Genomic DNA, 57671 nt, shown 5'->3' on the forward strand with positions numbered 1-57671 from the left:
CCCATTTCGCCGACACCGTCGCCGACTACGCGGCGTGGGCCGCGCGGCGCATGGAGGCGCCGCTCGAATTCCTGCATGTCATCGACCGCCACCCCGAGCAGGGCTCGGGCGAAGACCACAGCGGCGCGATCGGCTTCAACGCCCAGGAACACCTGCTGAACGATCTCAGCGACAAGGACGCCGCGCTCGCACGCCGCCAGCGCGAGCAGGGCCGCGTCTTCCTCAACCGTCTGCGCGAACGCGCGCTCGCCGCCGGCGCCCCGTCGGCCGACATGCGCCAGCGCCACGGTGCGCTCGACGACACCCTGGCCGAGCAGGAAGACGGCGTGCGCCTGTTCGTGTTCGGCCGCCGCGGCGCATCGGCCGAAGCCACCCAGCGCGACCTCGGCCGCAACGTGGAGCGGGTGGTGCGTGCGGTGCACAAGCCCATCCTCACCGTGACCGAGGGCTTCAAGGAACCCGAGCGCGTGATGCTCGCCTACGACGGCACCGCGGTCACGCGCAAGGGTGTCGACATGATCGCCAGCAGCCCGTTGTTCAAGGGTCTTCCGGTTCACATCCTGATGTCGGGCAAGGAAAGCGCGGACGGACCGAAGCAGCTTGCCTTGGCAAGGGACACGCTTACCGCCGCGGGCTTCGAAGTGGTGGCCGACATCCTCCCCGGCGACCCCGAGGCGGTGATCGCGCGCGAGGTCAAGGCGCGCAGCATCGACATGCTGCTGATGGGCGCCTATGCCCATTCGCCGCTGCGCGCGCTGGTCTTCGGCAGCAGGACCACCGACCTGCTGCGTGCCGCGACCATCCCGACCCTGCTCATGCGCTGAGGACACGTGCCCGGGCGGCTCGATGCGGCAAATGCGGCGCGCCCGGGATCTGTCCGTAACCGCCCGTTCATGGTCGCCGTGCGGCGCGGGCATCGGCTCTTTCGCGATAAACTCGCGGCTTTGTCCGGCCGGAGCAATCCATGACTGTCCAGCGCGTCCTCACCGGGATCACCACCTCGGGCACGCCCCACCTCGGCAACTACGCCGGCGCGATCCGCCCGGCGGTCGCCGCCAGCCGCCACCCCGGGGTCGAGAGCTTCTACTTCCTCGCCGACTACCACGCGCTGATCAAGACCGCCGATCCGGCGCGGGTGCAGCGCTCGACGCTGGAGATCGCCGCCACCTGGCTCGCCGCCGGGCTCGATACCGAGCGGGTGTGGTTCTACCGCCAGTCCGACATCCCCGAGATTCCCGAGCTGACCTGGCTGCTCACCTGCGTCGCCGGCAAGGGCCTGCTCAACCGCGCCCACGCCTACAAGGCGGCGGTGGACAAGAACGCCGCCGACGGCCTCGACCCCGATGCCGGGGTCAGCATGGGGCTGTTCATGTACCCGGTGCTGATGGCCGCCGACATCCTGATGTTCAAGGCCAACTCGGTGCCGGTCGGGCGCGACCAGATCCAGCACCTCGAGATGGCGCGCGACATCGCCGGCAGCTTCAACCACCTCTACGGCGAGCACTTCGCCCTGCCGGAAGCGGCGATCGACGCCTCGGTGGCGACCCTGCCCGGGCTCGACGGCCGCAAGATGAGCAAGAGCTACGACAACACCATCCCGCTGTTCGCGCCGCCGGCCGAGCTGAAGAAGCTGATCTTCTCCATCGTCACCGACTCGAAGGCACCGGGCGAGCCCAAGGACGCCGACGGCTCGGCGCTGTTCCAGCTCTACCAGGCCTTCTCCAGCGCCGAAGAAGCGCGCGCGATGCGCACCGCCTTCGATGACGGCATCGCCTGGGGCGAAGCCAAGCAGGCGCTGTTCGAGCGTATCGAGGGCGCGGTGGCGCCGATGCGCGACCAATACCAGGCGCTGATCGCCGAGCCCGCGCGGATCGAGCGCCAGCTGCGCGAAGGCGCGGAGAAGGCGCGCGTGCTCGCCGCCCCCTTCCTCGCCGAGCTGCGCCACGCCGTCGGCCTGCGCAGCCTCGCCACCGCGCCCGCCGCGGCGGGCGCGGCGAAGCCGAAACCCGCCGCCCTGCCGCAGTTCAAGCAGTACCGCGAAGCCGACGGCCGCTTCCATTTCAAGCTCGTCGATGGCGACGGCCGCCTGCTGCTGCAGGGCGCCGGCTTCGCCTCGCCGCGCGAGGCCGGGCAGTGCGTGGCGGCGCTCAGGCAGGGTGGGCGCTTTGAGGTGCACGAGGGGATGCTGCGCGTCGACGGCGCGGCGGTGGCAGCGCTGGCCGGGGGCGTCAGTGAGGCCGAACTGCGTGCGGCGCTGGCCGCTTTCGACGCCTAAGCCAAGCCTCCGCAGGCGTTGCGAATCCGTCACAGCGCCGTTTTTCGCCCGGGGACGCGGGATAATCGTTGAAACGAAGCGCCCCCGCGCTCACTGCGTTCGCGGAAGGGCGGCTTTGCACCCTGCCCCATGCCGACTTCATCTCCTCCGCGTCCGAATTCACCACCGCCGCCGGCAGCCGCCGCCCCGCCCGCTGCGCGCAGGCGGCTGCCGAGCCTGCTTGGCGCCGTGGTGTTGGTGCTCGTGCTGGTGATCCTGGTCGCATGGGGCGTGCTGCTCGCCCACGAACTGTCGACTTCGCGCCTGCAGGCGCGCGAGATCGCGCGCTATGCCGCGCGTCTCGACTATGCGCGGATGGCGGGGCCGAGCACCGCGATCCGCTTCCCCGCCCACGGCCCGTTCGACCAGCGCCTCGGCTACACCGAGCTGCCGCGCTTTGCCGAACGCCTGCAGGCGCGTGGCTTCGCCCTCACCGAGCAGGTGCGCTTCAGCCCGGCGCTGATGGATTACACCGACCGCGGGCTGTTCCCGCCCTATCGCGAAAAGACCCGCGCCGGGCTCGACGTGCTCGACTGCCGGGGCGAGCGCCAGTACGGCTTTCGCTATCCTTACCGCGGCTATGCCGACTTCGAGGCGGTGCCGGCGGTGGTCGTCGATGCCTTGCTGTTCATCGAAAACCGCGACCTCCTCGATCCCTCCCGGCCGACCCTGAACCCGGCGGTCGATTGGGCGCGCTTCGCCCGCGCCGCGCTCGGCCAGCTCGGGCGGATGGTCGATGCCGATCTCGACGCCCCCGGCGGCAGCACCCTCGCCACCCAGATCGAGAAGTACCGCCATTCACCCGGCGGCATCACCGCCGATGCGCGCGAGAAGCTGCGCCAGATGGCCTCGGCCAGCGTGCGCGCCTACCGCGAAGGCGAGCACACCCTGGCGGCGCGCCGCCGCCTGGTGCTCGACTACCTGAACACCGTGCCGCTGTCGGCCGCCCCCGGCCACGGCGAGGTCAACGGCCTCGGCGACGGCCTGTGGGTGTGGTTCGGCGCCGACTTCGCGCACGTCAATGCGCTGCTCGCCGCGCCCGCGGACGAAGGCGAGCAGCGGCTGGCCCAGGGCCAGGCGCTGCGCCAGGTGGTGGCGCTGATGATCGCCCACCGCCGGCCGTCGTGGTACCTCGCCGACGGCCGCGAAGAACTGGCCCGCAGTACCGATGCCCACCTGCGCCTGCTTGCCGGGGCCGGCCTGATCGGCCCCGCCCTGCGCGACGCTGCACTCGGCCAGCCGCTGCGCTTCCGCGATCTCGCCGCCGACCCGGCGCTGGTGCCGGCCCAGCCGGGCAAGGGCACGACCGCGGTGCGAACCCGCCTGGCGGGCCTGCTCGACACTTCGCTGTACGCCCTCGACCGCCTCGACGCCGAACTGGCGAGCACGCTGCACGGCGGCCTGCAGCAGGCGGTCAGTGCCTACCTCGGCCGCCTGTCCGAGGCCGAGTTCGCGCGCAGCCAGGGCCTGATCGGCGAGCGCCTGCTGCACCCGGCCACGCTCGATGCGGTGCGCTACAGCTTCACCCTGGTCGAGCGCACCGCGGGCGGCAACCGGGTGCGGGTGCAGACCGACACCACCGACCAGCCGCTCGACATCAACGAGGGCAGCAAGCTCGAACTGGGCTCCACCGCCAAGCTGCGCGTGCTCGCCACCTACCTCGAACTGGTCGCCGAACTCCACGCCCGGCTCGCGCCGCTCGATGCGGCGGCCCTGCGCCGGGTGAATATCGACACCCACGACCGCCTGACGCGCTGGGCCGTGGAGCATCTCGCCGCGGCCACCGACCGCAGCCTGCCGGCGATGCTCGAAGCCGCGCTCGAACGGCGTTTTTCCGCCAATCCGGGCGAGCGCTTTTTCACCGGCGGCGGCGTGCATGTGTTCGGCAACTTCAACGACACCGACAACGGCCGCGTGCCGACCGTGCGCGAAGCGCTGCAGGCTTCGATCAACCTGCCTTTCGTGCGCCTGATGCGCGAGATCGTGCGCCACACCATGTACCAGGTGCCGGGCAGCACCGCACGCCTGCTCGAAGACCGCCAGGACCCGCGGCGCGAGGAATACCTCGCCCGCTTCGCCGACCGCGAGGGGCGGACTTTCCTCAGCCGCTTCTGGCGCAAGTACCAGGACAAGGGTGCGGAGGAGGCGCGTTCGATGTTGCTCGACGGCCTGCGTCCGGGCGACGACCGCCTCGCCGCGGTCTTCCGCTACCTCGAACCGGAAGCCCCACCCGCCGCGCTCGCCGCATTCCTCGCCGCGCGCGTGGACGGGCCGCCGCCGACCGCGGCGCGCCTCGCCCAGCTCTATGCCCGCCATGCGCCCGAGGCCTTCGACCTGCCCGACCGCGGCTACGTCGCGCGCGTCCATCCGCTCGAACTGTGGCTGGTGGGCTATCTGCTGCAGCATCCGGAGGCGACGTTCGCCGATGCCGTGGCGGCGAGCGCGGACGAGCGTCAGGCGGTGTACCGCTGGCTGTTCCGCACCCGGATCAAGGGGGCGCAGGACTCGCGCATCTTCACCATGCTCGAGGTCGAGGCCTTTCTCGAGATCCACCGGCGCTGGGCCCGGCTCGGCTACCCCTTCGGCCACCTCGTGCCTTCGCTCGCCACCGCGCTGGGCAGCTCGGGCGACCGTCCGGGGGCGCTCGCCGAACTGATGGGGATCATCGCCAACGACGGCCTGCGCCTGCCGACGCGACGCATCGACACGGTGCGCTTTGCGGCCGACACGCCCTACGAGACCGCGTTCGCGGTGCGCCCGGCCGAGGGCGAGCGGGTGATGGCGGTGGAGGTGGCGCAGGCGCTGCGCCACGCCTTGTCGGACGTCGTCGAGAGCGGCACCGCACGCCGCCTCGCCGGGTCCTTCCGCCTTGCCGACGGCAGCGCGCTGGCGCTCGGCGGCAAGACCGGCACCGGCGACAACCGCATCGTCGTCCGCGGCCGCCCCGGGCTGGCGCTCAATCGCACCGCCACCTTCGTGTTCTACCTCGGGCCGCGCCATTTCGGCACCCTTACCGCCTACGTCATCGGCCCCGACGCGGCCGGCTACCGCTTCACCTCGGGGCTGCCGGTGCAGATCCTGAAGTCGATGGGGCCGCTGCTGCTGCCTCATCTCGAGCCCACGGCAGGGCCCGCCTGCCTGCCGCCGCCACTGCAGGTGCCCGCCGGGGATGCGGCGGTGGTGAGGGCAGCCGCTGCGCAGGCAGCCGGCGGCAGCGTTGCGGCGGGCGCTGTCCCGGCGGTCGAGGGGGCGCGGATCGCCCACGGGCGTATCGTGCGCTGAGCGCCGCGGCGAACGCCCCCGCCGCCGCGACGGGGGGGGGCGCAGAAGGGGCCGGGCTCAGTGGCGCGCGGCGGCGAGGCGGGTCTGCGCCGCCCGGTTCAGTTCCGGTGCGCGCTCCTGCAGGAAGCGCAGGAAGGCGTCGGCGAGCGGTGTCAGGCGCTTGCCGCTGGGGTGGACCATCTGCCAGTGGGTGAGCACCGGGGTGTCCTCGACCCGCAGCACGGCGATGCCTTCGTCCACCGCATGGGCGAGGGCGTGCGCCGACAGCAGCGACAGCCCCAGTCCGCCCGCCACCGCCTGCTTGACCGCTTCGTTGCTGCCCAGCTCGAGGCGCGGGCGCAGCGCCAGGCCGCGCCCGGCGAAGAAGTGCTCGGCGGCCTGGCGGGTGCCCGAGCCGGGCTCGCGGAGGACGAACTCCTCGCCGGCGAGTTCGGCGATCGGCACCGCCGCGCGGGCGGCCAGCGGATGGTCGGCGGCGGCGATCACCACCAGCGGGTTGGCGAGGAAGGGGGTGGCGACCACCGGCGGCGCTTCGGGCGGGCGGCTCATGATGTAGAGGTCGTCGCGGTTGTCGGCGAGGCGGCGGATCACCGCGCCGCGGTTGAGCACCACCAGCGACACCTCGACCGCAGGGCGTTCGCGGCGGAAATCGCCGAGCAGGCGGGGAATGAAGGTCTCCGCGGTGCTCACCACCGCCAGGCGCAGCCGGCCGACGACGTCGCCGCGCAGCTGGGCGAGGGTTTCGTCGAGGTTTTCCAGCTCCTGTTCGATCCGCAGCGCGGTGTCGACCACCGCGTCCCCGGCGGCGGTCAGGTGCAGGCGGCGGCCGACGCGCTCGAACAGCGGCAGCCCGACCTGGTCGGCGAGCTGGCGCAACTGCGCCGACAGCGTCGGCTGGGCCAGGTGCAGGCGCTGGGCGGCGCGTGACACGCCGCCTTCGCGGGAGACGGCAAGCAGCAGGCGGAGCTGATGGAAGGTCAGGCGCATGGCGGTGAGCTCCGGGTGATCGGGCGGGCGGCGAGGGGGCGGCGTGCATGGGGCTTGAGGAAGGCCGTGGAATAAGATTCCATATAGAGATATTTCTATATAAAACTAAAAAATAAATCATTTTTTTATATGTGTGTGCTGCGGCAGAATGCGTCCGCCTGAAGCCACCCGGCTTCGTCTCCTGTGAATGACTCCGCATGTGCGCCCCGGTGCGCATGCCTGGCCCGGAAAATACACCATGGTCGATGCCGTTCCCTTCTTCTTCGCCCTCGGCGCGGTCGCCTCGTTCGCACGCAGCGGCCTGCGCCTGCCGGGCGCGGTGTTCGAAACCTTGTCCATCTACCTGCTGCTGGCGATCGGCCTCAAAGGCGGGGTCGAGATCGCACGTTCGGAAAGCGCCACCCTGTGGCTCGATGCGCTGCTCGCGATCGGCCTTGGCGCGGTGATCCCGCTGCTGGTGTTCCCGCTCTTCCGGCTGCGCTTCGGCCGCGCCGACGCGGCCTCGCTGGCAGCACACTACGGCTCGGTGAGCATCGTCACCTTCGCCGTCGGCGCGGCGGTGCTGGGTGGGCGCGGGATCGAGGTCGAAGGCCACCTCGCGCTGCTGGCGGCGCTGATGGAAGCGCCGGCGCTGATCGTCGCCACCCTGATCGCCCGCTGGGGGGTGAAGTCGGCCGATGGCCGCTCCGCCGCCGGCGCGCTGGTGCACGAGGTGTTCGCCAACAAGAGCGTGCTGCTGCTCGGCGGCGGCATCCTGATCGGCTGGCTCGCCGGCCCGGGAGGGGTCGAGCCGCTGTCGCCGCTGTTCGTCGATCTGTTCAAGGGCGCGCTGTGCCTGTTCCTGCTCGAGATGGGGCTGATCGCCGCCGACCGCCTGCCCGACCTGCGCCGCGCCGGCTTCTTCCTGGTCGCCTGCGGGCTGGCCTTGCCGCCGCTGCTGGCGCTCGCCGGCTGGGGCGTGGCACAGGTGATGGGGCTGGGGGTGGGCGGCACGGTGCTGATGATGACGCTCGCCGGCAGCGCGTCCTACATCGCCGCCCCGACCGCGATGCGCATCGCCGTGCCCGAGGCCAACCCGGCGCTCGGGGTGGCGGCGGCGCTGGCGCTGACCTTCCCCTTCAACCTGCTGCTTGGGATTCCGCTGTACCTGTGGTGGGCGCAGACGATGGCGGCGGGCTGAGGGGGGCGCCGGTGCGCGCCGGCCCGGGGCCGGCTGCAGCCGCGTCGTCCCCGGAGTGGGCTCCTGCCGCGGTGGTCGTGGTGTCGTCGGCCGAAACCATTTCGAGCACGGTGGCCGAAGTGCGCATCATCGGGGTGAAGTGCGCGGGTGCATCGACGATTTCGTCGCGGGTATTGCGGTACAGGCTGAGCGTGAACAGGGCCAGCGGGACGAAGGCGAGGCCCAGGTGCAGCGGCAACGCGACCGCACCGAGGCCGTCCATCAGCGTGCCGGCGACGAGGGGGCCGAGGGCAGCGCCGACTCCGTGCAGGAACAGGACGCCGGTGTTGCCGGCAAGGATTTCATCCTGGTGGAGGTGGTCGACGAGGTGGGCGACGACGATCGGGTAAACCGCGAAAGCCATGCCGCCGAACAGGAACAGCCCGGCCAGTGGAACGTGCTCGATGTGCCCGAAGGCGGCGACCGCGAGCCCCGCCAGCACGGCGCCGACGGCGGCGATGCCGAGCGCCAGGCGGCGGTCGCCGGCATCGGACAGGCGCCCCATCGGCCATTGCAGCAGGGCGCCGCCGACGATTGCGCTGGTCATCAGCGCGGCGATCCCGGCGGCGTCGAGGCCGATGCGCTCGCCATAGACCGGGGTCAGGCTCCAGAACGCGCCCATCGACAGCCCGGAAGACAGCGCACCGACCAGGGCGGCCGGTGCGGCACGCCGGATCAGGCGCAGGTCCAGGCGTGGGCGGGCGCCGATCTGCGGCTGCGGAAAGCGTGTCATCGTCACCGGCAGCAGCGATGCGCAGACGAAGATCGCCGCCACCGCGAACAACGTGAATGCAGCCGCACTGCCCAGGCGCAGCAACTGCTGGGCACCGGCGAGCGCGGCGAGATTGACCACCATGTAGATGGCGAACACCTGGCCGCGGCGCTCGGGTGCGGTCTGGTCGTTGAGCCAGCTTTCGATCACCGCGTAGAAACCGACCAGGCCGACCCCGGTGATGACCCGCAACACCATCCAGAATACGGCTTCGACGATCAGCGCATGGAGCAGGATGCAGCTCGCGACCGCCGCGCCGAAGAAGGCGAAGGCGCGGATGTGGCCCATGCGCCGGATCAGCTGCGGCGCGATGAAGGTGCCGAGAAAGAAGCCGAGGAAGTAGGTGGAGCCGATCAGGCCCAGCGTGGTGTCGGAAAACCCTTCCAGGCTTCCGCGCAGGGCGATGGTGGTGCTGAGCAGGCCGGAGCCGAGCAGCAACAGGGCGATGCCGGCGAGCAGGGCGCCGATGGGGAGGATCATGGGCAGCATGGGCGGGGGGCTTCCTGTCCGCCCCGGGTGAGGGGGGTCGGAAGCGTGTCGAAATCGTTTTGTGCAAACAGTCTATCACTCGTCCCCGCCGGCAGTGGCGCTGCCGCCCGGCGCCCGCGGTGGGGGCGGCAAGCGCGGCAGCGAGGGGGCAAATGTCACGGCGGGCGAGGGCGCTTCTTCCTTGGCGGACGCCTGTGTCCAGCACTATAAAAAAACATTCACGCTTTCAGTTCGAGGCGTTGCGCCATCAGCCCAGGCACCGTGTGCGGCCGCCGATGCTGCCGGCGCCGGCCGCTTCCTGGTGCACCAGGCGGGGCCGCTTGCGCAGGAGGAAAAATCATGTCCGCAGTGAGATCTCTTGCCGTCTTCCTGGTCGGTGCCTGCCTGATCGCGGGCGCTGCTCCGCTCGCCGCCCAGGCGCCGGTCGGCGGGGGTGAGGCCGCCTCGCGTCCGCTGCCGCCACCGTTCGCACCGGATCAGGTGCTGGTTGCGTTCCGTCCCGGCCTGGCCGGGGCGGAGGTCGCACAGGCGCACGCCGCCGCCGGCGCCAGGGTGCTGAAGCGCTTCGCTGCCATCGGCGTCGAGCTGGTCGCGGTGCCGGCGGGGTCGGTGCAGGCGACGGTGGCCTTCTACCAGCGCAACCCGAACGTGCGCTACGCCGAGCCCAACTATTACCGTCCGCTGGTCCTGCCCACCGAGGGCCGTGACCCGCCGGAGGCGCTCAATATCGATTACTTCACCCAGCAGTGGGGGCTGCACAATACCGGACAGGCGCTGTTCGATCCGGAGACGGGCGGCACAATGGCCGCCACCGCGGATGCCGACATCGACGCGCCCGAAGCGTGGGACCTGACGCGGGGCAGCGACACGGTGCGGATCGCGATCCTCGACAGCGGGGTCGAATGCACCCACGTCGATCTGGCGACCAAGTGCCTCGAGCAGAAGAACTTCACCGGCAGCAGCACCGCGGCCGACCTGATCGGCCACGGCACCCACGTCGCGGCGATCGCCGCGGCGGAGACCAACAACGGGATCGGCACCGCCGGCGTGGGCTGGAACGCGAAGTTCGGTTCGATCAAGGTGTGCTACGAATATCCCTACGAGTGGTATCCGATCCTCGGCATGTGCGAGGTCGCCGCTTCGGTCGACGGGCTGCTCTACGCCGCGGACAATGGCTATCACGTCGTCAACATGAGCTACGGCAGCGACCCCGACCCCTACTCGCCGTCGAACGCCGAGCGCGACGCGATCGCCTATGCCTGGAGCAAGGGGCTGGTGCTGGTGGCGGCGGCAGGCAACGATTACGCGTCGAACCGCCACTACCCGGCGGCCTTTGCCGAAGTGATTTCGGTGGCCGCCACCGACCGCCACGACAACCTGGCCTATTTTTCCACCTTCGACAAAAACTGGGTTTCGGTCGCCGCGCCCGGCCACCAGATCCTGTCGGCCTATCCGAACGCGGGCTGCGGAATCGCCGCCGATGATCCGGAAGGCTGCTACAACTGGCTGTCGGGGACGTCGATGGCGGCTCCCCACGTGGCCGGGGTGGCGGCGCTGGTGCGCGCCTCCAACCCCGGCCTGAGCAATGCCGAGGTGCGCAGCCGGATCGAGAACGGGGCGGACGCAAGCGGCGCGCTCGGGCAGAACTTCCGCGCCTGGGTGAAATACGGCCGGGTCAATGCCCACCGCGCGCTCGGGGCCGGCACCGAACCCCCGCCGCCGCCGTCCCAGATCAGCCTGTCGGCCACCGGCAGCAAGGTCAAGGGCGTGCAGCAGGTCGATCTGCAATGGAGCGGAGCGGGCACCGCGGTCGATATCTGGCGTAATGGGGGGACGATCGCCACGAATGAAGCCAACGACGGCGCGTACCGCGACGCGATCGGCCAGAAAGGGGCGGGCACTTATACCTACCGGGTCTGCGAAACCGGCACCACGGTGTGCTCGAACGAGGCCACGGTGAGCTTCTGAGTATCCCGGCCGCGCCCGGCAGCGGAGGGCGCCCGGGAAGGGAACAAGAGGGCGGGAGCGCTGTTCCGGAAGGGCTTCGGCGAGCGGGCGGGCGGGTGTGCTTGCCTTCGGCGGCGCGCCGGCCTATGTTCACACGCCTTCGATGTCCAACCCGCCCGGCAGGAGGCGTTCGCTTGTGTCCCCACCGTCCCCGAAGCTGCGCTCCTGGCGCGACCGCCTGCGCCAGATTGCCCTGTTCGAGCTCGGCGGCCTGGTGCTGGTGACGCCGCCCTTCGCCTGGCTGAGCGGCACGCCGCCGCTCGAGTCGGCCGCGCTGCTGGCGCTGCTGGCGCTGGTCGCGGCGCTGTGGAACGGCGCTTTCAATACCGGCTTCGACTGGATGGAAGGCCGTCTCACCGGGCGCAGCGCCGACCGGCGGCCGCTGCGTCTGCGCTGCGTGCACGCCGCGCTGTTCGAGGGCGGGCTGCTGCTGATCACGCTGCCGGTGATCGTGTTGTGGACCGGCATGGGCTGGGTCGAGGCCCTGGTCGCCGACGTCGCTCTGGCGATCGCGTACACGATCTATGCGCTGCTGTTCAACATCGGCTATGACCGCCTGTTCCCGATCGCGCAGACCGCGGCCCGGGCGTGCGCCGGACGATGAGCACGCCCGGGCCGGACACCCTGTTCGACGCCGATCTCGGCGCGCTCAACAGCTTTCGCCTGCCGGCGCGGGCGGCGCGCCTGCTGCGCCTGCGCTCGCTCGATCGGCTCGATGCGCTGATCGCCACGCCGGGCTGGGCCGCTATCCCGCGTCTGGTGCTGGGTGGGGGCAGCAACCTGGTGTTCACCGGCGATTTCGCCGGGACGGTGCTGAAGGTCGAGATCGACGGCCGCCGCCTGGTGGACGCGACGGCCGAGGCCTGGATCGTCGAGGCCGGTGCGGGCGAATCCTGGCACGATTTCGTGTGCTGGACGCTGGAGCGGGGCTGGCCCGGACTGGAAAACCTGGCGCTGATTCCGGGCACGGTGGGGGCGGCGCCGATCCAGAATATCGGCGCCTACGGGCTGGAACTCGCCGAGCGTTTCGACTCGCTCGACGCGGTGGACCTGGAGTCCGGCGCGCGCCGCGTATTCACGCTGCGGGACTGTGCTTTCGGCTATCGCGACAGCGTGTTCAAGCGCGCGCCGGGACGCTGGCTGGTGAGCGCGGTGCGCTTTCGCCTGCCGCGGCGCTGGCAGCCGGTGACCCGCTACGCCGAGCTTGCCCGCGAACTGGAGGCGCGCGGGCTTGCCGACCCTTCCGCGCGCGAGATCTCCGAGGCGGTGAGCGCGATCCGTTGCCGCAAGCTGCCCGACCCCGCCGTTCTCGGCAACGCCGGCAGCTTCTTCAAGAACCCGCTGGTGGAAGCGGCGCAGTGCGCCCGCCTGCTCGCCGCCCACCCGACGATGCCGCACTACGTTCAGGCCGACGGCCGGGAAAAGCTCGCCGCCGGCTGGCTGATCGAGCAGTCCGGCTGGAAGGGACGCGACCTCGGCCCGGTCGGCTGCTTCGAGCGCCAGGCGCTGGTGCTGGTCAATCGCGGCGGCGCCACCGGCGCCGACGTGGTGCGCATCGCGCGGGCGATCGTCGCCGATGTCGAGGCGCGCTTCGGTGTGCGCCTGGAGCCCGAGCCGGCCCTGCTCTGAAGCGGGGCGGGGGATGCAGCCAGATCACAATCGGCCCGGAACCGCAATACGGACTCCTCCCCCGTGGGCAGGCCTCCCCCGGCTACGTACAATTCCCCCATGAGCCTGCCTGCTTCCGGGCCAGCCCCCGTCTGCCCGGTCTGTCTCGACGCCGCACCGCGCCTCTTCATCGAGGTGGGCGCGCGCGACTACCGGCGCTGCGTCCGTTGCGAAGCGACTTTCCTGCTGCCCGCGCAGCGCCCGCCAGTCGACGCCGAATGCGCCGAATACCTCCTCCACCGCAACGACCCGGCCGACCCCGGCTATCGCCGCTTTCTTGCCCGCCTCGCCGAGCCCCTGTGCGCCCGGCTCGCGCCGGCGAGCGCGGGGCTGGACTACGGCTGCGGACCCGGCCCGGCGCTGGCGGACATGCTGCGTGGCGTCGGCCACACCGTGCGCGTGTATGACCCGCTGTTCGCCCCCGATGCTGGCGTGCTGGCGCAGCGCTACGACTTCGTCACCTGTACCGAAGTGGTGGAGCACTTCCACCACCCGGCCGCCGAGTTCGCCCGCCTCGACGCGCTGCTGCGTCCCGGTGGCTGGCTCGGGATCACGACCTGCTTCCAGACCGACGACGCCCGCTTCGCCGGCTGGCACTACCGGCGTGACCCGACCCATGTCGTGTTCTATCGTGAAAGCACGTTCCGCCACCTTGCCCGGCGCTTCGGCTGGCGGTGCCACATTCCGCGCAAGGATGTGGTGCTGATGCACAAGCCGGTGGCGCCCGGCCTTTTCTGCGGCCGGGTTCCGGCGCCGGAGTGAGTCGCGGTCGTGCGCGGCCCGCGCCGATCCAGTCCCGTCCCGTCGCCCCGCCGCCTCCCTTCATCCTCTTTTTCTTCCCGCCCCCACCGAGAGCCTCCATGACCTACGAAACCCTTCTCTACGAACTTCGCGACGGCGTCGCCGAGATCCGTTTCAACCGCCCGCAGCGCCTCAACGCCGTGACCCGGCAGCTGTATGACGAGCTCGATGCCGCCCTGAGCCGTGCCGAAGCCGAGCGCGACGCCCGTGTCGTCCTCCTCAGCGGCGAGGGGCGCGCCTTTTGCGTCGGCGCTGACCTCAAGGAGCACAAGGTCGGGCGCACCGCCTTCGACCGCCGCCAGTACCTGAAAGGCGAGCAGGACGTGTGCAAGCGGCTGCTGGAACTGCAGAAACCGGTGATTGCCGCGGTCAACGGCTACGCCCTGGGGGCCGGGGCGGAAATGGCGATCGCCGCCGACTTCGTGCTGATGGCCGAAAGCGCGCAGATCGGCCTGCCCGAGATCTCGATCGGCAATTTCCTCGGCGGCGGCGTGACCTGGCTGCTGCCGCGCCTGGTCGGGCTGGCGAAGGCGCGCGAGCTGGTCTTTCTCGGTGAGCGCATCAAGGGTGAAGAGGCGGTACGCATCGGCCTGGCGAGCCGGGTGTTTGCCGACGAGGGCTTTCTCGACGCGGCGCGCGGCTTCGCGCGCAAGGTCGCGGGCAAGGCGCCGTTCTCGATGCAGCTTGCCAAGGCGCAGCTCAACCGCTCGGCCGAACGCACCCTCGACGCCTGCCTCACCGCCGAGCTCGAAGGCATGATGTTCGTCGGCACCACCCGCGACTGGCAGGAAGGGGTCGATGCCTTCGCCGAGAAACGCGCACCGGTGTTCCGGGGGCAATGACATGAGCACGCACGACACCGCCCCCGCCCACCGCAGCCCGCTGCACGACTTCCTCGCCCCCGATTCGATCGCCATCGTCGGCGCTTCAGCCGATCCGACCAAGCGCGGCTACAAGGCGATGGTCGGCCTGATCAAGGGCGATTACGCCGGCCGGATCTACCCGATCAACCCCAAGGTGCCCGAGATCCTCGGCGTGCCGACCTGCCCGACCCTCGATGACGTCCCCGGCGCGGTCGATCTGGCGCTGATCTGCACCCCGGCGGCGACCTTGCCCGGGCTGATTGCCGAGTGCGGGCGCAAGGGCGTCAAGGGCGCGGTGATTCTCGCCGCGGGCTTTCGCGAGACCGGTGCGGAAGGGGCGAAGCTCGAGCAGCAGGTGCTCGACGCCGCGCGCGCGGGCGGGGTGCGCATCATCGGCCCCAACACCTCGGGCATGTTCAACCTGCACAAGAAAGTGAACCTGCTCGACCTGCGCAACATCAAGGCCGGCGACATCGGCTTCATCTCGCAGTCGGGCAACATGCTGCTGGCGCTGGTGCTGGAGGCCGAGCACAACGGCCACGTCGGCTTTTCCACCTACGTCGGCCCCGGCAACCAGACCGACATCGGCTTCAACGACTACCTGCGCTACCTCGGCGAGGATGAGCGCACCCGGGTCGCGACCCTGTACGTCGAAGGCTTCCGCGACGGCCAGCGCTTCCTCCAGGCGGCGCGCGAGATCACCCCGCTGAAGCCGGTGGTGGTGTACAAGTCGGGCGCCACCGAGCTGGGCAAGAAGGCCGCCAGCTCGCACACCGGGGCGCTCGCCGGCAGTTATGCGATGACCGTCGATCTGCTGCGCCAGGTCGGGGTCACCGTCGTCCACCATTCCGACCGCATCCTGCCGGTGGCCGAAGGCCTGGGCCTGCTGCAGCAGGCGCGCGGCAAGCGCGTGGCGGTGATCGCCGACGGCGGCGGCCAGGCCACGATCACCTCCGACCGCCTGTCCGAAGCCGGGCTGGAGCTGGCGCCGCTGTCCGAAGCGACGCGCAAGCGCCTGGCGGCGATCCTGCTGCCGCAGGCCTCGCTCGCCAACCCGGTCGACGTCGCCGGCAGCTCCGATGCCGATCCCGAAGTGCTGGCGCGCTGCATGGAAATCGCCGCCGAGGACGACAGCGTCGATGCGGTGTTCCTCGTCGGCATGTTCGGCGGCTACCACACCCGCTTCGCCGAGTCGCTGCTCGGCGGCGAGATGCGCGCCGCGGAGTCGATGATCGAGCTCGCCCGCCGCATCGACAAGCCGCTGGTGATCTACAGCCTCTATGCGCCGGTCAAGCCGCCGGCGCTGCGCCGCCTGCACGAGGCCGGGCTGCCGGTGTACGCCTCGATCGAACATGCGGTGCGGGTGCTGCAGGCGCTCGGCGAGCGCGGCGCCTACCTTGCCCACCAGCACGGCCAGCCGCTGCAGCCCGGGGTGACGCCGATCGAGGACATGCAGGCGATGTTCGCGCGCGCCCAGAACGAAGGCCGCGACCTCTACGAGTTCGAAGCCAAGGCGCTGCTGCGCGCCCATGGGGTGGCGGTGGCCGAGGAGCGGGTGGCGCACGGCGCCGATGAGCTGGCCGCGGTGGCGGCGCATTTCGGCAACCAGGCACTGGCGATGAAAGTGGTGTCGAAGGACATCCTGCACAAGTCGGACGCCGGCGGCGTGATGCTGAACCTGGTCGGCGAGGCGGCGCTGTGCGCGGCCTACGACCGGATCATGACCCGCTGCCGGGCCTACGACCCGAACGCCGACATCCGTGGCGTGCTGGTCACGCCGATGGCGCGAAAGGGCACCGAAGCCATCGTCGGCGTGGTGCGCGACCCGATCTTCGGCCCGGTGCTGATGTTCGGGCTGGGCGGCATCTTCGTCGAGATCCTCGAGGATGTCGCCTTCCGTGCCATTCCGCTGTCGCGCTTCGACGCCGAATCGATGGTCGACCAGCTCAAGGGGCGCCGGATCCTGGATGGCGCGCGGGGTGAGGCGGCGGTGGACAAGACGGCGCTGGTCGATCTGTTGCTGAAGGTGTCGAGCATCGTCAGCGCCTATCCTCAACTCTCCGAACTCGACCTCAATCCGGTCATTGCCTACGCCGACGGCTACGCCGTGGTCGATGCGCGCGTGATCACCAATCGCGCCGTGGTGAGCGGCTGAGCGGCTGAGCGGCTGAGCGGGTGCGCCGCCGCGCCGCTTTCCCGCTTCGGCGGCGGTGTGCATATCGACACAAAAATGAGGATTCGATGACGGATTTGTTGCGGTAGCATTGCGCACCTTCTGCGTGCGTCCCATCCGAGGTACGCGCAGGGGCTTGCGTGCGCGGGGCCAAGATGCGTGTCGGAAAACTGCTCAGATTTCTGGCCATCCTGGCCGGCTGCCTGCTGTACGCGGTGCCGCGCTGGCTGACCGACGAGTTCGGCTCCGTCAGCATCGACCAGGTGCTCTACCACCTGCGCTTCGGCTCCGAGGGCGTGCTGACCAGCGACCCCGAGCTCACCCGCCGCTTCCTGTGGCGCGGGCTGGCCCTGCCGCTGCTGCTGGCGCTGCTGCTGTGGGCGGTGGACGGGTGGGTCGGCCGCGTGCACGCCCGCGGCACGGGCTGGCCGCTGCCGCTGCTGCGTGCGGCCCGCGACCGCCTGCGCGCGGGCGGGCACTGGCTGGGCGAATGGATCCACCGCGGCGCGCGCCACACGTTGCCGCGCATCGTGCCGTTGGTGGTGCTGGGGGCGGGGGGGGCGTTCTTCGTCGATAGCTTTTCGGTGGCGCGCTACGTGCGGGCCTATTTCGGCGAGGACTACTTTTCCGATACCTACGTCGATCCCGCCCGGGTTGCTCTCGTCCGCGGCCGGCAGCCGCCGAAGAGCCTGGTGCTGATCTACGTCGAAAGTCTGGAGAGCACCTATTCCGATCCAGCCCTGTTCGGCCGCGACCTGCTGCACCGCCTCAATGCGCTGAAGTCACGTCCGGGGGTGGTGTCCTTCGACGACTACCACGAGATGATGGGTGCGCATTTCACCATCGCCGGGCTGGTGGCGACCCAGTGCGGCCTGCCGCTGAAATCGGTGGCGATGTTCGGCGGCAACGTGCAGGGCGAAAAAATCGAGCGCTACCTGCCGAATGCGCGCTGCCTGGGCGACATCCTCGCCGCGGAAGGTTACCGCAACGTCTTCCTCAACGGCTCCAGCCTGGCTTTTGCCGGAGTCGGCAAGTTCTTCCGCGACCATCGTTACGAGAAGGTGATGGGGCGCGAGGAGTGGATTTCCGCCGGCGAGCCGCCCGAGCGCATGAGCGGCTGGGGCTTGCGCGACGACGACCTGTTCCGCCATGCGCGCGCCGAGTTCGACCGCCTGATGAAGTCGCGTCGGCCGTTCAACCTCAACGTCCTCACCATCGACACCCACCACCCCTACGGCCACCTCTCCCCGCAGTGTGCGCAGCAGGGCTATGGCGATTTCGACGGCATCGTCGAGTGCACCGCCGGGTTGGTGGCGGACTTCATCGAATACATCATCGCCCGCGGCGGGCTCGAGCGGGTGGCGATCGTCGTCCAGGGCGACCACCTGGCGATGGGCAACACCTCCTATCCGAAACTGATCCAGAATCCCCAGCGGCGGGTGTTCAACCTGCTGATCGGCAAGGACCGGCGGCTGGCCAAGAACACCGACGAAGTCACCCACTTCGACATGCTGCCGACGATCCTCGATCTGATCGGGCTGCAGGTGAAGGGCGGGCGCGCCGGTCTGGGCTATTCGGCGATCGGTCCGGTGCGGGCGCCGCGACCACCCGACCGCCTGGCGCGCATGTCCGCGCAGCTGATGAACTACAGCGCGACCTACCGCGCCCTGTGGGAGCCGGCGGAGGAAGAGGCGGGCGATGATGCGGTTGCAGCCCGCCCCGCGCGAAGCGGGCCGGCAGCGGCCGCGGCCGGCCGCGTCGCGCTGGTTCCCTGAGCGGCGGACAGGCCGCGCCCGGAGCGCGCCCGCAGCCGGGGGCGCTCAGATTGCGACCACCCGGTCCCGCCCGCTCTCCTTGGCCTGCAGCAGCGCGGCATCGGCCCGCGCCAGGGTGTGGGTGGGCGCTTCCCCGGGGCGATACTCGGTCAGGCCGGTGCTGATCGAAACCTGGATGCCGTAGCCGGGTCCGGCATCGATCGACAGGTGGCGGATCTGCGCGTGCACGCGCTCGATCAGCTCGCGCCCGTCGGCCAGCCGTGTTCCGGGCAGGATCAGGAGGAACTCCTCGCCGCCCCAGCGCCCGCAGATGTCGTATTCGCGAATTGCACCGTGCAGGGCGCCGGCGATGCGGTGGAGCACGACGTCGCCGGTTTCGTGGCCGAAGCGGTCGTTGATCGCCTTGAACCGATCGACGTCGACCATCGCCAGCGCATAGACCTGGGCGCTGCGCTTGCCGAGGCCGCTTTCCTCGCGCAGGCGCTCCATCAGGTAGCGGCGGTTGCGCAGGCCGGTGAGGGCGTCGGTGATCGACGCTTCGCGCAGGCTCTCGCTGACTTCGCGCAGTGAGTTCTGGTAGCGGTCGGAAATGCGGGCGAGCTTTTCCAGGCGGCGGACGTGGCGGTCGAACTGGGCGTTGAGGTCTTCGGCCCGGCTCTGCGACCAGCCGTGATAGCCGTCGGAGATGCGGATCAGCCGCGCCATGCGTTCGTGCTGGTCGCAGGCGAGGGCGTAGAGCCGCGTGAGCGGGGCATGGAGCGGGTCGTCGCGCAGCGTCGGGTCGTCGAGCAGCGCGCGGATCTCGTCGAGCAGGGGCGGGGTGCTCGACAGCGGGGTGTCGGCGGCGGTATTCACGATGGCTGGACGGCGATCTCGAAGGGGAAACTGCAGTCTTCGCGGAATTCCTCGGCGAGCATCTTCACCCGTTCGTTGCGCGGATGGTAGTACCAATCGACGCGGACTTCGCGGCCGCGGACGTGGGCATCTTCGAGCATGTCGAAGATGTCCATCATTGCCTTCACCGAGCTGGTGTTCATGTAGATCAGCTGCAGCTCGAGGCGCAGGGGGCGGGCGGTTTCGGCGAGGAAGCGCTCGACCCAGACGAGGATCTCGCCGAAGAACTCGAAGGAGTTCTCGGGGTAGGAATCGCCGTCCATCTTCAGCAGGCCGGCGTCCCAGTCCGCTGTGATGGTGGGAGTCGATTGGGTTCCGGGGATGTTCAGGATCGTCATGGTGTTTTTTCGGTCGGGTAGGGGATGTGCCGGAGTTTCAGATGACCGCCCTCAGGCTGAAGAACACCTTTCCGCCGCTCGCCGGGCCGACGCTGGCCGACAGCGGCTGGCAGGCCTTGCGCGCGATGTCGAGCAGGCCCAGCCCGGCGCCGGAGCTGAGCGCGGTGTCGCGCGGCTTGCGCAACTGCTCCTTGTAGGCGGATTTGAGTTCGGCCTTGTCCATGCCGGACAGGGCCTTGATGCGGGCCATCAGAAGCGGTCCGTCGTCGGCTTCGACCAGATTGCCGGCCTGAACCAGGTAGGCCCCGTCCGGCTGGCGTGCGACGATGATGGTGGCCGCGCTGTCCTCTTCGCCGTACTGCCGGTGCGCGGCGTAGTGGCGGATGTTCTGGGTCATTTCGATGTACACGCCGAAGACGTCCATTGCCGCCGAGGGCGTGGCGTTCTGCGCCTGCAGGTAGTTTTTCAGGGCGTGGCCGATTTCCTCGATCAGGCTGCGCGAGATCGGCCCGTTGAAGCACAGCAGGATGCGGTTGCGGTTGAACAGGTCGCGCAGGCTGAAAAGGTCGAGATCGTCCATGAAGGCGGGGCTCCTGGTGGCGCAGGCGGGGTAAACAGTGGGCTCAGTCGATGCGGAATGCAAGAATTGTAATGTCGTCGAGCTGCGGGTGGTGGCCGCGGTGGGCCTCGAGCGCGCGGTCCAGGGCCTGCGCCTGCTCGGTCATCGGCCGCTGCGCGATGGTGCGCAGCAGTTCGGCGAAACGGCTGTTGCCGAGGCCGAATCCATGTTCGCCGCCGGCTTGGTCGAGGTAGCCGTCGGTCACCAGGTAGCAGGTCGCACCCGCCGGCAGGGCGAGGCTGTGCTCGACGAACTCGGCCTGGCGGCGGTCGGCGAGCGCGCGGCGCACGCCGGGGATTTCCTCCACCGCGTCGCCGTCGCTCCAGTACAGCGAGATTTTTGCGCCAGCGAACAGGATCCGGCGTGTGGTGCGGTCCACGCACACCAGGCCGGCGTCCATGTTGGTGGCGATCGCGCGCGGCAGCTGCGAGGCCTGCAGCATCCCGCGCAGGGTGCGGTCGGCATGGGCGAGGAGGGCCGCGGGCTGCTCCAGGCCGATGCGGTTCATGGCGTCGTCGAAGGCGGCGCGCGCCAGCATCGTCATCAGCGCGCCGGGCACGCCGTGGCCCGCGCAATCGACGATGCCCAGCAGGTTGTGTTCGCCTTCGGCGCGGAACAGGTAGAAATCGCCGCCGACGGTGTCGCGTGGCCGCCACAGGGCGAAGTGATGGGGGCCGAGCATCTCGCTCAGGCGCTGGTCGGGCAGCAGCGCGCGCTGGATCAGGCTGGCGTATTCGATCGAATCCCGGACTTTTTTCTGTGCCGCGCTCATCGCCGTGTTGGCCGCCTGCAGTGCTTCGGTGCGCGTGCGCACCTTGTCCTCGAGTTCGGCAGTGTGGGCGCGGATCTTTGCCGCCATGGCGCCGAAGGCGCGTGACAGGTCGCCGAGTTCGTCCCTGCCCGGCGGGGGCAGGCGCACGGTTTCGCCGCGGGTGAGGGCCAGCGCCGAGTGGTGGAGGGCTTTCAGCGGGCGCAGCACGAGGCGGTCGACGGCGAAGCTGAAGCTCGCCAGCATCAGCACGATCAGCAGCGCGAAGCCGGCGGCCGCGCCCTGGAGCCAGCCGCGATCGACGATCTCGGCCACCGAGAGGTCGACCGCGGTCAGCACGTACCAGCGCAGCTCGTCCAGATAGGACAGCGACAGCAGGCGCCGGCCGCCATCGAGCGTCACCCACAGCTGCTCCACTGTGCCCGGGGCGGTGGCGGCGCGATCGAGGGCGGCCTGCAGCGCGCCGCGCTCCTGGGCGTCGGCCAGCAGGCTGTCCAGGGTGCGCGCCTGGGCATCGTGGCGCGCGCCCGAACCGAGTGCGATCAGGCGGGCGTCGGGGTGGAGCTGGATCGCGCCGTTGCGGTCGATGATCATCGGCGTCAGGCCGGCGATGCCGGCGTCGATGAATTCCTTCATGAAGCGTGACAGGTCCAGTCCGCTGCCGGCGATGCCCAGACGGCCGCCGTCGTCTTCGATGACGACGTTGAGCCAGACCCTGGCCTGCTTCAGCCAGCGGTCGGGGTTGACGTTGATGTTGACGCGGGGGGCAGCGGCGAGCGTGGAAAAGAACCAGGCGTCGTCGGCTTTCTGCGGGTCGAGCCGGTAACGGGGCGCGGCGCTGTAATCCTGGGCCGGATCGTTGTAGTAGTAGTCGAGCGAGCGACTGCTGGCGAGGAAGTAGCTGTGGTCGCGGAACGCCCGGCGAAAGCCTTCCGCCTCCTCCAAAGCTTGCGCATGGCGGGACGGGTCGCGCTCGTCGCGCAGCCACTGACGGACCGCCACCGAGTCCGCCAGGCGGCGGGCGAGCGCGAGTTCGCGCGCGATCGGGCCGAGGATGCGTTCGCGATGCAGCTCGGTGAAGTTGCGCGCGTAGCCTTCGCCCAGATGGGTCTTGACCTCGTCGAATGCCCGCCAGGCAAAAAAGGCCGCCGGCAGCAGCGCGAGCAGGCAGGCGAGCAGCAGGGCGAGGGCGGATTTCGCCCGCAGTCCGTGTCCCCAGGTGGGCATGATGTGTTCCGGTGCTTCCGAATGCGTGCGACGGATGGGTGGCAGACCCCTGGCGGGCCGGCGCTGAAGTTTAGCTTATCGTCGCACCAGGGGGGCGCGGTAATGGCGGCGGCAAGTGCACGGGTTCGCGTGCGGGTTGGTTTAACGCGGGCGCAATTTCGGCGTAACCGAGCTGTATTGCGGGTCGCCTACGCTGCGGCGCCATGAGAGCGCTCGATTGCACGACGGCAGCACCCTGTCCGCCATCCCGCCTGCGCATCGCGCTGGTGACCGAAACCTTTCCGCCCGAAGTAAACGGGGTGGCGATGACGCTCGAACGGATGATCGACGGCTTGGTCGAGCGCGGCTACGACATGCAGCTGGTGCGTCCGCGACAGGACTCCGACTCCACCGCGGCGGGCGCGCGTGGATTCGATGAAGTACTGGTGCGGGGCTTGAAGCTGCCGCGCTACGATGGGCTCAGGTTCGGTCTGCCGGCCCGTTCTCGATTGCTGCGCGAGTGGTCGCGGCGGCGTCCTGACCTGGTGCACGTGGCGACCGAAGGCCCCCTCGGTTGGAGCGCGGTGACGGCGGCGAACACGCTGCGTGTGCCGGTGACATCGGACTTCCATACCAATTTCGACCGTTACAGCGCGCATTACGGCATCGGCTGGCTGCGCCGGCCGGTAGCCGCCTATCTGCGCCGTTTCCATAACCGCAGCGCCACCACCTACGTGCCGACGGCCGCGCTGGCGCGCAGCCTGGGCGACCAGGGCTATGCGCGGGTGGAAGCCATCGGGCGCGGAGTCGATACCGCGCTGTTCGATCCGCTGCGGCGCAGCGAAGCCTTGCGCCGGGATTGGGGCCTTGCCCCTGGCGGCCTCGCCGTGATCAGCGTCGGACGCCTCGCCCCGGAAAAAACCTCGACCTGGTGCTGCGCGCCTTTACTGCGATCCGTGAGCAGCGGGCCGATGCCCGGTTGATCCTGGTCGGTGACGGTCCCCTTCGCGCTACGCTGGCCCGTACCTGCCCCGATGCGGTCCTGGCCGGAACCCGGCACCGTGAAGACCTGGCCGCGCATTACGCTTCATCCGACCTGTTTCTCTTTCCCAGCCTGACCGAAACGTTCGGCAACGTCACCCTGGAAGCGATGGCGAGCGGCGTGTGTACGCTGGCCTACGGCTACGCCGCCGCCGCCGAGACGATCCGGGATCTGGGCAACGGCGCCGTGGTGCGCTGCGGTGATGAGGACGGTTTCATCGAACGGGCGATCCAGCTGGCTGTAAATGACCGGCTTCGTGCCGAGCTGGGAGAGGCTGCTCGGCGCAGCGCCGAGGGCCTGAGCTGGGGGCACGTCGTCGACACTTTTGCTGATGCGCTGCTCCGTGCCTGGCGCCGCGGTGGGGCTGCGCAGCCGTGGCCGGCCGCGACTGGCGCCGGAGGGCGTGCCGACTGATGCCGGCGGTGCGCTCCGTTTTCATTTCCGACGTGCATCTGGGCACGCGCGCCTGCCAGGCCGAAAATCTGCTCGCTTTTTTGAAGGAGTTCGAATCCGAGCACCTCTACCTGCTCGGCGACATCATCGACTTCTGGGCGATGAACCGCAGCGTGCAGTGGGCCCCGGCGCACAATACCGTGGTGCAGAAGGTGCTGCGCCGCGCCCGCCACGGTTGCACCGTGGTCTTCATCCCCGGCAACCACGACGAGGCCCTGCGCGATTACGCCGGCGTCACCTTCGGCGACATCCGGGTGGAATCCGAATGTGAACACGAGACGATCGATGGCCGTCGCTACTGGCTGATCCACGGTGACGAATACGACCAGGTCACGCGTCACCACCGCTGGGTGGCGGTGCTCGGCGATGTCGCCTACAACGCCCTGGTCCGGCTCAACCATCTGCTGTCGCGGGCACGTCGGCTGCTGCACATGCCGGGCTACTGGTCGCTGGCCGGGTACGCGAAGCAGAAAGTGAAGAAGGCGGTGGGCTTCATCTTCGACTTCGAGGACAGCATGGCGCACGCCGCTCAGTTGCGTGGCGTGGATGGGGTGATCTGCGGCCACATCCACTGGGCCTCCGACCGCCGGATCGGCAAGGTCCGCTATCTGAACTGTGGCGACTGGGTCGACTCGTGCAGCGCGGTCGTCGAACACTTCGACGGCCGCCTCGAAGTCGTGCATTGGCGGGGGATGAAAAGCGGTCCCAGCGTGCAGATGGGATAGGTTGGCAGAGGCGACAACAAGGTGGCTGACAGCAACGACGGTGGTGATGTCGTGCACCCGAGCAAGTTTTAGTCCGCGCGCCCGCGCGGGGCGGGACTCACGGTGCACTGGTACTGCGGGTCGGTGGGCTCGTTTCAATCCACGCGCCCGTGCGGGGCGCGACCCGGCAAACGATCGGTTTCGGAGACGCCCAGGGCGTGTTTCAATCCACGCGCCCGTGCGGGGCGCGACGACCTGGAACGGGCCGCCGGTCTCCGCGCTCGGATCGTTTCAATCCACGCGCCCGTGCGGGGCGCGACCATCCGCGTCTGCGGAGACCTGCTGACCACCATCATCGTTTCAATCCACGCGCCCGTGCGGGGCGCGACACGGTATGCCGTCCGGACCATCGCGTAACATTGGTGTTTCAATCCACGCGCCCGTGCGGGGCGCGACCCGACGATGCCCGGGCGATTCTGCGGGGTGAGGCATGTTTCAATCCACGCGCCCGTGCGGGGCGCGACCGCACATGCACCAGTGCCGCCCATGACCGCGCATGTTTCAATCCACGCGCCCGTGCGGGGCGCGACCTCAAAGCGGTCGTACCGGCCGGGCATCTCCTTCGAGTTTCAATCCACGCGCCCGTGCGGGGCGCGACCTGGCCGCGGCGGATCTCGCGCAGGGTGTCGAAGTTTCAATCCACGCGCCCGTGCGGGGCGCGACACGGTATGCCGTCCGGACCATCGCGTAACATTGGTGTTTCAATCCACGCGCCCGTGCGGGGCGCGACCCGACGATGCCCGGGCGATTCTGCGGGGTGAGGCATGTTTCAATCCACGCGCCCGTGCGGGGCGCGACCGCACATGCACCAGTGCCGCCCATGACCGCGCATGTTTCAATCCACGCGCCCGTGCGGGGCGCGACTCCGGCAGGGGGTTGTCGGTCGGGGGGGTGAGGTGGTTTCAATCCACGCGCCCGTGCGGGGCGCGACCGGCCGCCAGGTGTGCGACATCTGGCCCTTCTTGTTTCAATCCACGCGCCCGTGCGGGGCGCGACGCGGCACGACTGGGTGCCCAAAAGCCTGATGGGGTTTCAATCCACGCGCCCGTGCGGGGCGCGACCAGGGCGTCACCCCGGTGCTGTCCTACGAAACCGTTTCAATCCACGCGCCCGTGCGGGGCGCGACCCAGATCGGTGCGAAAGCCGGGCGGGACGATGACGTTTCAATCCACGCGCCCGTGCGGGGCGCGACCGGCCAGCGCAATGGCGCCGCACAGGGCGGATTCGAGTTTCAATCCACGCGCCCGTGCGGGGCGCGACCCTTCGCCCAGCGCTCGATGCACTCCATGACGGTGTTTCAATCCACGCGCCCGTGCGGGGCGCGACGGATCGGCCACCGCGTTGGTGAAACTCAGCCGGCTGTTTCAATCCACGCGCCCGTGCGGGGCGCGACCATCCCCGCGCGTCGACAGGCGCAGCACGGGGCTGTTTCAATCCACGCGCCCGTGCGGGGCGCGACCCGTCGAGCAACGTAACGAGGCCGCAGACGATGGTGTTTCAATCCACGCGCCCGTGCGGGGCGCGACGACTGTCTCCGTGAACGGCATCAGTTCGTGCGTGTTTCAATCCACGCGCCCGTGCGGGGCGCGACTAGAGGTCGGCGAGGCGGTCGAAGGCGTCTTCGTGTTTCAATCCACGCGCCCGTGCGGGGCGCGACGTAGTCGATGACCTCTTCGTAGTGGCCGGGCGAGGTTTCAATCCACGCGCCCGTGCGGGGCGCGACGATGCGGGCTGCTTCGGGGCGGCATTGTTCAGCACGTTTCAATCCACGCGCCCGTGCGGGGCGCGACGATGGTCGGCCCGGTCAATACGACCGAGACGTGGGGTTTCAATCCACGCGCCCGTGCGGGGCGCGACGACTGTCTCCGTGAACGGCATCAGTTCGTGCGTGTTTCAATCCACGCGCCCGTGCGGGGCGCGACTAGAGGTCGGCGAGGCGGTCGAAGGCGTCTTCGTGTTTCAATCCACGCGCCCGTGCGGGGCGCGACGTAGTCGATGACCTCTTCGTAGTGGCCGGGCGAGGTTTCAATCCACGCGCCCGTGCGGGGCGCGACGATGCGGGCTGCTTCGGGGCGGCATTGTTCAGCACGTTTCAATCCACGCGCCCGTGCGGGGCGCGACGATGGTCGGCCCGGTCAATACGACCGAGACGTGGGGTTTCAATCCACGCGCCCGTGCGGGGCGCGACGATTGGGCTCGATATTGCCGCGCTGACGCTCAAGTTTCAATCCACGCGCCCGTGCGGGGCGCGACGCGGGATGGTCATCGTTAGTGCCGACAGCGTGATGTTTCAATCCACGCGCCCGTGCGGGGCGCGACCATTTAGTCGGAGTGGCCTTTGAGGCATTAACGAGAGTTTCAATCCACGCGCCCGTGCGGGGCGCGACATTGTGCTGCCGTTTAGCCAGCTCAATCCGATTCTTGTTTCAATCCACGCGCCCGTGCGGGGCGCGACTGGCGGATCGTGAGCCAGTCGCAGCAGGGGGAGAGTTTCAATCCACGCGCCCGTGCGGGGCGCGACCAGCCGCCTACGGCTATCCCCGAAGAGGATCTATCGTTTCAATCCACGCGCCCGTGCGGGGCGCGACCTTGTACGCCGCCCCGAGCGTTTGCCACTTCTTGAAGTTTCAATCCACGCGCCCGTGCGGGGCGCGACCTGCCTTTCGGAAGAGAGGGCATTTCGTATCTCCAGTTTCAATCCACGCGCCCGTGCGGGGCGCGACGGGTTCGACAGTCACCATGTGGCGCCGCCCGCGTGTTTCAATCCACGCGCCCGTGCGGGGCGCGACCCACCCTGGCGCGGAAGATCGCCGAGGCGCATGGTTTCAATCCACGCGCCCGTGCGGGGCGCGACTCCCCTCGGGGCCGCACCCGTTGCCCGTGTACGTGTTTCAATCCACGCGCCCGTGCGGGGCGCGACTCTCGCGGATCGACTCGGCGGTGGTCGTGCTGATCGTTTCAATCCACGCGCCCGTGCGGGGCGCGACCTGCAGGGCGCTGGCGCCGGCCGCGCCGACATCGGCGTTTCAATCCACGCGCCCGTGCGGGGCGCGACCTCAGCACCGCAACCAATCCTGCTGATATTCAAAGTTTCAATCCACGCGCCCGTGCGGGGCGCGACCTTCGCCCAGCGCTCGATGCACTCCATGACGGTGTTTCAATCCACGCGCCCGTGCGGGGCGCGACCCACTCAGCAACCGTGCCTTCACGCCAGCGAGTACCGTTTCAATCCACGCGCCCGTGCGGGGCGCGACTCATGCGAGTAAATGCGATCGGTGTTCAGCGTCTGTTTCAATCCACGCGCCCGTGCGGGGCGCGACTTGTCCAGCCTGTTTCACCGCAGCCCGCCACGTATGTTTCAATCCACGCGCCCGTGCGGGGCGCGACCAATCGCGCACTGAACGGCATCGCCGGTGCACTTGTTTCAATCCACGCGCCCGTGCGGGGCGCGACCGCGTCAATGTAACATGCTGAATTTATAGCGTAATTCTGGCTATTTCGGCGAGCTGCCCATAAATGGGTCTCAGCACATCTTCTGCAATCTCGACATCACAGTCGAAACCGTTCTAGATCAAACTCATAAGACAAGCGCGAATGGACCGGAAATTTGCAGGGAGCTTCAGGTTCGCACTTGGCATCTTGGATCGGTCATAAGATCAGTGGGCTGTTGAGATCCAGTACAGCCTTGGCGCCGATGTGCTCGATCCGAGCTTGCCAGTGCTTGCCGAGATAGTAAAAACGCAGGCTGTCCTGGACAGGATCGATCAGGTCGATCAGCCTTTGCTTGAGCATGACCCACTGAGCTGGATCGACCTCGATCTCAAACACCGAGTATTGCACCCGCTGGCCATAGTCTCGGCATGCTTTGGCCACCCGGCGTAGGCGCCGGTCTCCACCCGTCTCCCGGGTGCTGACGTCGTAACTTACCAGCACCATCATGTGGGTGCCCTACTTCCACAGAAATGGTGGGTAGGCGTCCAGGTCGCCACGGAGGTGGCGCGCCAGCAGTTGCGCCTGTAGCGCAGGAAAGAGCCCGAGTGGCGCCTTCTCTTCAAAGAATGCATGCCACAACTCTTCGCGTTTGCGTTCCTGATAGGCGGTCAGCACGGTCTTGCGCGAATCCTCTTTGAGCAGTACGGCACCGTTGTCGAGTGTCACGAAGTCGCGTTCATCCAGTTGTCTGCGGTTCAGTAGTGACAGAGCAAGGCGGTCTGCCAGGAGCGGACGAAACTCTTCGACCAGGTCGAGCGCCAGGCTTGGTCTGCCAGGGCGATCCCGGTGTAGAAAACCGACTGCAGGGTCCAGCCCTGCCGCCTCCAGTGCCGACCGGCAGTCATGAGTCAGCAACGTGTACAGGAAGGATAACAAGGCGTTGACGGCGTCTTTCGGGGGGCGCCGACTGCGGCCGTTGAAACGCAACGCAGGCTTCCCCGCTCGGATCAAGTGATTGAACACGCCGAAGTAGGCCTGGGCCGCTTCCCCCTCAAGGCCGCGCAGTGCATTCAGTTCAGTTTCGATCAGCAATCGTTCGGCAATACGCCGTAGCCGTTCCCGCGCTCGTGCGAGCGCCAGGCGGGCAGATTCATCCATGCTGTCGCCGTGATCACGCACGGCGCGGCTCACGACTGCGCGCTGGTTATGTACCTTGCCCAGCAGCAGGTTGCGCACGATTGCGGCGCATCCAGCCGGATCGTCACTGCGCCGGTATTGCTCGCGCCGCAGTAGGACGTTGCCCGATACGGGCCCTTCTACGCGTGCCAGGAACCGGCCGTTCATGGACAGAAAACACACGCTGATGCCCTGTTCGGCGCAGTAGCCCAGCAGCGGCGGTGAGACCAGCACGCGGCCGATGCAGACGAGGCTCTCGAGCATGTGCGCGGGCAGACGGGCGCGCTCGTTGCCCTCGACCTCCATGACGATGTTGGCGCCGTCCTTCTTAAGCCAGGCGCCCTCGGTGGTGACGTACAAGGTATTGAGTTGCCGGCGCATTCTTCAGTCCTCGTGCTTCAACTGCCGGCGCAGCCAGCCTTCGACTCCGGCAGCACGCGCCAGCAGCCGCGGCTGGCACAGATCGATCAGCGAGCAAGCGTCACAGCGTCCGACATCGTAGGTCGCGGTCGGTGTGCGCCCGGCGTCGATCATGACGCGGGTGTCGCGAATGACGGCCAGGGTCAGGCTACGCAACGCATCGTCGAACACAACGACCTGCCGCCGGCGCGGCGTGCCGTAAAAGAGCGCTCCCTCCACCACCTTCACGCCGAACATGGCCTCGAGGCATAGTGCCTGGGCGCACAGTTGCACCTCGTCGGCGCGATGCGCCTTGGGCCGGCCGCGCTTGTATTCCACCGGATAGGGACACTCGCCCTCGTCGCCGGAGTGGAACTCCACTGCATCGGCCACGCCGGCGATGCCCAGTTCGGCATTGGAGAGCGGCATCGCCGTGACCGTGCGCACGCCGTGGCGCCGTTCCACCATCGGCTTGTCGGCGCGATCGTGGAGCAGGCGCCCCTCGGCGGTATGGCGGTTCTCCGCCCACAGCCGCTCGACATGGATCAGCGCACACTGGCGCGGGCAGTACAGGAAATGCTGAAGGGCGGAGATGGGGATGGGATCGTCCTCGTCCATCCTTCGGCGCTCCGTTCCCTTACAGGTACTCGCGCACGCCGACGCCACGCGGCAACGCCTCTGCATCGACGCTGATGCGGTAATCGGCAAAGCTGCGCGCGGGGCGGTCCTCGTCGGTCGCCCGCGCCACCCGCACGGTGTCGAACAGCACGTGGGCAGGCGCGTCGCCCATCGCGCTCTGGTGCTCGAACACGATCAGCTTGCGCGCCGCCATTTCGCCGCGGGCGGCGGAGCGGTCGTGCTCGAACATGTTGATGAGGGCGCGCCACAGCAGTTGCAGGTCGTCGCCGGAAAAGCCGGTGCGCTCGGCCAGCTTGGCGGAAACGAAGCCGTGCGCCCGGTACAGCCCGTAGGGCAGGATGTGCTTGCGCCCCATGGTGCGGTTGTCGCCGCTCTGCGCCTCGGCCTCCTTCTCGGTGGTGACCGCCATGCGGGTGATCGAGATTTCCAGCGGCAGGACGGGCTCGATCGAGGTGGCAAAACCCAGTTGCACCGGGCCGCGCACCTGGCCGGCGTTGACGCCGGTGGTCATGACCGCGCCGAAGGTGCGCACGTCGAAGAAGTTGGCGCACATCCAGGCGGTGACCTCGCGCGCCCTGGCTTCGTCCTTGGGCAGTTTCTTGTCCTCGGGCTTGATCTCCAGCGCGTCGTAGGCGCGCTTGTGCTGGTTGTTCAGGACCGCCTTCTCCTGCATGTAGATCGCGTAGCCGGGGCCGCCTTCCTTGTCCAGCGTCACGAAGTTGCGGATCTTGCGCTTGAGGGCGACGTCGGTCACCAGGCCGCGGTTGGTTTCCGGGTCCAGGCGCGGCAGGTTGCCGGCGTCGGGGTCGCCGTTGGGATTGCCGTTGGTGACGTCGAACAGGTAGACGAATTCGTAGCGATGGGCGATGGCCGTCATCAGAGGGCTCCTTCGGTCTCGGTTTTGGTGGGGCCGGCCGCGTCGCCGGCGGCGTCGTGCTTGGTGAAATGCGCCTGGGACTGGTGGTAGTAGCCGATGGCGAAGCGGCCCTGGTCCTCGATGCGCAGGCTGCGTGGGAATTCGTCGGGCAGCCCGGCGACAATCTCGCGGATCTCCTTCTCCAGCGTCACCGCCTGGCCGGGGCGCTCCTTGCGCAGCTTGCCCATGTGGTTCTGGGTGTTGCGCAGCAGGACCGGAAAGATCGCCGCCGGCGTGGCCGAGGCTGCGCCGTAGTAGCGGTCGCGGATGGTGGCGTTGACCTGCCCGCCGAGCGCGCTGCGCTGCACGTATTCCAGCACCGCGAACAGCCGGCCGAGCAGGTAGCCGGGCTGGGTGGATTGCTTGTCTAGACTCACGGAGATCTCCTCGTCGGAAGTACGGATGCCCAGGCGGCGCTCGCGCACCAGGACACCCTTGCAGATCGCGGCACGCATGCCGGAAAGATTGCCGTCGCTGCGGATGCGCATCACTGTGCTGGCGAGCAGGCTGCGCGGATACAGGCCACCGCCGAGGATGGCGCGCATGGTTTCGCCGATCAGGTTGCCGAAGGCGTCGTCGGCCTTCGGCTTCGCCCCCTCGCGGTTGGGCACGGTCGCCAGCAGCAGACGGTATACGGTGGGCTCAACGCGCCACGGCAGCGGCTCGATGCGCAGGTCCTGCGCATGCTGCGCCAGCCGTTTGGCGAACACCTCCAGCGTATCCGCCTGCCAGTAGCGCACCGACAGCCGCGAGGCATTCGGCGCCAGGCCGAGCACGTACATGCGGGTGCCGGGGGCGAGATCGGGATCGAGTTCGGCCAGCGGCCTGCCCTTGCCCAAGTCGTCCAGCACCACGCGCAGGCGCTCGGCCTCGCTGTCGTCGTCCGGCGGAGAGAATAGGCTGGCGAGGAAGTCCTCCGCCGCCCGGGCATCGGCCTCGTTGCCGGCGGACTCGGCCCAGAACACCACCGTGGTGTCGCCGACCTGCAGGCGCTGGCGGTTGTCGCCACTGCGCCGCAGCAGGTAGTTGAGTACTGACGTGTAGGCGAAGGCTGCCTGCTCGGACACCGGCGCGTTGTCGCCTTGGCTCTTGCCGTAGGAGGTGAAGGCGTCGAGGTTGAAGGAAACCAGTGAGGCCCCCGAACTCTGGGCGCCGTTCACACCCTTGATTGCAGGATGCAGGCGGGCAATGGGCGCGGATTCGCCGTGCACCAGGCAGACTCCCTCGGCGGCCGCCGCCGGCCCGGCACCTTTCTCCCCACCGCCCAACAAACGGGCGCGCAGGGCCTGCGCGGCCTCGCGCTCATGAAGATGACGATGTTCGCCATCGAGGCGGAATACCAGGTTGGCGTCCAGCATCTCGTCGGAAAACAGCGGTACCTGGAACTGCTCGGGTGACCAGCGCTGCAGGAAGGCCAGCAAGGCCTTCAGGCCCTCGTCCGGCGCGCCCGCCAGCGCACTTTCATGCAGCGCCTTGAAGGCTTCGTGCTCCTTGTCGGCACGCTTGCTGGTGGCACTGACGCCGAGCACATAGCTGGTCTTGTCCCACAGGAAGTTGGACTTGATGCCGACCGTGCGCTTCTCGGGCTGGGGTACCTCCAGCACCCGAGGCTGCGGCTTCTTGCCCGTGGTGTCGCGGATGTCATTGACCGCCAGCACCACGCCATCGGGCGCAAGCACGATCTCGTAGCTGATCTTCTCGGGGCTGTAGCCGTAGGGCGCGATGTCGTCTGCCCCCCGTTCGATCAACCGCTGGTAATAGCGCGCAAGCGCCTGCAGGATCATGCCTTCACCTCCCCGGCCTGCCACGGCGGTACCTCGATCACGCCGCCCTGCATGCGGGCGCGGAAAAAGCGTGGCGTCATGCCGTCGGAAAAATCGATGTCGTGCAGCATCCAGCCGAGATCCTTGTTCGCCTCCACGCCGGGTGCCGGCTCGGGCAGCGGCACACCTTCCTCCAGCAGTTCGAAGCTGGCGGGAAACTCGCGCACACCCAGGCAGGGCGCGTGGAAGCACTGCCCCTTACGCGCGCGGCGGTTGAAGATGTCGAGGTGTTTGCCGACGGAGTTGTCCGGCCCGGCGCGATCGGTGAGCTCGAAGTGGGCCTCGATCAGGTAGCGCACGCCGCGCAACACGGTGGCTGCGCGTTGCTGGCGATCCTCGTCCACGAAGGTGGCCAGCCCAGCGGTGCTGCCCGCCTTCATCGCCTTCGCCACGCTGGCCGGCGACAGCTTGCCGCCAACCTCGTTGCGCCGGATCGACTCGAAGCGGATCGGCTTCAGCACATGGATGCGGTCGATGTGCCAGCGGATCGCCGGCTTCCAGTGGATCGCCTCCAGGATGCCGCGCGCGGCCGAAGGCGTGATGACGTCATAGCTCACGCGCTCGACCTTCATTTCAGGTCGTGTGAAGCAGGCTCGTTCACCCCAGACGAGGAGGCGGATTCCAAAAGCCACGATTACGTTTCTCCCTATTCGCTTGCCGTCAATCGCAAGTCCCGTGTCCGTCTACGTGAGCGAGTCCTTACCAGCACAGGCTCTCCGCCTTCAAGAACGCCGGATCATCCCAGCTCAACCCGAAGCGCTTGTCGTACAGATCCATCACCGTCAGCTCCATGAACTGCTCGCCCCAGCGCTCGGGTGCCACCGGCTGGATCGCACCCGACTTGCGCAGCGCCTCGAAGCCTTGGCGCGGCAACTGCACCAGATAGGGCTGCAGCCGACGGGCGAGGCCGCCGCTCTTGTCCGCGAAGTGCAATGCCTGCAGCGCCTCGCGCGCGGTGTCGTCGAAGGGCACGATCACGGGCATCTGCACCGACTCGATCATGCGGAAGCGCGCCGCCAGGGTTTCCATCGGCAGGCTGTCGGGGCGGCTGCGCTGCAGCAGGCCCAGCAGATCACCGCCGTCCAGCGCCGCCCCGCCCTTCTGCCAGTACAACTCGCGAAAGTAGGCCTGGATCGCAGCCGGCGACAGCGGATTATCGGCATGGCGACGCAGCACGGTCGCGGCAGCCTGGGCGAACTGCTTCAGTTCCGGCGGCGGCGCCCAGTCGGGGTTGGCGGTGGTGAACACCTGCACCTCGCTGACCGCGGCAGCGCGCCGCCCTTCGCGGTTGCAACGGCCCGCCGCCTGGGCAATGGAGTCCAGCCCGGCCTGCGCGCGCAATACCAGCGGGAAGTCCACATCGACCCCGGCCTCGATCAGGCTCGTGGATACGAGCCGGCACGGCCGGCCCTGCCACAGGTCTTCCCGCACGCCGGCCAGCACCTCGCTGCGATGGCGAGCGCACATCAGCGTCGTCAGGTGGCGCGCGCCGTCCAGATCCGCCATGGCCTGGAACACCGCGCGCGCATGGCGGCGGTTGTTCACGATGCACAGCACCTGTTCGTGTGCGCGCATGCGCCTGGCCAGCGCCTCGTCGTCCAGTTCGCCCACGTGTTTCACCCGGACGCGCTCGAGCTTGCGGAACAGGGCGGGTAGCTCGGGCGCCAATTCACGGACCTGCTTTAGCCCACCGACAAACTCGGGCGCCTGCAGCGCAGGCTGGGTGGCGGTGCACAGCACCACGCTGCTGCGATAGTTGCGCGCCAGCTCGTCGATAGCGGCGACCGCCGGGCGCAACAGCTTCAGTGGCAGGGTCTGGGCTTCGTCCAGGATCACCACGCTGCCGGCGATGTTGTGCAGCTTGCGGCACTGCGACGGCCTCGCGGCGAACAGGCTTTCGAAGAACTGCACCGCAGTGGTGACGACGATCGGTGCGTCCCAGTTCTCCATTGCCAGTTTCAACTTCTCCTGCGCCTGGTAACGCTCGGCCTCGTCACGGGAAAGTAGGGGCGCTATAAAGGCGCTGTGGTGCTCCAGCACCGCGGCTTCGCCCAGCTCGCCCAGCGCGCGGCGGAACACGGCAGCGCTCTGTTCGACGATGCTGGTGAAGGGAATGACGAAGATCACCCGCCGCAGGCCGTGGCGGATCGCGTGGTCCAGTGCGAACGCAAGCGAGGCCAGTGTCTTGCCGCCCCCGGTGGGTACGGTCAGCGAGAACAGGCCGGGGGTGTGCTGCGCTTCATTTCGGACATGCGCCAGGATCTCCGCGCGGATGCGGTTGACGTCGGAATCAGCGCTGAAGCGGGCGAGGGAGGCGTCGAGGCGTTCGCGCAGCGCCCCCAGCGACGGCCGCTCCACGGCGCGCAGCTGGCTGCGATTGCCCTGTTGGCTCGGCGGCGCAACTTGGTCGTAGAAGGCCTCGGTATCCAGGTAGTCGGCATCGACGAGGCAGGAAAACAGCATGCGGACGAGGAACGCGGCCTGGAACATCGCCCCGCCCGCCGCGTCGCCCTTGAAGGGCAGCTCGCCCAAGGCTTCCGGCAAACGGATCTCATCTTGCCATTGCGGCAGCAAGGGCGGCAGACCCGTGCCGCGCAGGCGCTCGCGCAGCGCGGTGCGCTCGCCGCCCTCCAGCCCGTTGGCGAGCCCCGCATGGTGGCCGGCGATCGCATAGGCAATCAGATAACCGAGCGGGCCGTAGCTCTCGATCGCGACGATCGCGCCGCGCGTCGCGTGGTCCACACGGATCGCGTCGCCGGCAAGGCGGCGCTGGAAATCTGCGGTGTACTTGCCAAGGTCATGGAGAAGCCCGGCGGCTTCGGCCAAAGTGTGGGACTCGAAAACGGCGGCATGCTCCTTCGCCATACGTCCAACATTTTCAAGATGACTGCGCAGCGGCTGCCAGTCTGACCTTTCCGAATTGATGGTCGAGTGCGCGAACATCGGCGGCGATTCTCTTGAGATTTCATCCATTGTGGTTCTGGCCATCGGCGTCCATCGGTGCCTGCACATTTCCAAAGCATAATGCCATGGCTGCAAAGTATGCGAGAAAATGACGACGGAAATTATGAGAGCCTTCTGTGTTCGATTGCGGCGGTGCCGTGAAGGATTTGCGTCCTCTCTATGAAACGGGGGCTGGAGCCATTTGACCGAAATCAAGCGCAGATCAGCGAACTGCGCCGATAGTCCACCGCCAGACGCTTCCCGATGCGGAGCCTGCGTCGATTTCTTCAACCCGATGCCGAGGTGGCTGCGCGCGCTGTCGTGCCCTCGCCCGGCTGCACGTGAGAGCCCGTGATGAGCGCTATCGAACCCGTGATCCAGGAACTCCTGGACAACACCGAATTCCTCACCATCGTCACCCAGGGGCCCGACGGTCCGCACCTGGTCGGCAACTGGGGCGACTACCTGCGCCGCCTCGGCGTCGAGGGGAACCGCCTGGTTCTTCCTGCCGGTTATTACCACCAGACCGAGCAGAACCTGCAGCGCGACAACCGTGTTCAGGTCTTCGTCGCGGCGCGCGCCGTGCGGGGCAGCCATGGCCCCGGGCAAGGCGCGGTCCTGCGCGGCACCGGCGCGATCGTCACCGAGGGCGCGCTGGCCGAGCGTGCCAAGGCGGCTTTCCCGTGGGCGCGAGGGGCACTGGTGATCGAGGTGGAAGCGGCGGCCACCCAGCTGTGACCGGTGCGGGCGGCTGGTCTTGAAAAGCAAAAATCGAGGGAGCCGCTTTTATCGTCTTTTCTGCAGCGACGCCCGGGTCGCGCGGCGGGAAGCTCAGGCGGGTTTCGCGCGGTGGCGCTCGCCCGGGTGGGCGAGGTGGTATGCGGCGCGGTGCAGGTGGGAGAGGAAGTGGCGCACCATCACCGACGGGCTGCTCGCCCGTCCGACCATCACCCCCAGGTTGAGCTCGAGCGGCCCCTCGGCGAGCGCGATGATGTCGATGTAGGGGGCGCTCAGGGGGTGTTCGGCGATCTGGGCCGGTAGCAGGCCGATGAAGTCGTCCGAGCCGATCAGTGCCAGCAGGGCCAGCGTCGAGTTGACGATCGCCGCGGCGGGCGGTGGTGGCAGGCCATTGCGGATGAACAGCTCGCGGACATAGCCGGTGTCGCCGGACACACCGGTATAGACCCAGCGCGCCTTGCTCAGCTCGGCCAGGCGCGCCGCCTGTGCGAGCGGATTGCCCTTGCGGGCGACGACCACCATCGAAATCGGCAGCAGCGCTTCGACCTGGAATTCCCCCTGCGCCAGGTCGTGCGGAATCGGCCCGATCGCGACGTCCGCTTCGCCCTTGCGCAGGCTGGCCATCTGGGCGATGTAGAGCTCTTCATGGACGCGCAGGCGGATCTGCGGAAACTGCCGGCTGAAGCTGTGCAGCGTTTCCGGGATCAGCAGCATCACGGCGAGCGAGACCGCGGTCACGCTGAGTTCGCCGACCATGTGGCCGCCGAGCTGATCGATCTCCTCGACGGCGCGGGACAGTTCGCGTGCGGCTGCGCTGGCGCGTTGATACAGCACCTTGCCCTGTGCCGTCGGCGACACGCCCCGGCTCGAGCGCATCACCAGCGGTGCGCCCAGCTCGAGTTCGAGTTCGCGCAGCATCTTGCTCAGTGCCGGCTGCGACAGGCCGAGGCGGGCGGCCGCCTTGCGCAGGCTGCCGTCGTCGATCGCGGCCACGAAAGCGTGCAGGGATGAAAGTCTCATGCGCCCAATGATAACTGCTGCTTATCGCGCTATCGATCCCGCCATCTTATTCGCGTGCGTTGCCTTGCCTAGACTCGCCGTTCGTCGTGGCGGAGCGCGGATGGAAAAGCCGCGTTCACCATCGATGACACACCAATCTTGCTGCCGAGGAGACCATCGTGAACATCCATCGCCTGCTGAGCGGCCTGCTGGCCGCTGCCCTCCTGCCGTTCGCCGCCCACGCCCAGGAAGTCGTGCTCAAAGTGGCGCACCAGCTGCCGCCCACCTCGCTCGCCCAGACCATGTTCATCGAGCCGTGGTGTGCGCGGATCGAGGCCGAATCCGGCGGGCGGATGAAATGTCAGATCTTCCCCGCGATGTCGCTCGGCGGCACGCCGCCGCAGCTGGTGAACCATGTGCGCGACGGGGTCGCTGACGTGGTGTGGACCCTGCCCGGCTACACCCCCGGGCGCTTCCCCTTCTCGGAAGTGTTCGAGCTGCCTTTCTTCACCACTTCCGCCGAGGCGTCCTCGCGTGCGCTGTGGGATTTCGTCCAGGAGCACGCCGGCAGCGAATTCACCGGCGTGCGCCCGCTCGCCACCTGGGTCAATGGCCCGAACGTGCTCCATCTGCGCGACAAGCAGGTCAGCAGCCTGGATGAGCTCAAGGGCATGAAGGTGCGCGCGCCGTCGCGGCTGGGGAACAAGCTGCTCGCCGCGCTCGGGGCCACCCCGGTCGGCATGCCGGTACCGCAGATGGCCGAGAGCCTGTCGAAAGGCGTCATCGAAGCGGCGCTGGTGCCGTGGGAAGTGGTGCCGGCGACCAAGACCCAGGAACTCACCCGCTATCACGCCGAGATCGATGGCGAACACGCGATGCTGGTGGCGACCATGGTCTATCTGATGAACCAGAAGAAGTACGACAGCCTGCCGGCCGAGCTGCGCAAGGTCATCGACAACAACAGCGGCCGCGAGTTTTCGGCGTGGGTGGCGGGGCAGTTCCTCAAGGCCGATGTGATCGGGCGCGAGGCCACGGTCGCCAACAAGAACACCATCTACGCCATTGCGCCCGACGAGGCCAGCCGTTGGCAAAAGGCGACGCGTCCGGTGGTGGATGAGTGGGTGCGGGAAGTGAGCGCGGCGGGTAGCGACGGCAAAAAGCTCTATGACGCTGCCGCTGCGCTGGTGGCGAAATACAGCAAGGACTGAACCTCGTCCGGCCTGCGCCGGTGCCCGCAGCAGAAATGAAATGCGGCGCCTCCTTCGCGGGGGGCGCCGCATTTTTACTGACCCCCGGCGGCCGTGGCGGGCGGCGTGCGTGAGCCACGCGCATTCCCTGCAGGGGGAGGCGTTGCGCGGGCCGCTCGCCGGGGGTTCGTCCCCGTTTTTCATCCATCCCGGAGAGCGTCCGGAGTCGGCTCGAGGCGGGCTTGTCGTGATGCGCAAAAGCGATCGAAAGGGAGCCAGATTGAATCACTTTGAGATTGGGGGGCTGGATAGACTGCCAGGCATCGACAAGGTCGGCATCGATCGGCTCGACAGACCTGGATTTCAATACAGAGGGGACTATGGCCTTAGCGCAAGTCAAATTCTCGGCACTGCTGTACGGGCTCAAGCATGTGCTGCAACTGATGGCGCGCCGCCATCCGCATTTCCGGCGCCGTCTCGGCGAGCGCAATCTCACCGTGCAGATGCAGACCGGCGACAACACGGTCGAACGCCATTTCACCTTCATCAACGGCAAGGTCAGCTCGGCGGCGGGGCGCCACGCTTCGCCCGCGATCACGATCACGGTCGCCAACGCCGAAGTCGGCCTGAAGCTGTTTGCCCTCAACGTCGATCAGGTCGAGCGGGTCGAGGCGATCAAGAACTTCCAGCTCAAGGCCGACGGCCCCGATGAGCTGGTGGTCTGGTTCACCCAGACGATGAACATGATCCCGACACTCGGCTGGGAGTACGGCACCGCGCTCGGCAACGGCGTCAAGCGCTATGTGACCAACACCAACGGCGGGCCGCTGTTCGTCCACGTCAAGGACGACAGGATCGTGCGCATGACGCCGATCGAGTTCGACGACAGTGACGCTCCGACCTGGTCGATCGAGGCGCGCGGCAAGCGCTACACGCCGCCGCGCCAGACCACGGTGGCGCCGCACACGATGTGCTCGAAGTCGACGATCTATTCGCCCAGCCGCCTGCTGTACCCGATGAAGCGGGTCGATTTCAACCCCGACGGCGAGCGCAACTGCCACAACCGCGGCATTTCGGGCTACGAACGCATCAGCTGGGACGAGGCCTACGACATCGTCGCCAGGGAAATCCAGCGCGTGAAGCGCGACTTCGGCCCCGGCGCGATCATGGCCAACCACGGCTCCCATCACACCTGGGGCAACGTCGGCTACTACATCAGCGCCGCCTACAAGTTCTTCAATGCCATCGGCACGACCAAGGTGATGCACAACCCGGACAGCTGGGAAGGCTGGTATTGGGGGGCGATGCACCACTTCGGCCACAGCATGCGGCTGGGTCAGACCGAGACCTACAGCCTGGTCGAGGACCTGATGAAGGAGGCCGAGATGGTGGTCTTCTGGTCGGCCGACCCGGAAGCGACCAGCGGTTCCTACTCCGCCTTCGAAGGGACTTCGCGGCGCCAGTGGCTCCATGATCTGGGCATCGAGCTGGTGCATGTCGATCCCTATTACAACCACTCCGCGGCGCTGCTCGGCGGCAAGTGGATCGCCCCCAGGCCCGGCACCGACACCGCGATGGCGATGGCGATCGCGCAGGTGTGGATCGTCGAGGGGCTGTACGACAAGCAGTACGTCGCCGAGCGCTGCGTCGGCTTCGACACGTGGCGCGACTACCTCCTCGGCAAGGAAGACGGCATCCCCAAGACGCCCGAGTGGCAGGAGTCGGAAACCGGCGTGCCGGCGCGCGAAGTGCGTGCCCTGGCGCGGCGCTGGGGGAGCAGGAAGACCTACCTGGGCGCGGGCGGCTGGGGCAACGGCCACGGCGGCGCCTGCCGCTCGGCGACCGGCATCCAGTGGGCGCGCACCCTGGCCTGCCTGCTGGCGATGCAGGGAATGGGCAAGCCCGGGGTCAACTACGGCCTGCTCCAATGGGGCACCCCGATCGACCTGTCCTTCTCCTTCCCCGGCTATGCCGACGGCGGCATGTCGGGCGATCTCGAAGGCACCGGCCTGGCGATCAGCCTGTACCTGCGCATGCCGCAGCTGCCTTCGTTCAATCCGGTGACGCAGAAGGTGCCGCGCCTGCGCATTCCCGAGGCGATCCTCGAAGGCAAGGCCGAAGGCTATCCGTGGGATGGCAAGACGATCGAAGGGCAGTTCCAGAAGTTCAGCTACCCGAAGCCCGGGCACGCCCCCGTGCAGATGCTCTACAAGTACGGCGGGGCGTCGATCGGGACCATGAACGACTCCAACCGCTACGTCAAAGCCTACCGCACCGACAAGCTGCCCTTCGTCGTGAACCAGTCGATCTGGCTCGAGGGCGAGGCCAAGTTTGCCGACATCCTGCTCCCGGCCTGCTCGTCGTTCGAGCGCTGGGACATCAGCGAATTCGGCGGCACCGGCGGCTATGCGCTCCACGGCCAGACCCAGATGAACCACCGCGTCATCCTGATGCAGCACAAGTGCATCGAGCCGCTGGGCGAGTCGAAGTCCGACTTCCAGATCTTCACCGAGCTGGCCTCGCGCCTCGGGCTGGGCACCTACTTCTGCGAAGGCATGACCGAGCTCGACTGGGTGAAGAAGATGTTCGACGCCTCCGACCTGCCCAAGCACATCAGCTGGAAGGAATTCCTCAAGAAAGGCTACTTCGTCGTTCCGCCGCTGCCCGAAGAGCGGCGCGACCCGCCCTCGCTGCGCTGGTTCTACGAAGGCCGGAAGAAGGACGCGCCCGAGCCGCACCCGCTGCCCGGCGACTATACGGAAAAATTCCAGGAAGGCCTGCAGACCCAGTCGGGCAAGTTCGAGTTCGAGTGCTCGAGCCTGAAGCGCTTCGACCCGGACGACCCCGAGCGCCCGCCGATCGTCAAGTACGTGCCGTCCTGGGAAGGCCCGCGCTGCGCGCAGTACCGGCGCTACCCGCTGCAGATGATCTCGCCGCACTCGCGCTTCAGCTACCACACCATGAGCGACGGCAAGGAGAGCGCGGTCAATGACATCAAGGAGCACCGCGTCCTCATCGACGGCTACTACTACTGGGTGATGCGGATCAACAGCGAGGACGCCGCCGCGCGCGGCATCCGGATGCACGACCTGATGCGGGTCTACAACGACCGCGGCGCGGTGATCTGCGCCGCCCATGTGACCCCGCGCCTGCCGCGGGGAGTGGTGCATTCGTACGAGTCCTCGGCGGTCTATGACCCCCTCGGCGAGCCCGGCTATTCGGTCGATCGCGGCGGCTGCGTCAATCAGCTCACGCCGAAACGCTCGATCGCGAAGAAGGTGACCGGCACCGCGGCCAACTCCTGCCTGGTCGAAATCGAGTTGTGGGATGGCAGCGCGGAGCTCAAGCGTGCGCCGGGGCAGGGCGAGGAAATGGAGGCGCAGCCGTGAAAAAGTGGAACCTGGTGATCGACGTGGCGAAGTGCTTCAACTGCAACTGCTGCGCCCTGGCCTGTCATGACGAGTATCACGGCAACAGCTTCCCCGGCTATGCGGCCGAGATGGCCAAGCTCGGCCAGCGCTGGATCGACATCCTGCAGCGCGAGACCGGGCAGGTGCCGATGGTCGAAGTGAGCTACCTGCCGGTGATGTGCAACCACTGCGACAACCCGCCCTGCCTGAAGGCGGCGAAGGACGGTGCGGTGGTCAAGCGCGACGACGGCATCGTCCTCATCGTTCCGGAGAAGGCGCGCGGCCAGCGCCAAATCGTCGATGCCTGCCCCTACAACGCGGTGTTCTGGAACGAAGAGAAGCAGCTGCCGCAGGCCTGGCCGTTCGATGCCCACCTGCTCGACCAGGGGTGGACGCGGACCCGCGGTGCGCAGGTATGCCCGACCCAGGCGATGCGCACCCTGAAGGTGAGCGACGAGGAAATGCGCGCCATCGTCGCGCGCGAGGGGCTCGAAGTGCTGTCGCCCGAGACCGGCGCCAAGCCGCGGGTGCATTACCAGAATCTCGCCAATTTTTATTCCGTTTTCATCGGCGGGGCGCTGACCCGGGAGCTGGCCGGGGTCAGCGAATGCGCGGCCGGGGTGAAGGTCGCCCTGTTCAAGCACAACCAGCTGGTCGAGGAGCAGGAAAGCGACACGTTCGGGGAGTTCCGTTTCCGCCGCCTGAAGCGCGACAGCGGGACCTACACCGTGCGCGTGGCCGAGGCGAAGTTCGCCATGGAAGTGGAAGTGAAGCAGGACAGCGTCTATCTGGGCGCGATCGATCTGGCACCGGCGCGCAAGCCGGCGCCGGCAACCAACTAAAGCAAGGAGGAAACAGTGGCCTACATTTTCCACCAGGACGAACTGCCCAAGCTCGTCTCGACCGTGCCCGGGCGCGAGCGGGTGTTCTTCGTCAGCAAGGAACTCAGCGACGTCGACCACATGCTCGCCGGGATCATGCGCTACCAGCAGGGGGCGAAGTCGCCCTACCACTTCCACAAGAACTGCGAACACTTCTATTTCATCATGGAAGGGCGCGCCACGGTGGAGACGCCCGAAGGCGTGCGCGACGTCGCCCCCGGCGACATGGTGTTCATCCCGGCCGAGGAAAAGCACCGCCTGCGCGCCGTCGATCCGCTGTTCTACTTCGAATTCCAGGCCCCGAACCGTTTCCAGACCACGATCCTGGACGGCACACCCGACGACCTGCTGTGGGAAAAGGTCGACGGCAAGATCTGGGTGCAGAGCTGACACGAACGAGGACCATGGACATGACGACTACATTCATCAAGACCGGCGAATGCGCGCGGATTGCGGTTCCGGGGGCGGGCGAAGCCGCCGAAGTGCTCAACGAGGCGCTGTGCGGCGCGAAGAACGTGCGCGGCAAGCTGCACTGGCTGTCCGCCGGTGACCGCCTGCAGGCGCAGGCGCCGGCGGGCGGGCACGAGCTGGTGTATCTGATGGAAGGCGACGGGGTGATTTCCCTCAACGGCAAGGACTACGACGTCAAGCGCGGCGCCGGCGTCTACCTGGGACCGAACGAGGCTGCCTCGATCCGCCCCGTGGATGGGGCGCTCAAGCTCTTCCATCTCAGCGTTCCCGAAGTCAGGGACTGAGCGCGATTTCCATCAGCGAGGAGGCGAGCGATGAAGGTAGCTCTGGTCGGCCTGGGGCGGATGGGCGCGGCGATCGCCGGGCGCATCCTGGAGGGAGGTTTCGATCTGGTCGTCCATAACCGCAGCACGGAGAAGGCTGCCGGGCTCGCCGAGGCCGGCGCGCGGGTGGCCGGATCGGTGGCCGAAGCCTGTGCCGGTCGTGACGTCGTCATCACCATGGTGGCCGACGATGGCGCGCTCGGGGCGGTCGCCTATGGCGCCGGCGGGTTGTGCGCGTCGCTGCCGGCGGGCGCCGTCCATCTGGTGATGGGCACCCACGGCGTCGCTGCCCTCGGTGCGCTGGAAGAGGCCCACCGCCGGGCCGGCCAGCAGCTGGTGGCGGCGCCGGTGCTGGGCCGCCCGGACGCCGCTGCCGCCGGCGAGCTCGGCATCGTCGCGGCGGGGCCGGCCGATGCGGTGGCGCGCTGCCGGCCGCTGTTCGAGCTCATCGGCCGGCGCGTGTTCGCCGCCGGGGAGCGTCCCGCGGGCGCCGCGGTGATCAAGCTTTCGAACAATTTTCTGCTGGGGTCCTGCATCGAGGCGATGGGCGAGGCGTTCGCCCTCGCCCGCAAGTACGAAGTCGCGCCCGAAGTGCTTTACGACGTGCTCACCGAAGGTCTGTTCGCCGCTCCGGCGTACAAGGTCTATGGCCGCCTGATCGCCGACGAGGCCTACGAGCCGGCCGGCTTCGCCGCCCATCTCGGCCTCAAGGACGCCACCCTGGTGCTCGCCGCCGGGGAGGCGGCGCGGGTGCCGCTGCCGAGCGCGAACACGCTCCGCGACCGCCTGCTGAGCGCCATCGCCCACGGTGACGGCGACAAGGACTGGTCGGTGATGGCCCGCGAGCAGGCCCGTGCGAGCGGGCTCGAGTGATGGCCGGCGCCGCGCTTTCCTGTAGTTGAACCCTCCCCGCGACGCCTGCACCGGAGCCGGTGCGGGCGCCCCCTTGCCGACCGATCTGGAAAGGAGTTCACGATGAAATACAACCGCCCGCATGCAACCGCGCCCTGGGGCACCATGGCCAAGGACTGGGAGCACGGCATCGACTATCCACGCATGGTGCGCGAGCGTTTCCAGCGCGCCCAGCATGCGGTCAAGGCGGCCGGGCTGGGGGCCGTGCTGTGCTTCAACGTCGATAACGTGCGCTATGTCACCGGCACCCACATCGGCGAGTGGGTGCGCGACAAGTTCGACCGCTACTGCCTGTGCCCGCGCGACGGCCAGCCCTACCTGTGGGACCCGGCGCCGCCGGCGAAGCGGATCAGCTCGCCGTGGATCGCCGAGCACCTGGCCGCACCGATCAGCACCCTGCAGGGGGCGCTGCCGCCCGGCGTCGGCGCCGAGCAGGCGTTCGCCCGCCAGATCAGGAAGATGCTGGTGCATTACGGCATCGAACGCGAGCCGCTCGGCATCGACCTGCTCGAGCTGCCGATGCTGCGCGCGCTGGAAAAGGAAGGGATCGAGGTGGTCGATGGCCAGCAGGCCATGCTCGACGCGCGCGAGATCAAGACCGCGCAGGAGATCGAGTGCCTGAAGGTGGCCGCGGCCATGGTGGACGCCACCTACTACGACATCTGCAAGGCGATCCGGCCGGGGGTGCGCGAGAACGAGCTGGTGGCGATCGCCAACGACCGCCTGTTCCGCCTCGGCTCGGAGCGCGTCGAGTGCGTCAATTCGGTCGCCGGGCCGCGCGGCACGCCGCATTCGCACACCTTCTCCGACCGCATCATCCAGCCGGGCGACATGGTCTATCTGGACATCATGCATTCGTTCAACGGCTACCGGACCTGCTACTACCGCACCTTCGTGTGCGGGGAGCCGAACAAGCACCAGATCGAAGCCTACGAGACCGCCTCGAAGTGGATCAGCGCCTCGATCGATGCGATCCGCCCGGGAGCGACGGTGGAAGAGGTCGCCAGCGTGTGGCCGGCGGCCGAGGAGTTCGGCTACCACGACGAGGACGAGGCCTTCCTGCTGCAGTACGGCCACGGCATCGGCCTGAGCCTGTGGGAGCGGCCGATCATCAGCCGGCGCTTCAGCGGGCAGAGCACGGTGCTCAAGGAAGGCATGGTGTTCGCCGTCGAGACCTGGAAGGGCGCCGCCGACGGCTCGGGCGCGGCGCGCATCGAGGAGGAAGTGGTGGTGACGAAGGATGGCTGCGAAGTGATCACCAACTTCCCGTCGGACCGGCTGATTTCCTGCGGCCTGCCGGGGTGCGACGTGTTTTGAATGCTTATCCGGCGCTGCAGGCGGAACAATAATTTTCACGCCGCCCGCTCGCCTCTTCATCGGCCGCCTGAACGCGGCCATCCGCACGACAAGGAGGAGAACATGGATCTTTCCAGCCGTTTTGCCAGACTGGCCGCCATCCTGGCGTTTGCCGCAGCGGGCTTCGCTGCACCGGTGCACGCCGAGGAGTGGCGCTTCAGCACGCCCACCCCGGCAGCGCACATCTACACCAGGACGGCCGAGCGCATCGCCCAGGCGATCGGCGCCGAAGGCAAGGACCGGGTGACGGTCGCCCCCGCCAACCAGCTCGGCGACGTGCCCACCGTGCTGTCCCTGCTGCAGGGCGGCGCGCTCCAGCTCGCGGTGATCCCGGTCGGCGACCTGACCAACCGCGACCCGGCGTTCTTCGGCTGGTTCCTGCCGCGCAAGTTCGATTCGCTCGAAGGCGCGGCGAAGGCGGCCCACTCGAAGGAAGCGCTGGAAATGCTCGACCGCCTCGGGAAGCAGGGCCTGGTCGGCCTGGCCTACGTCCTCAACGGCCAGCGCCACGTCCTTTCCCGCAAGCCGATCGCTTCGGTCGAGGATTTCCGCAACCTCAAGGTCCGCGCCTTCCAGAGCGACATCTTCCGCGCCTGGTGGAGCGCGCTCGGTGCGGCGCCGACCGCGCTGCCGCTGCCCGAGATCATGCCTTCGCTGATCACCGGGGTGATCGATGCGGTGGACGTGGATCTCGAGATCGTCAATGCGTTGCGCATGTACGAGCAGGCGCCGCACGTGACGCTGACCCGGCACATGGTGTTCCCCGGGGTGATCCTGGCGTCGCGGACGTGGTGGGAGCGGCTCGACCCGGCGCGCCAGGAAAAAGTCCGTGCCGTGATCGCCGAGGCGCAGCAGTGGGCGCTCGACGACGTGGTCGCCGACGAGGCGGCGCTGGTCGAGCGCCTGGCCAAGGCGGGGGCCAAGGTGGCGCAGTTCGATGGCGCGCAGTTCTCGGCCCAGGTCGAGACGGTGCGCAGGCAGTTCATCGACCGCGATCCGCTGATCCGGGCATTCGATCAGGCGAACTGAAACCCGAGCCCGGCCGCAGGGCGGCGCATCCGCCTCCTGCGACCGGGTTTGCTCAAGGAGGGAAACCTGTCATGGGTGCTCTGTTCCGGATCGACCGCCTGTTCGCCCGCCTCGAACTCGGGGTCGCGGTCGCCGCACTGGCGAGCCTGGTGGTGCTGCTGATCGCGCAGGTGTTTTTCCGCTACGTCCTCATGGCGCCGCTGTTCTTCGCCGAAGAGGTCGCGCTGCTGCTGCTGATCGTGGCGAGCTTCGCCGGCCTCAGCCTGCTGGTCGCCGAGCGCAAGCTCGTCGCCGTCGACATGGTCGGCGCCTTCGTTGCGCCGCGCCTGCAGCGCTGGATCCGCTGGGCGGCCGGGATTGCGGTGCTGCTCACCGCGGCGGTGCTGGCCGGGTACGCGGTGAGCTATCTGACGGTGCCCTGGATCTGGCTCGAGCGTTCGGCCACCGTGCCGATGCCGCGGGCGGTGCTCTACCTGCTCGTCACCAGCGAGCTGGTCCTGCTGTGTTTCCACCAGGCCGTGCAGTCGATTGCGGATTTTCCGCCGCTGGCCGGGGAGGGCTGAAGCGATGCTGACGATGAGTGCGTTTTTCGTATTGCTATTCCTGGGCCTGCCGATCGTCTTTCTGCTGCTCGGCACGGCGATCCTGTTCGTCTTCGAGGCCGAAGCGGACATGATGCTGAACAGCTTCCTGGTGCAGTCGGTCAAGGGCGTTGAGGTCAACGGGTTCCTCGCTATTCCGCTGTTCATGCTGGTCGGCGAGATCATGACCCGCGGCCAGATCACCGAGCGCCTGATGCGCACCGCGGCCCGCCTGGTCGGGGGCCTGCGCGGCGGCCTGGCCTACGTCAATGTCGTGGTCAATGCGCTGGCCGCGGCGATCCTCGGTTCTGCCACCGCGCAGATCGCGGTGATGAGCCGGGTGATCGTGCCCGAGATGGAGCGCCATGGTTACGACCGTCGCTATGCCGCGGGGCTCACCGTGGCGACGGGGTTGCTCGGACCGATCATCCCGCCGTCGATGCTGATGATCATCTACGGCGTGCTGGCCTATCAGTCGGTGGCGACCCTGTTCATCGCCGGCATCGTCCCGGGACTGCTGATCACGCTGTTTTTCTTCGTCGCCGTCGCCATGTCGGGCAAGCACCTGCCGGCGAGGTCCGAGGCGCCGCTGCCGGCATCGAGCTGGCGCGAGATCGGGCTCGATGCATTGCCCCTGCTGATTCCGGTGACGATCATCGCCGGCATCGTCTCCGGGGTGATGACGCCAACGGAGTCGGGTGCGGTGGCGACGGTGGTTTCCGTGGCCCTTGCGGTGACCGTCTATCGCAGCCTGGGCTTCGGCGATGTCGTGCCGCTGCTGCGCGAGGTCGTCCTGTCCTCGGCTTCGATCATCGCGCTGATCGGTTTTGCCACGCTGCTCGGCTGGGTGCTGTCCTACAAGGGCATTCCGGCGATGATGGCCGACGGGCTGGCGTCGCTGTCGGTCGGCCCGGTCAGCTTCCTGCTGCTGGTCTGTCTGGTGGTGTTCATCCTCGGCATGTTCCTCGACGGCATCGGCGTGCTGATCTTCATCGTGCCGATCCTGCTGCCGGTGGCGCAGTCGTTCGGCGTGGACCCGATCCATTTCGGCGTGGTGCTGGCGGTCGCGACCCTGACCGGGCTGGTCTCGCCTCCGGTCGGCCCCGGGCTGTACATCGCGATGGATGCGACCGGGCTGAAGATGCTGCCGCTGTTCAAGGCGACGCTGCCCTTCATGTTCGGCTTCCTGCTCGCGCTGCTGGCGATCGTGCTGCTGCCCGAACTGTCGGTGGCGCTGCCGGCCTGGCTGGCGCTGTAGGCCGGCGGCGCGGAAAATCTACTGCGCCGCCCCGTGCTGCGCGATCAGCGCACGCGCGTCCTGGAGCATGGCCGGGCCGGGCAGACCGGCCTTGTTCATGTTGTCCACGTATTCGTCCTGCAGGTCGGCGGCGGCTGCGATCCAGCGGTCGATCTCGGTCGTCGGCAGGGTGTGGAAGGTGTTGCCGCGCGCGATCGCGGTATTGCGGCTGGGCTCCTTGGCCTCGTCCCATACCCGGCCGGCGTGGGCGGAGAGCTCCATGCCGCTGTTGCGGTCGATGATCGCCTTGAGGTCGTCGGGCAGGCCGGCGTAGCGCGCCGGGTTCATCGCCATCACGAACACGTTGGTGTACAGCGAGGGGCGTTCGGCGGGCGTTTCGATGTGGTACTTGACCATCTCCTGCAGCTTCACCGAAGGGATCACTTCCCAGGCCAGCAGGAAGCCGTCGACCACGCCCTTGCTGACCGCCTCCGGCAACGACGGCAGCGGCATGCCCACCGGGGTGGCGCCGAGCCGCGTCAGCAGCTTGGTTGCGAACCGCGTCGGCGCGCGCACCTTGAGGCCGCGCAGGTCTTCCATCTTGTGCACCGGAGTGTCGCGGGTGTGCAGGTAGCCTTCCTCATGGATGTTGAACAGCAGCGGCTTGACCGCGCCGAATTCCTTTGTCGCGTGCCGGGTGTAGAAGGTCCATGCCGCGCGCGAGCCGGCTTCGGCGCCGGCGGTCATGAACGGCAGTTCGAACACCTCCATGATCGGGAAACGGCCGGGGGTGTAGCCGGGCAGGGTATAGACGATGTCGGCGACGCCGTCGCGGGCCTGGTCGTAGAGCTGGGCAGGCGTGCCGCCGAGCTGCATCGAGGGGTAGATCTGGCACTTCATGCGGTTGTTCGATTCGGCCGCGATGCGCTCGCACCAGGGCTTGATGATCTTCTGCGGGGCGTTTGCGTTCGGCGTCCACATGTGATGAACCTTCAGGGTGACCTCCTGGGCGGTGGCGGGTAACGCGCCACAGGCCAGCAGGCCGAGCAGGGCGAAGCGCTGGTGCAGGGACATGCTTTTCTCCTCCGTTGTCGTGGTGTTGCCGGTGAAAGCTGAAAGGGCGTGCGTGAATGCGGGTTGGTGGCGGGTGGGATGAAGGCGCAGGGCCGTCTTCAGTCCGCTTGCCGCAGCCAGGCGTGCAGGGCGGCGGTGACGGCGGCGGGCTGCTCCATCGGCGCCATGTGGCCGCTGTCTTCGATCGGCACCAGCCGCGCCTGCGGCCGCAGGGCCTGCATCGCCGCGTGGCGGGCCAAGGGGCTCCAGGCGTCCTGGCGGCCGCAGATCAGCATCACCGGGCAGGCCAGCGACGCGAACAGCGGGCGGGCGTCGGGGCGTCCGAGCAGGGCGGTGATCTGGGCCCGGAAGCGCTCCGGCGTGCTGCGCGCGATCATATCGAGGATGGCCTCGAAGAGCGGGGTGTCGAGCCGCGCCGGATGGACCATGGCGCGCGCCCACTCCTGCCCCATCGCGCGCATCCCGGCGTCGCGGGCGAGCTGCAGCAGGCGCAGGCGCTGGCTGCGTTCGTGCGCGCCGGGCTCGCCCGCGGCAAGCGCTTCGAGCCCGCTGTCGAGGAGGGCGATGCGGGCGATGCGCTGCGGCGCCTGGCGCGCCACTTCGAGTGCGGCACGGCCGCCCATCGAATGGCCGGCGAGGGCGAGCGGGCCGTCGGGGGCCTGGGCCAGCACCGCCCGCGCCATGCCGGCAAGGGATTCGCAGTCGCCGTAGGCGGGCACGATGCAGTGCACGGCGGTGCCGAGCGCGGCGCACTGTGCGGACCAGACCGCGTTGTCGCACAACAGGCCGGGCAACAAAATCAGCGTGGACATGGAGCGGGCTCCTCCCCCTTTCGTGATCGCCTTGCGCGGCGCGCCGCGCGGCCATGCCGGAGGTGGCAATGTGGGCACTGTAGGCGCGCCCCCGGTATGGTTCCGATGCCAAATCTTCCCGTCTTGATCGAATTCAGGGAACACCTTGCGGCGGATCGGTGCCGGGCCGGTCGAGCGCCATGGGGGCGGGCAGCGAAAGGCGCGGGGCGGGCGAGGAGGTGCATTCCCCGGCAGGCGTTTGGTGGAATCGATCAGGTTCGGAAGATTCGGTATCGGGGTGGCTGCGACCCACGGCGTAAGCTTGGAAAACGGTGCCATCGCCCGATGGCGGACAAAGGAGTGCCGCGGCTCGACCGTGGCCCGCACGACTGGAGGATGGGTTGCGATGAATCATGCTGTTTTGGAGGGCGCCCGTGCGGCGCAGGCCGGTGCCGGCACCCGGGTCCTGAAAAGCGTCTGCCGTTCCTGTCATGGCGGCTGCGGGACGCTGCTCCACGTCAGGGACGGCGAGCTGATCAAGGTCGAGGGCGACCCCGACTCCCCGCTCAACCGCGGCCGGCTGTGCCCGATCGGCACCGTGACCCGCGACCTCGTCTACCACCCCGACCGCCTCAAGTACCCGATGCGCCGCCGTGGCAAGCGCGGCTCGGGGGAGTGGGACCGGATCAGTTGGGACGAAGCCCTGGACGAAATCTCGGAGCGCCTGCTCGCCATCCGCGCGCAGTACGGCGCCGAGTCGATCGCGCTCGGCACCGGCACCGGGCGTCACCACATCCGCTGGGTGTCGCGCTTCGGCAACGCGCTGGGCACGCCGAACTGGTGCGAGCCCGGCTTCGCCCAGTGCTTCCACCCCCGCGTCAACACCTGCATCCTGACCATGGGTGACTACCCGGTGTGCGACTTCACCGGCGACACTCCGGCGCAGTGCATCCTGTACTGGGGGCACAACCCGGTGAACTCCGGTCCCGATGGTGAAACCCGCTTCAACGTGCGCGACTCGCTGGCGGCGGCCAGGCACGTCATCGTCGTCGATCCGCGCGAGACCGAACTGGCGAAGCGCGCCGACCTGTGGCTGCAGCTGCGTCCCGGCACCGACGACGCCCTCGGCCTGGCGATGCTCAACGTCATCATCGGCGAGAAGCTCTACGACGAGCCGTTCGTGCGTGAATGGACCCACGGCTTCGACGAACTCGCCCGCCACGTCGCCCAATACACGCCGGAGTGGGCCGAACCGATCACCTGGGTGGCGGCCGACAAGATCCGTGCCGCGGCGCGCCTCTTTGCGCGCACCAAGCCGGCGCTGCTGGAATGGGGGTGCGCGATCGAGCACACCCCGAAGTGCATCCAGACCATCCGCGCGCTGTCGATGCTCCCGGTGCTGACCAACAACATCGAGGTGCCTGGCGGCTGGGTGTTCGGCATGCACGGCATCGGCCGCTTCCCCAGCCTGATCGAGATGCTCAGCCCCGAGGCCAACGCCAGACGCCTGGGCGCGGACCGCTTCAAGATGCTTGCGGGCGAAGGCGCCGACTTGCCGGCGGCGCACATCCCGACCCTGCTCCAGGCCATGCGCGAAGGTAAGCCGTATCCGGTCAAGGCCTTCCTCGTGTTCGGCAACAACACCCTGACCACCTATGCCAACAGCGCGCTGGTGTACGAGTCGCTGATGAAGCTCGACTTCATGGTCAATGCCGACCTGTTCATGACGCCGACCGCCGAGCTGGCCGACATCGTGCTGCCGGCGGCGTCGTGGCCCGAGCTCGACCAGATCGCCGGCCTGCCGACCATCGCCGCCAACGTCGTCCTCGGCCAGCAGCGCGCGGTGCGCGTGCATGAGTGCAAGGCCGACGAGGAGATCTTCGTCGAGCTGGCCCGGCGGATGAAGCTTGACGGCTGCACTGAGCCGGTGCGCGAGGTGCTCGATTCCCAGCTCAAGGGTCTCGGCCTCACGTTCCAGGAACTCACCGAGCGCGGCTTCGTGAATATCCCGATCCAGTACAAGAAGTACGAGGAAAAGGGCTTTCGCACGCCCACCGGCAAGATCGAGCTGTATTCCACCCGGATGGAGCAGATGGGCTATGCGCCGCTGCCCTACTACGAGGAGCCGCCGGAGAGCCCGCTCAGTGCGCCCGAGGTCGCCAGCGAGTATCCGCTGGTGCTGACCACCGGCGGGCGGATTCCGTTCTTCTTTAACTCCGAGCACCGCCAGATCGAACGGGTGCGCAAGGCGCGCCGCGAGCCGCGTGCCGAGATCCACCCCGACACCGCCGCCGCGCTGGGAATCGCGGACGGCGACTGGATGTGGGTCGAGACCCGGCGCGGGCGCATGAAGCAGCGCGCGAAGCTGACCACCGGCATTGATCCGCGGGTGATCAACGCCGAGCATGCGTGGTGGTTCCCCGAAGAGGATGGCCCGGAGTACGGGGTGTGGAAGTCGAACGTCAATCTGCTGACCGACAACCAGCCGCCCTACGACCCGGCGATGGGGACCTACCAGCTGCGTGCGCTGCTGTGCCGGGTCGGCAAGGCCGACTGACCAACCCGCGCGCCGCGGGCCCGCCAGAAGGTGGGGGTGGCGCGGCCTATCTTTCCGATTCGATCCATGACCGACAACAACAGCTACGACCTCATCGTGATGGGGGCGGGACCGGGGGGCTATGTGGCGGCGATCCGCGCCGCCCAGCTCGGGATGAAGACCGCGGTGGTCGAGCGCGAGCACCTAGGCGGGATCTGCCTGAACTGGGGGTGCATCCCGACCAAGGCGCTGCTGCGCTCGGCCGAGATCGGGCGCCTGGCGCGGCACGCCGCCGAGTACGGCGTGTTGGTGCCGGAACCGAAGTTCGATCTCGAGCGCATCGTGCAGCGTTCGCGTGCGATCGCCGCCCAGCTCAATGGCGGCATCCGTCACCTGCTGAACAAGAACAAGGTCAGCGTCATCGAGGGCGAGGCCCGGCTGGCCGCCCCGGGGCGGGTGGCGGTGACTCGGGCCGGGGCGGAGGCGGGCACGTTCTCGGCGCCTCATCTCATCCTCGCCACCGGCGCGCGCGCGCGCCAGTTGCCGGGGTTGGAGGACGACGGCCGGCTGGTGTGGACCTACCGCAAGGCGATGACGCCCGACGTGCTGCCGCAGTCGCTGCTGATCGTCGGCTCGGGGGCGATCGGCATCGAGTTCGCCAGCTTCTACCACGCCCTCGGCAGCCAGGTGACCGTGGTCGAAGTCATGGACCGCATCCTCCCGGTGGAAGACGAGGACATCTCGGCGCTCGCGCGCAAGGCCTTCGAGGACCAGGGCATGCGCATCCTCACCGGGGCGAAGGCGAGCATCGTGCGCAAGGCGGGCGAGCGCGTCACCGCCCGCATCGAGGCGGGCGGAGCGGCCGAGGAGCTCACCGTGGACCGCGTCATCGTCGCCGTCGGCATCACCCCGAACATCGAAAACCTCGGCCTCGAGCACACCCGGGTGAGGCTCGAACGCGGCCACATCGTCACCGACCCGTGGTGCCGGACCGACGAGCCCGGCCTCTACGCGATCGGCGACGTCACCCGGCCGCCGTGGCTCGCGCACAAGGCCAGCCACGAGGCGATGATCTGCGTCGAAGCGATCGCCGGCCTGGCCGACGTCCATCCGCTCGAGCTGCGCAACATCCCCGGCTGCACCTATTCCCACCCCCAGATCGCCTCCGTCGGCCTGACCGAGCGCGAGGCCCGCGAGCAGGGCCACGAAGTCCGGGTCGGGCGCTTTCCCTTCGCCGGCAACGGCAAGGCGATCGCCCTCGGCGAGCCCGAAGGGCTGGTGAAGACGGTGTTCGACGCCCGCTCAGGCGAGCTGCTCGGTGCGCACATGATTGGTGCCGAGGTCACCGAGCTGATCCAGGGCTACACCCTGGCGAGGACCCTGGAAGCGACCGAAGCCGAGCTGATCGCCACCGTCTTCCCCCACCCGACCCTGTCGGAAACGATGCACGAGGCGGTGCTCGCCGCCTACGGGCGGGCGATTCACGTCTGATCAAGACATCGGGTTTACTGACCCGCAAGTTCGTAGCCCGTGCTGCGCCCGCCGCCGGGCGACTTCTTCAGCACGCCCAGTTCCAGCAACTGCGTGATGTCGCGCAGCGCGGTGTCCGGCGAGCACTTGGCGATAGCCGCCCACTTGCTGCTGGTGAGCTTGCCCTCGAAGCCGTCGAGCAGGCGGTTGAGCAGCTTTACCTGCCGCTCGTTCAGCGGCCTTCCTTGTCCAATGAGCGCCCAGCGCTGCCAGAACCGCGCCTTGACCAGCACGGCATCCAGCGTGGCCTGCGCGCTGGTGACGGCGCGTCCGAGCGTGCCGAGGAACCATGACAGCCAGCCGGTGACGTCCAGCGTGCCCTTCTGTGTGCGTTCGAGCACGTCGTAGTAGTCCTTGCGCTCGCGCTGGATTTGCGCCGACAGGCTGTAGAAGCGTTGCGGGCTGCCATCGGCGCGGGCCAGGAGCAGATCGCCCACGGCGCGGGCGATGCGTCCATTGCCATCATCGAACGGGTGCAGCGTGACGAACCAGAGGTGCGCCAGCCCCGCCTTGATGAGCATGGGCTCGCCGGTTTCCTCGTTCGCCCATGCCAAGAACCGCGTTGTTTCGGTGGGTAGCGCGTCGGCGGGCGGTGCTTGGAAGTGAATCTTGCGCCGCCCCACCGGGCCGGACACGACCTGCATCGGCCCGCTGGCATCGTCGCGCCACTGGCCCACGGTGAGCTTGTTCATCCCCGAGTATCCCGTCGGGAACAGCGCCGCGTGCCAACCGAACAGGCGCTCGGCGGTCAGTGGGGAGTCGGCGTGGAATGTGGCGTCGAGCACCATCTCGACCACGCCTTCGACGTGCCGGTCCACCGGCGCGAGCGCGCCGATGTCCACGCCCAGACGCCGGGCGATGGACGAGCGCACCGATCCGACATGGAGGACTTCGCCCTCGATTTCGCTGGTCTTGACCACGTCCTCGGTGAGCGCGGCAAGGCTGGCCTGATCGCGTAGCGCCATGCCCACGTCGGCCAGGCGGCCCAGCAGCACACCCTGGGCGCGGCTGACCTCGATCAACGGTCCGGTCAGTGCCGACAGGTCGTAGCGCCAAGCCGGCCAGTCATCGGCCTGCCAGATGTAGAGTTTTTCTACGCTATCCATGCGGAGATTAAACGCCCGACTCACCGCAAAGGCAAGCTTTTCTCCGCGTCATATGCGGAGAATGAGGCTGCCAATCGCCCCATGCGGCCCGCTGACGCCGAGTTCGATGCACAAGAGCACGCGCACCGGCCACGGACGGATCGAAGTGCGTCGCTGATTACCTGATCAACCCATGTGCACAACTTGACGCACACAACTCACCTCATCCGCCGGGTATGGGGGCACTGTGACCTGCGAATCGGTGATCGTGGCGGGTGATCGCCATACTGAATCTTGTTGCTCGAAGATTGAATCACTTGGCGATCGCCCGCCTGCCTAGAATGCCCTTGCTGATGCAGGCAAGCGCGGCAACAGGCAGTCCATTTCCGACAATCTTCGAGGGCGATTCATGAACGACCTGGCTTTCTCCGGCCTTGAACTGACCGACCCGGGCCTGCTGCGCCAACGCTGCCATGTCGATGGCGCGTGGGTGGCGGCCGACGGCGGGGCGACGCTGGCGGTGTTCGATCCCGCAACCGGGGCCTGCCTGGGCAGCGTTCCCGATCTGGGGGCGGCCGAGACCCGGCGTGCGATCGAGGCCGCCGGTGCCGCCTTTCCGCGGTGGCAGGCGAAGCTGGCGAAGGAGCGCAGCGCGATCCTGCGGCGCTGGTTCGAGCTGATCCTCGCCCACCAGGAAGACCTGGCGCGGATCATGACCGCCGAGCAGGGCAAGCCGCTGGCCGAGGCGCGCGGCGAGATCGCCTACGCAGCATCGTTCATCGAATGGTTCGCCGAGGAGGCCAAGCGCACCTACGGCGACACCATCCCGACCTACCAGGCCGACAAGCGCCTCGTCACCATCAGGCAGCCGGTCGGGGTGTGCGCCGCGGTCACGCCGTGGAACTTCCCCGCGGCGATGATCACGCGCAAGGCCGGCCCCGCGCTCGCCGCCGGATGCACGATGATCGTCAAGCCGGCGAGCGCGACCCCCTATTCGGCGCTCGCGCTCGCCGAGCTGGCCGCGCGCGTGGGGGTGCCGAAAGGGGTGTTCAACGTCCTCACCGGCTCGGCGACCCGGATCGTCGGCGAGCTGACGGCGAGCCCGGTGGTGCGCAAGCTCACCTTCACCGGCTCGACCGAGATCGGCAAGGTGCTGATGCGCCAGTGCGCGGACACGGTCAAGAAGGTGTCGCTGGAGCTGGGCGGCAACGCCCCCTTCATCGTCTTCGAGGATGCCGACCTCGATGCGGCGGTCGATGGGGCGATGCTGTCGAAGTACCGCAACAGCGGACAGACCTGCGTGTGCACCAACCGCCTGCTCGTCCAGCGCAAGGTCTATGACGACTTCGCCGCCCGCCTCAAGGAACGGGTGGAGACGCTGAAGGTCGGCAACGGTTTCGAGGCCGGTGTCACCCAGGGACCGCTGATCGACGCCGGTGCCGTGCGCAAGGTCGAGGAACACATCGCGGACGCCGTCGCCAAGGGCGCGAAGGTGCTCACCGGCGGGCGCCGCCTCTCCGCAGAAGGGCTGTTCTTTCCGCCCACCGTACTCACCGGGGTGACGCCCGAGATGAAGGTGGCGAGCGAGGAAACCTTCGGCCCGCTGGCGCCGCTGTTCGTCTTCGACGACGAGGCCGAGGCGATCCGCCTCGCCAACGACACCGAGTACGGGCTCGCCGCCTATTTCTACACCCGCGATCTGGGGCGCGCCTGGCGCGTGGCTGAAGCGCTCGAGTACGGCATGGTCGGCATCAACACCGGCCACATC

43 protein-coding genes, 1 pseudogene and 1 CRISPR repeat array (2 of these 45 cut by a window edge) are annotated in these 57671 nt (G+C 68.2%); of the genes and pseudogenes, 27 read left to right on the forward strand and 17 right to left on the reverse strand.

From position 1 onward, the window contains the following. From Tchl_RS07135 to Tchl_RS07145, 3 genes are all read left to right on the forward strand, one after another. Window positions 1–824, forward strand: partial view of a universal stress protein gene (locus Tchl_RS07135; RefSeq protein WP_075147787.1) — the 3' portion only. 43 nt of this gene lie to the left of the window's left edge; the window shows 824 of its 867 coding nt (coding positions 44–867); its start codon lies beyond the left edge, outside the window; its stop codon occupies window positions 822–824. Between the two features lie 140 nt (window positions 825–964). After that, window positions 965–2275, forward strand: a complete 1311-nt coding sequence (locus Tchl_RS07140; protein ID WP_075147788.1) for a tryptophan--tRNA ligase — start codon at window positions 965–967, stop codon at window positions 2273–2275. A gap of 129 nt (window positions 2276–2404) precedes the next feature. Next, window positions 2405–5596: a transglycosylase domain-containing protein gene (locus Tchl_RS07145; protein ID WP_083945176.1), complete on the forward strand. Its 3192-nt coding sequence runs from the start codon at window positions 2405–2407 to the stop codon at window positions 5594–5596. A gap of 57 nt (window positions 5597–5653) precedes the next feature. Here Tchl_RS07145 and Tchl_RS07150 read toward each other — a convergent pair whose 3' ends face one another. Then, window positions 5654–6583: a LysR family transcriptional regulator gene (locus Tchl_RS07150; protein WP_075147789.1), complete on the reverse strand. Its 930-nt coding sequence runs from the start codon at window positions 6581–6583 to the stop codon at window positions 5654–5656. Window positions 6584–6821: 238 nt separating this feature from the next. Here Tchl_RS07150 and Tchl_RS07155 point away from each other — a divergent pair, with 238 nt between their 5' ends. Next, window positions 6822–7763, forward strand: a complete 942-nt coding sequence (locus Tchl_RS07155; protein ID WP_075147790.1) for a sodium-dependent bicarbonate transport family permease — start codon at window positions 6822–6824, stop codon at window positions 7761–7763. Here Tchl_RS07155 and Tchl_RS07160 read toward each other — a convergent pair. Next, entirely contained in the window at window positions 7702–9063 is a 1362-nt protein-coding gene (locus Tchl_RS07160; protein WP_075147791.1) for an MFS transporter, read from the reverse strand. The two genes, Tchl_RS07155 and Tchl_RS07160, sit on opposite strands and share 62 nt — an antisense overlap. A gap of 339 nt (window positions 9064–9402) precedes the next feature. On the opposite strand from Tchl_RS07160, the gene Tchl_RS07165 reads away from it, so the two are divergent. The 7 genes from Tchl_RS07165 to Tchl_RS07195 all read left to right on the forward strand — a co-directional run bounded on the left by Tchl_RS07165 (window position 9403) and on the right by Tchl_RS07195 (window position 18350). Further along, window positions 9403–11031 (forward strand): S8 family serine peptidase, encoded by a 1629-nt coding sequence (locus Tchl_RS07165; RefSeq protein ID WP_075147792.1) that lies wholly within the window; start codon window positions 9403–9405, stop codon window positions 11029–11031. A gap of 175 nt (window positions 11032–11206) precedes the next feature. Further along, the gene (locus Tchl_RS07170) at window positions 11207–11674 is read left to right on the forward strand and encodes a PACE efflux transporter (RefSeq protein ID WP_232311686.1); all 468 of its coding nucleotides are present in this window, start codon (window positions 11207–11209) and stop codon (window positions 11672–11674) included. Next, complete coding sequence (gene murB, locus Tchl_RS07175) at window positions 11671–12699, forward strand: UDP-N-acetylmuramate dehydrogenase (protein WP_075147793.1); 1029 nt, start codon at window positions 11671–11673, stop codon at window positions 12697–12699. Before Tchl_RS07170 ends, murB begins: the two co-directional genes overlap by 4 nt. 99 nt (window positions 12700–12798) lie before the next feature. After that, complete coding sequence (locus Tchl_RS07180; RefSeq protein ID WP_075147794.1) at window positions 12799–13500, forward strand: class I SAM-dependent methyltransferase; 702 nt, start codon at window positions 12799–12801, stop codon at window positions 13498–13500. 98 nt (window positions 13501–13598) lie between these two features. Next, the gene (locus Tchl_RS07185; RefSeq protein WP_075147795.1) at window positions 13599–14381 is read left to right on the forward strand and encodes an enoyl-CoA hydratase/isomerase family protein; all 783 of its coding nucleotides are present in this window, start codon (window positions 13599–13601) and stop codon (window positions 14379–14381) included. Window position 14382: 1 nt separating this feature from the next. Continuing rightward, window positions 14383–16557 carry an acetate--CoA ligase family protein gene (locus Tchl_RS07190; RefSeq protein ID WP_075147796.1) on the forward strand — a complete coding sequence of 725 codons (2175 nt, stop codon included), beginning with the start codon at window positions 14383–14385 and terminating at the stop codon, window positions 16555–16557. A gap of 173 nt (window positions 16558–16730) precedes the next feature. Then, window positions 16731–18350, forward strand: a complete 1620-nt coding sequence (locus Tchl_RS07195; protein ID WP_075149630.1) for a sulfatase-like hydrolase/transferase — start codon at window positions 16731–16733, stop codon at window positions 18348–18350. A 45-nt stretch (window positions 18351–18395) separates the two neighbouring features. Here Tchl_RS07195 and siaD read toward each other — a convergent pair whose 3' ends face one another. Genes siaD through siaA form a run of 4 tightly spaced genes read right to left on the reverse strand, consistent with a single transcriptional unit; the run spans window position 18396 to window position 22197 of the window. Next, on the reverse strand, window positions 18396–19205 hold the full coding sequence (gene siaD / locus Tchl_RS07200) for a biofilm regulation diguanylate cyclase SiaD (RefSeq protein WP_232311687.1): 810 nt from the start codon (window positions 19203–19205) through the stop codon (window positions 18396–18398). Then, complete coding sequence (gene siaC / locus Tchl_RS07205) at window positions 19202–19582, reverse strand: biofilm regulation phosphoprotein SiaC (RefSeq protein ID WP_075147797.1); 381 nt, start codon at window positions 19580–19582, stop codon at window positions 19202–19204. The genes siaD and siaC overlap by 4 nt, the downstream gene beginning before the upstream one ends. Window positions 19583–19619: 37 nt before the next feature. Beyond that, window positions 19620–20162 (reverse strand): biofilm regulation protein kinase SiaB, encoded by a 543-nt coding sequence (gene siaB / locus Tchl_RS07210; RefSeq protein ID WP_075147798.1) that lies wholly within the window; start codon window positions 20160–20162, stop codon window positions 19620–19622. Between the two features lie 43 nt (window positions 20163–20205). Then, window positions 20206–22197, reverse strand: a complete 1992-nt coding sequence (gene siaA, locus Tchl_RS07215) for a biofilm regulation protein phosphatase SiaA (RefSeq protein WP_075147799.1) — start codon at window positions 22195–22197, stop codon at window positions 20206–20208. A gap of 203 nt (window positions 22198–22400) precedes the next feature. Between siaA and Tchl_RS07220 the strand changes: the two are divergent. Further along, a pseudogene (locus tag Tchl_RS07220) lies at window positions 22401–23632 on the forward strand (glycosyltransferase family 4 protein). Next, entirely contained in the window at window positions 23632–24396 is a 765-nt protein-coding gene (locus Tchl_RS07225; protein ID WP_075147800.1) for a UDP-2,3-diacylglucosamine diphosphatase, read from the forward strand. The pseudogene Tchl_RS07220 and the gene Tchl_RS07225 overlap by 1 nt, the downstream one beginning before the upstream one ends. Before the next feature lie 65 nt (window positions 24397–24461). After that, a CRISPR array of direct repeats spans window positions 24462–27888; the repeat unit is 32 nt; unit sequence GTTTCAATCCACGCGCCCGTGCGGGGCGCGAC. A gap of 195 nt (window positions 27889–28083) precedes the next feature. On the opposite strand, the gene cas2 is transcribed toward Tchl_RS07225, so the two are convergent. The 7 genes from cas2 to Tchl_RS07260 form a co-directional block, all read right to left on the reverse strand. Next, the gene (gene cas2 / locus Tchl_RS07230) at window positions 28084–28374 is read right to left on the reverse strand and encodes a CRISPR-associated endonuclease Cas2 (RefSeq protein WP_075147801.1); all 291 of its coding nucleotides are present in this window, start codon (window positions 28372–28374) and stop codon (window positions 28084–28086) included. 9 nt (window positions 28375–28383) lie between these two features. Beyond that, window positions 28384–29424: a type I-C CRISPR-associated endonuclease Cas1c gene (gene cas1c, locus Tchl_RS07235; RefSeq protein ID WP_075147802.1), complete on the reverse strand. Its 1041-nt coding sequence runs from the start codon at window positions 29422–29424 to the stop codon at window positions 28384–28386. A 3-nt stretch (window positions 29425–29427) separates the two neighbouring features. Next, entirely contained in the window at window positions 29428–30060 is a 633-nt protein-coding gene (gene cas4 / locus Tchl_RS07240; RefSeq protein ID WP_075147803.1) for a CRISPR-associated protein Cas4, read from the reverse strand. Between the two features lie 19 nt (window positions 30061–30079). Then, window positions 30080–30958 carry a type I-C CRISPR-associated protein Cas7/Csd2 gene (gene cas7c / locus Tchl_RS07245; protein ID WP_075147804.1) on the reverse strand — a complete coding sequence of 293 codons (879 nt, stop codon included), beginning with the start codon at window positions 30956–30958 and terminating at the stop codon, window positions 30080–30082. After that, a complete protein-coding gene (gene cas8c, locus Tchl_RS07250; protein WP_075147805.1) occupies window positions 30958–32781 on the reverse strand; it encodes a type I-C CRISPR-associated protein Cas8c/Csd1 in 1824 nt (607 codons plus the stop codon). Before cas8c ends, cas7c begins: the two co-directional genes overlap by 1 nt. Next, a complete protein-coding gene (cas5c, locus tag Tchl_RS07255) occupies window positions 32778–33452 on the reverse strand; it encodes a type I-C CRISPR-associated protein Cas5c (protein ID WP_075147806.1) in 675 nt (224 codons plus the stop codon). Before cas5c ends, cas8c begins: the two co-directional genes overlap by 4 nt. A gap of 67 nt (window positions 33453–33519) precedes the next feature. Further along, window positions 33520–35808 carry a CRISPR-associated endonuclease Cas3'' gene (locus tag Tchl_RS07260; protein WP_232311689.1) on the reverse strand — a complete coding sequence of 763 codons (2289 nt, stop codon included), beginning with the start codon at window positions 35806–35808 and terminating at the stop codon, window positions 33520–33522. A gap of 309 nt (window positions 35809–36117) precedes the next feature. Between Tchl_RS07260 and Tchl_RS07265 the strand changes: the two genes are divergently transcribed. Continuing rightward, entirely contained in the window at window positions 36118–36501 is a 384-nt protein-coding gene (locus Tchl_RS07265; RefSeq protein WP_075147808.1) for a pyridoxamine 5'-phosphate oxidase family protein, read from the forward strand. Between the two features lie 93 nt (window positions 36502–36594). Here Tchl_RS07265 and Tchl_RS07270 read toward each other — a convergent pair whose 3' ends face one another. Next, the gene (locus Tchl_RS07270; protein ID WP_075147809.1) at window positions 36595–37521 is read right to left on the reverse strand and encodes a LysR family transcriptional regulator; all 927 of its coding nucleotides are present in this window, start codon (window positions 37519–37521) and stop codon (window positions 36595–36597) included. A gap of 158 nt (window positions 37522–37679) precedes the next feature. Here Tchl_RS07270 and Tchl_RS07275 point away from each other — a divergent pair, with 158 nt between their 5' ends. The 10 genes from Tchl_RS07275 to Tchl_RS07320 all read left to right on the forward strand — a co-directional run bounded on the left by Tchl_RS07275 (window position 37680) and on the right by Tchl_RS07320 (window position 48908). Further along, window positions 37680–38708 carry a TRAP transporter substrate-binding protein gene (locus Tchl_RS07275; RefSeq protein WP_075147810.1) on the forward strand — a complete coding sequence of 343 codons (1029 nt, stop codon included), beginning with the start codon at window positions 37680–37682 and terminating at the stop codon, window positions 38706–38708. A gap of 359 nt (window positions 38709–39067) precedes the next feature. Then, window positions 39068–42076 (forward strand): molybdopterin-dependent oxidoreductase, encoded by a 3009-nt coding sequence (locus Tchl_RS07280; RefSeq protein ID WP_075147811.1) that lies wholly within the window; start codon window positions 39068–39070, stop codon window positions 42074–42076. Continuing rightward, complete coding sequence (locus Tchl_RS07285; protein ID WP_075147812.1) at window positions 42073–42939, forward strand: 4Fe-4S dicluster domain-containing protein; 867 nt, start codon at window positions 42073–42075, stop codon at window positions 42937–42939. Before Tchl_RS07280 ends, Tchl_RS07285 begins: the two co-directional genes overlap by 4 nt. Window positions 42940–42954: 15 nt before the next feature. After that, on the forward strand, window positions 42955–43368 hold the full coding sequence (locus Tchl_RS07290) for a cupin domain-containing protein (protein ID WP_075147813.1): 414 nt from the start codon (window positions 42955–42957) through the stop codon (window positions 43366–43368). A 20-nt stretch (window positions 43369–43388) separates the two neighbouring features. Next, window positions 43389–43733: an AraC family ligand binding domain-containing protein gene (locus Tchl_RS07295; RefSeq protein ID WP_146060786.1), complete on the forward strand. Its 345-nt coding sequence runs from the start codon at window positions 43389–43391 to the stop codon at window positions 43731–43733. A gap of 30 nt (window positions 43734–43763) precedes the next feature. Beyond that, window positions 43764–44645 carry an NAD(P)-dependent oxidoreductase gene (locus tag Tchl_RS07300; protein ID WP_075147815.1) on the forward strand — a complete coding sequence of 294 codons (882 nt, stop codon included), beginning with the start codon at window positions 43764–43766 and terminating at the stop codon, window positions 44643–44645. Window positions 44646–44747: 102 nt separating this feature from the next. Continuing rightward, window positions 44748–46001: a M24 family metallopeptidase gene (locus Tchl_RS07305; protein ID WP_075147816.1), complete on the forward strand. Its 1254-nt coding sequence runs from the start codon at window positions 44748–44750 to the stop codon at window positions 45999–46001. A 102-nt stretch (window positions 46002–46103) separates the two neighbouring features. Next, entirely contained in the window at window positions 46104–47069 is a 966-nt protein-coding gene (locus Tchl_RS07310; RefSeq protein ID WP_075147817.1) for a TRAP transporter substrate-binding protein, read from the forward strand. A 71-nt stretch (window positions 47070–47140) separates the two neighbouring features. Further along, the gene (locus tag Tchl_RS07315) at window positions 47141–47632 is read left to right on the forward strand and encodes a TRAP transporter small permease (RefSeq protein WP_075147818.1); all 492 of its coding nucleotides are present in this window, start codon (window positions 47141–47143) and stop codon (window positions 47630–47632) included. Between the two features lie 13 nt (window positions 47633–47645). Then, on the forward strand, window positions 47646–48908 hold the full coding sequence (locus Tchl_RS07320) for a TRAP transporter large permease (RefSeq protein WP_232311690.1): 1263 nt from the start codon (window positions 47646–47648) through the stop codon (window positions 48906–48908). An 18-nt stretch (window positions 48909–48926) separates the two neighbouring features. Here Tchl_RS07320 and Tchl_RS07325 read toward each other — a convergent pair whose 3' ends face one another. Together Tchl_RS07325 and Tchl_RS07330 are read right to left on the reverse strand one after the other, a co-directional pair. After that, window positions 48927–49961, reverse strand: coding sequence for a TRAP transporter substrate-binding protein (locus Tchl_RS07325; RefSeq protein WP_075147820.1), 1035 nt, complete (start codon window positions 49959–49961; stop codon window positions 48927–48929). A 98-nt stretch (window positions 49962–50059) separates the two neighbouring features. Next, window positions 50060–50773, reverse strand: coding sequence for an alpha/beta fold hydrolase (locus Tchl_RS07330; RefSeq protein ID WP_075147821.1), 714 nt, complete (start codon window positions 50771–50773; stop codon window positions 50060–50062). A 385-nt stretch (window positions 50774–51158) separates the two neighbouring features. Here Tchl_RS07330 and Tchl_RS07335 point away from each other — a divergent pair, with 385 nt between their 5' ends. Both Tchl_RS07335 and lpdA read left to right on the forward strand, forming a co-directional pair. Continuing rightward, window positions 51159–53309 carry a molybdopterin-containing oxidoreductase family protein gene (locus Tchl_RS07335; protein ID WP_083945178.1) on the forward strand — a complete coding sequence of 717 codons (2151 nt, stop codon included), beginning with the start codon at window positions 51159–51161 and terminating at the stop codon, window positions 53307–53309. Between the two features lie 66 nt (window positions 53310–53375). Next, complete coding sequence (gene lpdA, locus Tchl_RS07340; RefSeq protein ID WP_075147822.1) at window positions 53376–54779, forward strand: dihydrolipoyl dehydrogenase; 1404 nt, start codon at window positions 53376–53378, stop codon at window positions 54777–54779. 14 nt (window positions 54780–54793) lie between these two features. On the opposite strand, the gene Tchl_RS07345 is transcribed toward lpdA, so the two are convergent. Further along, window positions 54794–55924 (reverse strand): Fic family protein, encoded by a 1131-nt coding sequence (locus tag Tchl_RS07345; protein ID WP_075147823.1) that lies wholly within the window; start codon window positions 55922–55924, stop codon window positions 54794–54796. Between the two features lie 388 nt (window positions 55925–56312). Between Tchl_RS07345 and Tchl_RS07350 the strand changes: the two genes are divergently transcribed. After that, on the forward strand, window positions 56313–57671 hold the 5' portion of the coding sequence (locus Tchl_RS07350) for an NAD-dependent succinate-semialdehyde dehydrogenase (RefSeq protein WP_075147824.1). It continues 141 nt past the right edge of the window; only the first 1359 of its 1500 coding nucleotides appear in the window; it begins with the start codon at window positions 56313–56315; the stop codon falls past the right edge of the window.

Origin of the sequence: Thauera chlorobenzoica (genome assembly GCF_001922305.1) — a bacterium.
In the GTDB taxonomy this organism is placed as follows: domain Bacteria; phylum Pseudomonadota; class Gammaproteobacteria; order Burkholderiales; family Rhodocyclaceae; genus Thauera; species Thauera chlorobenzoica.

Bases quoted from the DNA above. Each gene is read 5' to 3' on its own strand.
- Tchl_RS07140 (WP_075147788.1), top strand. From the start codon at position 965: ATGACTGTCCAGCGCGTCCTCACCGGGATCACCACCTCGGGCACGCCC.
- Tchl_RS07145 (WP_083945176.1), top strand. From the start codon at position 2,405: ATGCCGACTTCATCTCCTCCGCGTCCGAATTCACCACCGCCGCCGGCA.
- Tchl_RS07150 (WP_075147789.1), bottom strand. From the start codon at position 6,583: ATGCGCCTGACCTTCCATCAGCTCCGCCTGCTGCTTGCCGTCTCCCGC.
- Tchl_RS07155 (WP_075147790.1), top strand. From the start codon at position 6,822: ATGGTCGATGCCGTTCCCTTCTTCTTCGCCCTCGGCGCGGTCGCCTCG.
- Tchl_RS07160 (WP_075147791.1), bottom strand. From the start codon at position 9,063: ATGCTGCCCATGATCCTCCCCATCGGCGCCCTGCTCGCCGGCATCGCC.
- Tchl_RS07165 (WP_075147792.1), top strand. From the start codon at position 9,403: ATGTCCGCAGTGAGATCTCTTGCCGTCTTCCTGGTCGGTGCCTGCCTG.
- murB (WP_075147793.1), top strand. From the start codon at position 11,671: ATGAGCACGCCCGGGCCGGACACCCTGTTCGACGCCGATCTCGGCGCG.
- Tchl_RS07180 (WP_075147794.1), top strand. From the start codon at position 12,799: ATGAGCCTGCCTGCTTCCGGGCCAGCCCCCGTCTGCCCGGTCTGTCTC.
- Tchl_RS07185 (WP_075147795.1), top strand. From the start codon at position 13,599: ATGACCTACGAAACCCTTCTCTACGAACTTCGCGACGGCGTCGCCGAG.
- Tchl_RS07190 (WP_075147796.1), top strand. From the start codon at position 14,383: ATGAGCACGCACGACACCGCCCCCGCCCACCGCAGCCCGCTGCACGAC.
- Tchl_RS07195 (WP_075149630.1), top strand. From the start codon at position 16,731: ATGCGTGTCGGAAAACTGCTCAGATTTCTGGCCATCCTGGCCGGCTGC.
- siaC (WP_075147797.1), bottom strand. From the start codon at position 19,582: ATGACGATCCTGAACATCCCCGGAACCCAATCGACTCCCACCATCACA.
- siaB (WP_075147798.1), bottom strand. From the start codon at position 20,162: ATGGACGATCTCGACCTTTTCAGCCTGCGCGACCTGTTCAACCGCAAC.
- siaA (WP_075147799.1), bottom strand. From the start codon at position 22,197: ATGCCCACCTGGGGACACGGACTGCGGGCGAAATCCGCCCTCGCCCTG.
- Tchl_RS07225 (WP_075147800.1), top strand. From the start codon at position 23,632: ATGCCGGCGGTGCGCTCCGTTTTCATTTCCGACGTGCATCTGGGCACG.
- cas2 (WP_075147801.1), bottom strand. From the start codon at position 28,374: ATGATGGTGCTGGTAAGTTACGACGTCAGCACCCGGGAGACGGGTGGA.
- cas1c (WP_075147802.1), bottom strand. From the start codon at position 29,424: ATGCGCCGGCAACTCAATACCTTGTACGTCACCACCGAGGGCGCCTGG.
- cas4 (WP_075147803.1), bottom strand. From the start codon at position 30,060: ATGGACGAGGACGATCCCATCCCCATCTCCGCCCTTCAGCATTTCCTG.
- cas7c (WP_075147804.1), bottom strand. From the start codon at position 30,958: ATGACGGCCATCGCCCATCGCTACGAATTCGTCTACCTGTTCGACGTC.
- cas8c (WP_075147805.1), bottom strand. From the start codon at position 32,781: ATGATCCTGCAGGCGCTTGCGCGCTATTACCAGCGGTTGATCGAACGG.
- Tchl_RS07260 (WP_232311689.1), bottom strand. From the start codon at position 35,808: ATGGCCAGAACCACAATGGATGAAATCTCAAGAGAATCGCCGCCGATG.
- Tchl_RS07265 (WP_075147808.1), top strand. From the start codon at position 36,118: ATGAGCGCTATCGAACCCGTGATCCAGGAACTCCTGGACAACACCGAA.
- Tchl_RS07270 (WP_075147809.1), bottom strand. From the start codon at position 37,521: ATGAGACTTTCATCCCTGCACGCTTTCGTGGCCGCGATCGACGACGGC.
- Tchl_RS07280 (WP_075147811.1), top strand. From the start codon at position 39,068: ATGGCCTTAGCGCAAGTCAAATTCTCGGCACTGCTGTACGGGCTCAAG.
- Tchl_RS07295 (WP_146060786.1), top strand. From the start codon at position 43,389: ATGACGACTACATTCATCAAGACCGGCGAATGCGCGCGGATTGCGGTT.
- Tchl_RS07300 (WP_075147815.1), top strand. From the start codon at position 43,764: ATGAAGGTAGCTCTGGTCGGCCTGGGGCGGATGGGCGCGGCGATCGCC.
- Tchl_RS07305 (WP_075147816.1), top strand. From the start codon at position 44,748: ATGAAATACAACCGCCCGCATGCAACCGCGCCCTGGGGCACCATGGCC.
- Tchl_RS07310 (WP_075147817.1), top strand. From the start codon at position 46,104: ATGGATCTTTCCAGCCGTTTTGCCAGACTGGCCGCCATCCTGGCGTTT.
- Tchl_RS07315 (WP_075147818.1), top strand. From the start codon at position 47,141: ATGGGTGCTCTGTTCCGGATCGACCGCCTGTTCGCCCGCCTCGAACTC.
- Tchl_RS07320 (WP_232311690.1), top strand. From the start codon at position 47,646: ATGAGTGCGTTTTTCGTATTGCTATTCCTGGGCCTGCCGATCGTCTTT.
- Tchl_RS07325 (WP_075147820.1), bottom strand. From the start codon at position 49,961: ATGTCCCTGCACCAGCGCTTCGCCCTGCTCGGCCTGCTGGCCTGTGGC.
- Tchl_RS07330 (WP_075147821.1), bottom strand. From the start codon at position 50,773: ATGTCCACGCTGATTTTGTTGCCCGGCCTGTTGTGCGACAACGCGGTC.
- Tchl_RS07335 (WP_083945178.1), top strand. From the start codon at position 51,159: ATGAATCATGCTGTTTTGGAGGGCGCCCGTGCGGCGCAGGCCGGTGCC.
- lpdA (WP_075147822.1), top strand. From the start codon at position 53,376: ATGACCGACAACAACAGCTACGACCTCATCGTGATGGGGGCGGGACCG.
- Tchl_RS07345 (WP_075147823.1), bottom strand. From the start codon at position 55,924: ATGGATAGCGTAGAAAAACTCTACATCTGGCAGGCCGATGACTGGCCG.